The following is a 53916-nucleotide window of genomic DNA, read 5'->3' as shown; positions in this document are numbered from 1 at the left end:
GCAGAGTATTTTTAAAACCTGTGAGTCGATTATTCCCTTCGGAAGCTGACTTTTTCGAGTTTAGATGCAGAAGCTATGTGGCGCTTCTGCATCTAATGAGTCGCTTGCAGTATTCCTTTTAACGCTTTTTTGACTCTCTGGTTAGTTTTAATAAGATAACCAGAGCCAGTAGGATCGTGTTAATAATAAACACCCACTCCATTTTCCCCGACTGCAACGCAGTACCTATGCTGGTGATTCCGAAGAAGGTGATCAGCGAACGAGGTATGCGAAAAGCCGCCATCGTCTGCCCGTACTCATTCACCCTACTGGCCTCCCTGACCCGTGCAGAGATAAAAATCCCCCACCATACGCCGATAAATTCCAGTGAAACGACTACAGCCGGAAGGAAAAGAGGGCTGTGGCTGGCGGTGTTTGACATCGATAACGTTGCTGCAATGGCAAAGACCAGCAGAAAGCTGCACAGAAAAAAATACCAGCGAAAACTTGTGTTGCCGAATTTCAGAATCTTTGGATACAACCATGAAGCGAAACTATCCAGTATGCCACTCACTGCACCGAACAGGAAAATGACGGTGTAAGGTGTGGTTTTCAACGTAAAGGCGATAACGTCAAAGTTAGCGCTGAATGACGTTTCTGTAAAAGCGATAGCGCACATGGCTAACGCCAGGAATCCATTTTCTTTGATTAAAAGAAAAGATTTTTTATAAATATGACGAAAGCCCTCTTCAGCTGTTTTTTCATAGATCTCCTGAACGGGAGAAATGTTCAGGTTCCGTAGAGAAAGAATCAACGCTGACGATATAACTAAGCAGATAGCAGAAGTAAGGTGAAAGATAAATGTCCACTTGTAATCATAGAAAAACGCCAGCAGGAGGCTGGAGAGCAGGACCGCGAGACCCGATACTCTCGATTCCAGCGCAACGCTGTTCTCATAATTATCTGCAAGTAGTGGAATTATGTATTGACTGACGATAATAGCGTTCAGGTTGAATAATAAGGAAAACAAAACAACCAATGCGCTGGTGAAGGTTACTTCAAATATGGATATGTAGCCAAATAATAGTACGATTAGTGCGCTGAGGATTTGTCCACCCACAAGCCATAAAAGTTTTTTTTAGAGCGATCTATGATCCTGCCTGCCAGTGGTCCCCAAAAGAGACTGGATAAAGTGGTGATACCAATAAGTATTGAGGCCTGAAACGGGGATGCGCCTGTCTTAAGTAAAAACCATGAAAAATAACCAATATAGAGATAGACACCGAACGATGTCAGAAACAGAAAAGGATAAATTATTTTTTTGAATTCATGGTTATTCATTCCTTAACTCCACTCTTGCGAGGTGCTGATAATCAAAAGATGGGCCTGTGGTGAAAAGTGACTGATAGCATTGCAAAAAATGAATAATGAGATTCAGGAAGATGACTGACGAATTGAGCGGTGACGACGAAAACACATATCCCTGAATAGTCATACGCTAATCTCCATTGCCAAAATGCAGAAACAGCCTACGGATATCTGCGCTTCTGCCTTCCCCTGAAGCGATCCCGCTCACGGCGGGCTAAGAAGCGGCTGGGCCAGATTTGTTCGGGGTTGACGCCAATCGCGTTGGCGATAATCAGCTCCCCCTTCGGCCACGGGCGGTTAAGCGCGTTAGCCAGCGTTCCCTCGGCTAACCCGTGCGCGCGTGACAATGACGCTACCGACCCTCCCGTCATATGGATTGCGCAGATAATTTCATTACGGTGCCAGTCTTTATTGGCAGGTGGAGGGTTTTCATCCTGCGGGTTTGGGTGTGCATCAGAAACAGTAACGTGCGGATGATTGCTCATTTTTTGCTCCCTGTTTGGTCAACAGGGGCAGTTGTAACACCGGCCCCTGGCGCACGCCACCGTGAGTTTTACGGACTTCGGCGCAGGCCAGTGCCGGCGCGGCTTAGCGCATGATGCTGACCTGCGCCGCCACGATCCGCCAGCCCTCAGGAAGGCGGATCCAGGTCTGCTGCTGGCGGCCGATATTATCGTTCCCTTCACGGGTAAATTCGGTGCTGCACACCGCCATGTCGTCGCCGTAGCAGGTGATCACCGTATTACGCAGCTGGCGGTCAAGACCGGCCGACGGCCGGGCGGCGCGAAACTCCCGAATCGCGTCAATGCCGTAGAGATTCTCACCGGCCCCGAGCCGCACGGTGCGCGGATCGTGCCAGAACAGCTCGTCCAGTACCGCAATGTCATTGCTGACTAACGCCTGCTCATAGCGGTAGAAGGCGGCGGTGACCTCGGCAACCACCGCCGGACGATCGATATCTTCAGTTCTCATTGCATCACTCCATAACGGGCAGCACCGCCCGGGCCAGCCCACTCTGCTCCAGCGCACGGGCGGCGCGCAGGCAGGCGGCTTCGTTAAACGGCGCGGCGATCAGCTGCAGGCCGATGGGTAATCCACCGGGCGTCTGCAGCGGCACGCTGACCACCGGCAGGCCGAGGAAGGAGATCGGCTGGGTCAGCATCCCCATGCTGGCGCGGATTGGCAGATCCTGGCCGTTGATGTGCATGGTCTGCTGGCCGATCGGGGTGGCGCTGGTCGGGGTGGCCGGAGCGATCAGCACGTCGACCTGCTCAAACAGCGGCAGCACCTGCTGTTGCCAGTAGCGGCGGAAGCGCTGCGCCTGCACGTACCAGGCTCCGGGCAGCATCGCGCCGGCCAGCAGGCGCTCGCGTGAGGCGGGTTCGAAGTCCTGCGGCGCACGCTTCAGGGCCGGCAGATAGTGGTTGCCACCTTCCGAGGCGGTAATGATAAACGCAGAGGTGCGCGCCAGGTCGGTGTCCGCCAGCTCGTAGGTCTCGGTGGCGTTCAGCGCGCGCGCCGCGCGGGCCACCGCGTCGCGCGCGTCGTCATCGCACCACTCGCTGAACCAGCCGCCTAGCACGCCGCAGCGTAATCCTTCGCCGCTGCGTTCCAGCTGCGGCATCACCGGCTGCAGCGGCGCGTCGGCCTGGAAGGCATCGGCGTCATCGTGCCCCTGCAGGGCGTCATAGACCAGCGTCAGGTCGCTGACCCGGCGGGCAAACGGGCCGATATGGTCAAGGCTGGCGACAAACGGATGGCTGCCGCCGCGCGACAGGCGGCCGAAGGTCGGTTTCAGGCCGAAGATGCCGCACAGCGAGGCCGGCACGCGGATCGAACCGTTGGTATCGCTGCCGAGCGAGAAGGGGACCAGCCCGGCGGCCACCGCCGCCGCCGACCCGCCGGAGGAGCCGCCGGCGATGCGCGTCAGATCGTGCGGATTACGGGTCGCGCCGTAGTGGCTGTTCTCGGTGGTAAAACCGTAGGCGTAGGCGTCCATATTCAGCATGCCGGAGAGCAGGCCGCCGCTGCGGTTAAGCTGCTGTACCGCCCAGGCATCCTGCCGCGCCGGTGCCCGTTCGCTGAACAGGCTGGCCCCGGCCAGCGTGCTGTGGCCGGTAACGTCAAACAGGTTTTTCACCGCATAGGGCACGGCGGCCAGCGCGGGCAGCGGCTGACCTTCGCGGCGCAGGCGATCGAGGCGATCGGCCTCCTGCAGCATGCGATCGTCGGTGACGTGCGTCCAGGCGTTGATCGCCGGATTATGCTGGTGGATCGCCGCCAGCGTCTGGCCGGCAATCTCGCGGGCGCTCAGCTCGCCAGCGGAGAACGCCGCGCTCAGCTGTTGAATCGACAGGTCATGCAGGCTCATGCTTTGTACACTCCTGCCACTTCCAGCCGGTCGTCGAGCGGGAAGTTCATTAACGGCCCGGCCATCCCGGCGATGCGGGTAAACTGCACCAGCAGCTCCGCGCGGCGCGCGTCGTCCAGCTCAAGCCCGAGGACCTGTTCCATCTGTGAGATATAGATCGCCCAGTCGGCGTGATACTGCGTCATGATCGTCTCCTGTTAAAAACCGGCCGCGCTGCCGTTGCTGCGCGGATCGAAAGCGCCTTCCAGCATGCCGTTATTATGGCGTACGATCGCCCCGGCATGGCCCACTGCTTCACTAAAGTCTGCCAGCATCTCCACCTCATGGCCGAGGGCGCGCAGGGTGGCGACGGTCTCCGCGCTGAAACGCCCCTCCAGCTTCAGCGAGTCGGAAGACTGGCCCCAGGTGCGGCCCAGCAGCCAGCGCGGCGCGCTTATCGCCTGCTGCAGCGGCATTCCCTGTACCACGTGGCGGGTGAAGATCGCGGCCTGGGTCTGCGGCTGGCCGTCGCCGCCCATCGAACCGTAGACCATCGTACGGCCGTCGTTAAGCCGCGCCGCCGCCGGGTTCAGCGTATGGAACGGCTGTTTGCCCGGTGCCAGCGCGAGCAGATGACTGGCATCCAGGCTGAACGCCGCGCCGCGGTTCTGCCAGGTAATCCCGGTGCCCGGCAGCACCACGCCGCTGCCAAATTCGTGATAGATGCTCTGGATAAAGGAGACGGCCAGCCCGCTGCTGTCCATTACCCCCATCCAGACCGTATCGCCCGGCCCTTTGCTGGTGCCCCACGGGGCCGCGCGGGTATCGTCAATCTGTGCCGCCAGCTGTGCCAGGCGGTCGCCGTCGAGCAGCGCCTGCATCTCCTCATGCATATGCAAAGGGTCGGTGATGTACTGGTCACGCAGCCCGAACGCCAGCTTGGTGGCTTCAACAATGCGGTGGAGGGTGTGCGCTTCGCTGGCCTCGGCCATTGGCAAGCGGTCGGTGATGGCGAGGATCGCCAGCGACACCAGGCCCTGGGTCGGCGGGGTCATATTAAACACCTCGCCGTACTGGTGCCGGATGCGCAACGGAGTGCGCCGCCTGGCCCGCTGGTTATTGAGGTCCTGCAGGGTGATCGGCATCCCCAGTTCTGCCATGGACGCGGCCAGCCGGTGCGCCAGCGGCCCGCGGTAGAAACTCTCCAGTCCCGCTTCGCTCAGGTGGATCAGCGTGTCGGCCAGGTCAGGCTGGGTGAAACGGCTGCCGGCACGCGGGGCTTCCCCGTCCGGCAGGAAGGTGCTGGCAAAGCCGGGCTGACCGGCCAGCTCGTGCCGTTTGCCGTGGGTGGCGGCGGCCTGCGACTCGGTGACCGGAATGCCGTCTGCCGCATAGCGGATCGCGTCGCCGAGCAGCCTTGCCAGCGGCCGTTGCTGGCCGCCCAGTTCGCGGGAAACGTCAAGCGCTTCCGCCCAGCCGCTGACCGTGCCGGCGACGGTCAGCGCCGAGCGCGGGCCGCGATGGGGAATGGTCGCCGCCCCCTGATAGAAATCAATCGTCGCCAGCGAGCCGGCCGCCCCGCTGGCGTCAATGGCGATCGGCTCGCCCTGCGGCGGCACGATCAGCCAGAAGCCATCGCCCCCCAGGCCATTCATATGCGGATAGACCACCGCGATGGTCGCGGCGGCGGCCACCATCGCCTCAATGGCGTTACCGCCTTCGCGTAACACCGCCAGCGCGCTCTCGCTGGCCAGATGATGGGGGGTGACGGCCATTCCCAGCGGGGCCATATTGCTTTGGTTCATGTTTATCGTCCTCAATCAACGGTGCCCTGACTAAAGCAATCGCCGTTCCAGTTTTTTCAGGCACGGCTTTTGTATACCATCAGGTGAATGAAACAAAAGTTACAGGGACTCTAGCATGATGCAGCTTGATGAACGACTGCGCAGTCAGTACGAACAGCTCTCACCACAGGAGCAGCGGATTGCCGACTTTGTCTTCGACCACTTCGACGATCTGATTAGCTATAACAGTGCCGAGCTGGCGCGCCTGAGCGGCGTGTCCAAAGCCACCGTCAGCCGGCTGTTTAAGCGGCTGGGCTATGAGAAGTATAAGGATATGCGCGATGAGCTGCGTACTCTGCGCCAGAGCGGCATGCCGCTGACCGATAATCGCGACGCGGTACAGGGTAACACCCTGCTGGCGCGCCACTATAAGCAGGAGATGGCCAACCTGACCCAGTGGGTTAACGGCATCGACAGCGTGCAGCTGGGCGAGGTGGTACAGGCACTGGTCAGCAGTAAGCGTTTGTTTATCATCGGGATGCGTAACTCGTGGCCGCTGGCGCTGCACCTGCGGCAGCAGCTGTTGCAGGCGCGCGGGCAGGTGCAGGTGCTGCCGCAGCCCGGCCAGACGCTGGCGGAAGAGCTGGTGGATCTGACCCCTGACGATCTGGTGGTGGTGATGGCCTTCCGCCGCCGTCCGCGCATTATTCGCCCGCTGCTGCAGCAGCTGCAGCAGCGGCAGATCCCCACGCTGGCGCTGTGCGAACCGCAGGCACAGTCGGTGATAGCGCTGGCGCGCTGGCAGCTGTGCGCGCCGCTGGACAGCGTTTCCGCCTTTGACAGCTACGCCGCTGCCAACAGCCTGATCAACCTGCTGGCCAACGCGGTGCTGCACGAACTGCTGAGCGACGGCCGCCAGCGTATTCATCAGATTGCCGGGCTGTACGGCCAGCTGGACGAGCTGGAACAGCGATAGTGGGGCACCGCTTTGGTGCTTTGCATGTTTTTGGGGCGCACGATGCGCCCCTTTTTATTGTCTGAACGGCGCTGGTTTCTGCGCGGTGCCTGCGGCGATCGCCGGATGTCCGCAGCAAATGGTGTGCTGTTTTTCTCTCAACATCAGGAACAGCAAGGCATTTTAAATCCGTCATTGGTCCGGATCGTTCCGGCCAGCAGGAAAATCTTCCCGCTCAACGCGCGCTGGCACATTAGTTGCAAATAATCTCTTTAAGAATCTTTCGTTTCATGATGTATTAACCGGGGAAGAGAAAATGAAAAAAAGTTTATTCGCATTACTGGCCGGTGCGGTGCTGTTCACTCAGGCGACGGTAGCCCATGCAGACCAGCTGCAGGATATTGAAAAACGTGGCGTTATCCGTATTGCCGTGCCGCAGGACTTCCCGCCGTTTGGCTCGGTCGGCACCGATCTGCAGCCGCAGGGTTACGATATCGATATGGCGAAGTACCTGGCGAAACAGATGAAACTTAAGTTGCAGCTGGTGCCGGTGACCAGCGCCAACCGCGTTCCTTACCTGCAGACCGATAAGGTCGACCTGGTGATCTCCAGCATGGGCAAAAACCCGGAGCGTGAGAAGGTGATCGACTTCAGCCGCGCCTATGCGCCGTTCTTCCTTGGCGTGTTTGGTCCGAAAGACGGCACGCTGAAAGAGGCCGCCGGCCTGAGCGGCAAAACCATCGGCGTGACCCGCGGCGCGGTGGAAGACATGGTGCTGACCGAGGTGGCACCGAAAGATGCCCAGTTAAAACGTTACGAAGATAACAACACCACGCTCTCCGCATATCTCTCAGGCCAGGTGCAGTATGTGGCGACCGGCAATCTGGTGGTGGCGGCGATCTCTCGCCAGAACGCGGATAAAGCGCCGGTACCGCAGTTTATGCTGAAGGACTCGCCGTGCTACATCGGCCTGAAGAAAAATGAACCGGCGCTGAAGGCGAAAGTGGACGCATTGATTGAGCAGGCCATCAACGATAAGACGCTGAACGGGCTGTCTGAACAGTGGCTGAAAGCGCCGCTGCCTGCCGACCTCGGCGCATAAGGGCTGAGCAATGATTGGGCAACTGAACTTTCCCGCCCTGTGGCCCCACTGGCCGGAGCTGCTGGCCGGCCTGTGGGTCACCATCCAGCTGACGGTGCTGGCCACGGTGGGCGGCGTCGGGCTGGGGATCCTCGGCGCGGCGCTGCGCAGCGGCAAGCCTTCGCTGCTGAGCCGCATCTGGGGCATCTACGTTGAGCTGATCCGCAACACGCCGTTCGTGGTACAGCTGTTTTTTATCGTGTTTGGCCTGCCGAATCTCGGGCTGAAACTGACGGCGGGCGAAGCCGCGCTGCTGGCGATGCTGATTAACCTCGGTGCCTACAGCACCGAGATTATCCGCGCCGGCATTCAGGTGACGCCGAAAGGGCAGTGGGAGGCCGGCCGGGTGCTCGGCCTCAGCCGCAGCCAGACCTTTCTGCGGGTGGTGCTGCCACCGGCGATGAAGCGGATTTACCCGGCGCTGGTCAGTCAGTGCATTATCGTGATGCTCGGTTCGTCGGTGGTATCGCAGGTCTCCTACGAGGAGCTGACCTTCGCCGCCAACCTGATTCAGTCACGGACGTTTTTAAGCTTTGAAGTCTACCTGGTGACCACCCTGATCTACCTGCTGCTGTCGATAGCGATGCGTCAGCTGCTGCTGGCCGCCGGGCGCAAATGGTTTGGAGAACAGCCCTGATGAACACCTTTACCGACTGGGACATTCTGCGCAATCTGCTGCTGGCCGCACGCTGGACCCTGCTGCTGTCGCTGACCGCCTTTATCGGCGGTACGCTGGTCGCGCTGCCGCTGGTGATGGTGCGCCTGCTGCGCCGCCGCTGGCCAAACCGGCTGATTAGCGGATACTGCGCGCTGTTTCAGGGCACGCCGCTGCTGATGCAGCTGTTCCTCGCCTTCTTTGGCGTGGCGCTGTTCGGCATTGACGTCTCGCCGTGGACGGCCGCGTCGCTGGCGCTGACCTTCTATACCAGCGCGTTCCTGGTGGATATCTGGCACGGCAGCGTGCAGGCGCTGCCGAAAGGGCAGTGGGAAGCCTGCCGCTGCCTGGGGCTGAGCTTCGGTCAGACCCTGTATCGCGTGGTGCTGCCGCAGGCGCTGCGCACCGGTATTGCCCCCACCGTCGGCTTTGCCGTGCAGGTGGTGAAGGGGACGGCGCTGGCGTCGATTATCGGCTTCATTGAGCTGACCAAGGCCGGAACCATCCTTAACAACGTCACTTATCAACCGTTTAAAGTGTTCGGGCTGGTGGCGCTGGGCTACTTCCTGATGTGTTATCCGCTGTCCCGCTACAGCCAGTATCTGGAGAAGAAATTCAATGCCGCTCATCACCATTAATCAGGTGCAGAAATATTACGGCGATAATCACGTACTGAAGGGCGTGGATCTCGACGTTGAAGCCGGGGAAGTGATCTCAATTATCGGCCGCAGCGGCTCGGGAAAAAGTACCCTGCTGCGCTGTATGAACGGGCTGGAAGGCTATCAGGAAGGCAGCATTAAGCTGGGCGGTATCACCGTCACCGATCGCGACAGCCAGGCGCGTGAAATCAGCCGCTCGGTGGGCATGGTGTTCCAGAGCTTTAACCTGTTCCCGCATATGACCGCGCTGGAAAACGTGATGCTGGCCCCGCGCCGGGTGCTGAAAAAAAGCCAGGCGGAGTGCCGCGAGCTGGCCGCCCGCATGCTGGAAAAAGTCGGGCTGGGTGAACGGATGGATTACTATCCCTCCAGCCTCTCCGGCGGGCAGCAGCAGCGCGTGGCGATCGCCCGCGCGCTGGCCATGTCGCCAAAGGTGCTGTTATGTGATGAGATCACCTCCGCCCTCGATCCCGAGCTGGTAGGCGAAGTGCTGAAAGTGCTGGAACAGCTGGCGAAAGAGGGCATGACCCTGATTCTGGTGACCCACGAAATGAATTTTGCCCGTGAAGTGGGCGATCGCGTGGTGTTTATGCACCAGGGGCGCGTCTGGGAGCAGGGCGACAGCAAAACGCTGTTTGCCGCACCGCAGACAGCTGAACTGAAACAATTTATCTCGTCGGTGCGCGGGCTGTAATCCGTTCCCGACCGCCTGAACACAACGTGTGCCGGGCCTCACGGTTTAACGCGGGTTGCGCCCTGAGCAGGAGCCGCAGCCGACGCTTAGTATCAGCTAAAGGAACGCTAATGGACTTATCAACAATTTCGCAAATCAACCCGCCACAGCGCCTGCTGATGGGGCCGGGCCCGATCAACGCCGACCCGCGCGTGCTGCGCGCGATGTCCAGCCAGCTGATCGGTCAGTATGACCCGGCGATGACCCACTATATGAATGAGGTGATGGCGCTCTACCGCGCCGTGTTCCGCACCGACAATCAGTGGACGCTGCTGATCGACGGCACCTCGCGCGCCGGCATCGAAGCGATCCTGCTGTCGGCGATCCGTCCGGGCGACAGGGTGCTGGTGCCGGTATTTGGCCGCTTCGGCCACCTGCTGTGTGAGATCGCCCGCCGCTGCCGTGCTGAGGTACACACCATTGAGGTGCCGTGGGGTGAGGTGTTTACGCCGGACCAGATTGAAGACGCGATCAAAAAGGTCAAACCGCGTCTGCTGCTGACGGTACAGGGCGACACCTCCACCACCATGCTACAGCCGCTGGAAGAGCTGGGGGCGATCTGCCGCCGCCACGGCGTGCTGTTCTACACCGACGCCACGGCATCCTTTGCCGGTAATGCGCTGGAGACCGATGCCTGGGGGCTGGATGCGGTCTCCGCCGGGATGCAGAAGTGCCTCGGTGGCCCGTCCGGCACCTCGCCGATTACCCTCAGCCCGCAGATGGAGGCGGTGATCCGCCAGCGCAAATGCGTGGAGGCCGGCATTCGCACCGACGCCCATCGGGACGGTGAAGACGAGATGATCTACTCCAACTACTTCGATCTTGGCATGATCATGGACTACTGGGGGCCGGAGCGCCTCAATCACCACACTGAAGCCACCAGCGCGCTGTTTGGCGCCCGCGAGTGCGCCCGGCTGATCCTCGAAGAGGGGCTGGATAACGGGATCATTCGCCACAAGCTGCACGGCGACGCGCTGCTGAAAGGCGTGCAGGGCATGGGGCTGGAGACCTTCGGCGACCTGACGCACAAAATGAACAACGTGCTGGGGGTGATGATCCCGGCCGGGGTCAACGGCGACCAGGTACGTAAGCTGATGCTGGAGGATTTCGGCATAGAGATTGGCACCTCATTTGGCCCGCTGATTGGCAAAGTGTGGCGCATCGGCACCATGGGTTACAACGCGCGTAAGGACTGCGTGATGCAGACGCTGAGCGCGCTGGAAGCGGTGCTGAACCACCTCGGCTTCCGCACCACCCAGGGCGCAGCGATGCAGGCGGCCTGGGATCACTACCGCGGGAGCTGCTGATGAGCGATTGCCTGTTAAATGCACAGGCGGCGCAGGTCGCCGCCGCCCGGGTGATGGCTCGCTGCGATGCGCTGGCTGAGCTCAGCGAAACGCCGGGCATGCTGACCCGCGTCTACCTGTCGCCGGAGCATCTGCGCGCCAACGCGCTGGTGGGCAAATGGATGAAGGCGGCGGGCATGCACGTATGGCAGGACAGCGTCGGCAACATTTGCGGCCGTTACGAAGGCCAGACCGAGGCCGCGCAGGCGATCCTGCTCGGGTCGCATCTGGATACCGTGCGCAACGCCGGCCGCTACGACGGCATGCTGGGGGTGCTGGCGGCGATTGAAACCGTGCAGTACCTGCACGATCGCGGCCAGCGGCTGCCGCTGGCGCTGGAGATTATCGGCTTTGCCGACGAAGAGGGCACGCGTTTTGGCATCACCCTGCTCGGCAGCCGCGGGCTGACCGGCAGCTGGCCGGAGAGCTGGATGTCGCATCCGGACGGCAACGGCATTACCGTTGAGCAGGCGATGCGCGATATCGGTCTGAAGCCGCATCTGCTGTGGCAGGCGGCGCGCGACGTTGAGGACTTTGCCGCCTATCTTGAGCTGCATATCGAACAGGGGCCGTGCCTCGAACAGGCGCAGCTGGCGCTGGGGGTGGTCACCGCGATTAACGGTGCCCGCCGCCTGAACTGCCGCTTTACCGGCGAGGCCGGCCACGCCGGCACGGTGCCGATGAGCCACCGCAAAGATGCGCTGGCGGCGGCGGCGGAGTGGATGGTCTACGTTGAGCAGCGCACGCCGCAGCACGATCCGCAGCTGGTAGCGACGGTCGGTACGCTGCAGTGCCAGCCGGGTGCGGTTAATGTCATCCCCGGCGAAGTGGCGCTGACGCTGGACGTGCGCGGCCCGCAGGATCGGCCGCTGGCCGAGCTGCTCTCGGACCTGCTGGTGCAGGCGGAAGCTATCGCCCTGCGTCGTGGCCTGACCTTCAGCTCAGACGAGTATTACCGCATTCCGGCCACCGCCTGCGATGACGGGCTGCAGGCGGCGCTCGGCCGCGCGGTGACCCGTGTTCAGGGGCGCAGCCTGGCGCTGCCGAGCGGTGCCGGCCATGATGCCATCGCGGTGGCCGAACGCTGGCCGGTGGGCATGCTGTTTGTGCGCTGCGATCGCGGCATCAGCCACCATCCGGCGGAAGCGGTGTTGCCGGGCGACGTCGCTCAGGCGCTGCAGGCGTACGTGGAAGTGGTCAGCGATTTCGCCACCCGCTGCTCAGAATAACCGTTCGTCCGTCAGCCGCGGCGGCCGCCCGTGTGCCGCCGCGACCCCTGTTCAGGGGATAATAAACCCGTCCGCTTTTCCTTTGAGACGGAGGCCCAGCCAGGCAGCGGTGCCTTATCTGTTGTGGGCAACGTTGCCTGATTGGTTACGAAGATAGCGGCCGGCGCTGCCTGACCTGACTGGTTCAGGACATTTCGGCCAGCAGCCCGGAACGCTGCGCCAGCGATACCGCCTGCGCCCGGTTACGGGCGGTCAGCTTAATCAGAATGTGCTTGATATGCGATTTGACGGTCTCGGGCGTGATAGCAAGGACAATAGCGATCTCCTTGTTGGAATTGCCTGCCGCAATCAGTGACAGCACCATGATTTCTCGCGGGCTTAATACGTTTCTGACGGGTTGCATAAACTCACCTTGTTGACGCTTATCCTCTGCACAACCTAGACAAATTCGCCCACGGCGTATAAACAAAAGGTGTGAATACTCAGGGCAGGAGCCTGATGAGTTTCGGCACAGTATGGAAAAGATCGGCCTCCAGCGCATAAAATCGCCACGTCGTAGTCAACGGTTTCACGTTCCATGTTGTCGCTCCCTCTCGGTCAGATAATCACGCCATTTTTTTTCAGCCGATCGATGCGCTGTGCGGTAAACCCCAGCGACTGCAGGATGGCGTCGGTGTGTTCACCAAACTCCGGTGCCGGGCGCGGCGTGACCTTGTTAACGCCACTGAGGGTAAACGGCGACGAGACCGTGAGGCGTTCCCTGCCCTGGCGATCGTGATAGGGCAGCAGGCAGGCGTTCAGATGCAGCTGCGGGTCGCTAACCACCTCGGGAAAGGTCTGCACGATGCCAAAAATGATCCGGTGCCGTGTGAGGATCGTCCGCCACTGGTGCAACGTTTTTTGCGCGAAGCGCCGGGTGAATTCGGCGGCCAGTGCACGGGTGTGGCGGATACGGCTGGCGACGTCGGCAAAGCGTTCGTCGCTGCCCAACTGCTCTGCATCCAGCGCAACCAGCAGCTTCTGCCAGTCTTTTCGCTGAAAGGCGCTTACCACCAGCCAGCGGTCGTCCACCGTGCGGTAACAGTTCGAGAGCGCGTTTACCGGATCTTTACGGTCCGCCTGCCGCGCCGGCGTCGCCTGGTTAAGCGCGCCTTCAACATACTCTGCGGCGGTCCAGATGCCGTTGGCGATCAGCGAGGTGGAAACCTGCATTCCCTCGCCGTTTTTTTCGCGCATCAGCAGGCCGGTAACGATCGCCGCATACAGCGCGGTGGCGCTAACATGGTCGCCACACGCGGGCAGGGTCATCACCGGTTCGGCGTCGGCGTTGCGCAGCGTGTTCATCAGCCCGCTACGCGCCCACCAGGCGCAGGAGTCAAAGCCGGGTTCGTTGGCGTCCGGCCCCTGTGCGCCGTAACCGGTGATATCGGCATAAATCGCCCACGGGTTGATGGCGTGCACGCCCGGCCAGGTCAGCCCCAGTCGTTCACGGATCTCAGGCAGGTAGTTGGTGACCACCACGTCCGCCCACTCGATCAGCGGCACCAGTACTTCGCGTGCTTCAGGGGATTTCAGGTCGAGGATCAGGCTGCGCTTGTTGCGGTTGGTCAACTGCCACGCGTAGTTATAGTCGCTGGCCGGCATATTAGGGTTCTGCGACAGCACGCGATCGGGATCGCCGGAAGGCGACTCTACTTTGATCACGTCAGCACCGAAGTCAGAGAGGATGGTCGCGGCGGCAGGGCCAGCGATAAAGGTAGCGATATCCAGCACCTTAAGGCCGGAAAACAGCGGAGACGGGCTGACGGACATCGGGACACTCCTTTTAATGGGATAGTCTGGCGTCGTCGAGTGTAGGCGCTTCAGTGCGCGTTGTTTATCCCCCGGACAGGGGTAAGCAGGGAGGAAGTGGGGCTGGCGAACGCTCGCCAGCCCCTGGATGGGGTCAGAGGCTGAAGCCGTCGGCGTCGCGCCACGCCGGGAAGCGCTCGCGGTAGTCGCGCAGGCTCTCCAGCGACAGGGTGGCATCCAGCCGTGCAGGCTGGTGCGGTTCATCGGCGGCGAGGATTTCACCCTGCGGGCTGATGATCCGGCTGTCGCCGCTGTAGTTGTGGCCGTTGCCGTCGCTGCCGACGCGGTTGCAACCGGCGATATACGCCTGATTCTCAATCGCCCGCGCCTGCAGCAGCGTCTGCCAGTGCAGCGCGCGCGGTGCCGGCCAGTTGGCGACGTACAGCGCCAGGTCGTAGTCGTTCTGGTTGCGGGAGAACACCGGGAAGCGCAGGTCGTAGCAGACCTGCGGCAGAATGCGCCAGCCGCGCCATTCGATCACGTCGCGGCGTTCACCGGCCAGATAGTGCTCGTGCTCGCCGGCCATGCGGAACAGATGGCGCTTGTCGTAGAAATGGACCTTGCCTTCCGGCTCCACCAGGAAGAAGCGGTTGACCGCGCCTTTCTCTACCTGGATCGCCGCGCTGCCTGCCACCATCGCGCGGGTCTGGCGGGCTTTCGCCTGTAGCCAGGTTATCACCTCCGCCTCCGGCAGTGAGCTTTTCGCCGCCTCCATCGCGAAGCCGGTGGTAAACATCTCCGGCAGCACGATCAGGTCGCGGCCGTGGATCGTCGCCAGCAGCTGGTCAAAGAAGCGCAGATTAGCGGCGCCGTCCATCCATGTCAGCGGCTGTTGCAGTACGGTAATTTCTAAAGTTGACACAGGCGCTCCGCGGCAGCGTCCAGCGTGGCTTCCTGCTTAGCGAAGCACAGGCGGATCAGTTTATGGGGGAAGGCGTCGGCGCAGAACACCGACAGCGGGATCGCTGCCACGCCGGCCTCTCGGGTCAGCCACTGGCAGAAGGCCACGTCATCCAGATCGGAGATGGCGCTGTAGTCAGCCAGCAGGAAATAGGTCCCTTCACACGGCAAAATCTTAAAACGGCTGTTGGCCAGCGCGGCGGTAAAGCGGTCGCGACGCGCGCGGTAAAACTCGGGCAGTTCACGGTAGTGTTCCGGGTGCTGTTCCAGCATATCTGCCAGCGCCAGCTGCGCAGGGGTGTTCACCGAGAAGGTCAGGTACTGATGCACCTTGCGCAGCTCGGCACTCAGCACCGGCGGTGCCACGCAGTAGCCGACTTTCCAGCCGGTCATATGGAAGGTTTTGCCGAACGAGGAGACGGCAATCGCCCGCTCGCGCAGCTGGGGGTGCGCCAGCACGCTGGCGTGGCCGGCGGCGTCAAAGCAGATGTGCTCGTAGACTTCATCGCTCAGCACGTAGATTTCCTGCTCCGCAATCGCCTGCCACAGCGCGGCAAAGTCGCTTTTCTGCCAGACGGTGGCGGACGGGTTGTGCGGCGTGTTGAGGATAACCAGCCGGGTTTTCGGCGACAGCAGGCTGGCAAACTCCGCCCAGTCCACCTTAAAGGCCGGAGGCTGCAGCGCAATACGCTTCATCACGCCGCCGGCCAGCGCCACGGCGGGCGCATAACTGTCGTAGCTCGGGTCGAAACAGATAACTTCATCGCCCGGGCGCACCAGCGCGGTAATCGCCGCAAACAGCGCCTCGGTGGCGCCGGTGGTGACGGTCACTTCCGTGTTGGCATCCGGGCGGTAGCCGTAGAGTTCGGCGGTCTTTCTGACAATCGCTTCACGCAGCGGGGCCACGCCGATCATCGGTGCGTACTGGTTAGCGCCCTGGCTGACGTGGTGAGCCAGGCGCTGCTGCAGGTAGTCAGGGCCGTCAAAGTCCGGGAACCCCTGCGACAGATTAATGGCGTTGTGCTGCTGCGCCAGAGCGCTCATCTGGGTAAAAATGGTGGTGCCCAGTGCAGGCAGTTTGCTCTCTGGGGTAAACGACGTCCGGCTCATAAATGATAACCCTTTTACAACGCAGTAAATTGATGTGTTAATCCGCTATTTCTGCCAATATAACACGAGATGATTTTTTGGCAATCAAGACGCTTAGACGGCTATATGTAACAGACAGCCGTCAGTAGTGTCTGAGGTAGAAAGGAAAAATATGACACAACACTCTCAGTTAGATCAGCTGGTTAGCGCCTGTCACTGGATTGGCGAACGCGGCTGGGCCCCGGCCACCGGTGGCAATATGTCGGTGCGCCAGGATGCCGAGTTTTGCCTGCTGAGCGAGTCCGGCAAAGACAAAGGCAGCCTGACCCGCGATGACTTTATCCAGGTCGATATCGCTACCAACCGCGTGCCGTCCGGACGCAAACCCTCAGCGGAAACCGGGCTGCATACGCTGATTTATCGCCTGTTCCCGGAGGCCGGTGCTGTGCTGCACACCCACACCGTAAACTCCACGGTGCTCTCCCGCGTGGAGAAGGGCGCGGCGCTGGAGCTGCAGGGCTACGAGATGCAGAAAACCCTCGCCGGGCAGCATTCGCACCTCGACTGCGTGCCGATCGCGCTGTTTGACAACGATCAGGACATCGACGGCCTGGCGCAGCGTATTGAACAATTTGCGGCAAATACGCCGCTGCGCTACGGCTTCCTGCTGCGCGGCCACGGCCTGACCTGCTGGGGCAAGGACGTTAACGAAGCGCGCCGCCATCTGGAAGGGCTGGAATTCTTGTTCCAGTGCGAGCTGCAGCGCCGCCTGCTGGAGGCCAGATGATCCGCGCAATAATCACCGATATTGAAGGCACCACCAGCGACATCCGCTTCGTACACAACGTGCTGTTCCCTTACGCCCGCGAAAACCTGCCGGCGTTTATCCTCGCCAACCAGGCGCAACCGGCAGTCGCGCAGGCGCTTGACGACCTGCGTGCCGAAAGCGGCCAGCCTGACGCCGACGTACAGTCGCTGATAGACGTGCTGTTCGGTTATATGGATCAGGATCGTAAATCCACTGCGCTGAAGGCGCTGCAGGGCATGGTCTGGCGTGACGGCTACCTGAACGGCAGCTTTACCGGCCACCTGTATGCGGACGTGCTGCCGGCGCTGAAACAGTGGCAGCAGCAGGGTGTGGCGCTGTATGTTTATTCATCCGGCTCAGTAGCTGCGCAGAAATTGTTATTTGGCTACAGCGACGCGGGTGATATTACCGGTCTGTTCAGCGGCTATTTTGATACCCACGTCGGTGCCAAGCGCGAGGTGGAGTCCTACCGCAACATCGCCAGCCAGATTGGTCTGCCGACCGGCCAGCTGCTGTTCCTGTCAGATATTCATCAGGAGCTGGATGCCGCAGAGCAGGCGGGCTGGCAGACGATTCAGTTAATCCGTGGCGAAGCGGATAATGAGAGCCGCCATCGCCAGGTTTCAGGTTTTGATCAGATTAACCAGGAGCTGTTGAACTCATGAGTGCACTGACTATTTTTACCGATACCGAAGCGACCACCCCGGTGTGGCACAGCACCGATGCCGCAGAGATCGCCACCAAACTTAATGCTAAAGAAGTCCGTTTTGAGCGCTGGGAAGCCGACCGCGACCTGGGTGAAAACCCGGATTCCGACACGGTAATCAAGGCGTATCAGCACGCTATCGATCGCCTGGTGGCCGAGAAAGGCTACCAGAGCTGGGACGTGATCAGCATGCGCGCGGATAACCCGCAGAAAGAGACGCTGCGCAGCAAGTTCCTCAACGAACATACCCATGGCGAAGATGAAGTACGCTTCTTCGTTGAGGGCGCCGGGCTGTTCTGCCTGCATCTGGACGGGCACATCTACCAGATCCTGTGTGAAAAGAACGATCTGATCTCGGTGCCGGCCGGCATTCCGCACTGGTTCGATATGGGATCGTCACCGCACTTCACCGCGATCCGCATCTTCGATAACCAGGAAGGCTGGATCGCTAACTTCACCGGCGACAACATTGCCGATGCTTATCCGCGTCTGGACTGATTATGGAAAGCAAACCGGGCTGAAGGACGAAGACATTCGGCTTTGCTCGTGAGGTCCGTGCAGATTGTTTTTCTGGCGGGCAGAGGCTGACCGCATCTGAAGCGAAAAACCCGGCCTGAGCCGGGTTTTTTATTTGCTGGCTGCCCGGCATAAACGACAGCCGGGCTTTGCACCCTTCCCGTTCCTGTCAGCCGCGCGGCTGAAACGCGCCTGCCGTCACCTCTTCCGGCGTCACCACGCCGGTGTCCAGCACCCAGCCGCTAATCAGCGCGGCGGGGGTAACGTCAAACGCCGGGTTATAAACCTGCGCATTCTCCGGTGCCCACTGCACGTCACCAAAACTGCCGGCCACGCCGGTGACTTCGCGGGCGTCACGCTGCTCGATTGGAATCGCCGCGCCGTTCGGGCAGCCGCGATCCAGCGTGGTGTGCGGCGCGGCGACGTAGAACGGCACGCGGTGATAGTGGGCCAGCACCGCCAGGCTGTAGGTGCCGATTTTGTTGGCGACGTCGCCGTTAGCCGCAATGCGGTCAGCGCCGACCCAGATGGCATCGACCTGGCCCTGCGCCATCAGCGTGGCGGCCATCGAGTCGCAGATCAGCTGATAAGGCACGCCCAGCTCGCCCAGTTCCCACGCCGTCAGGCGGCCGCCCTGCAGCAGCGGACGGGTTTCATCCACCCAGACGTTGGCCACCCTGCCTTCTGTATAACCACGCGCGATCACCCCCAGCGCCGTGCCGACGCCTGCGGTCGCCAGGCCGCCGGTGTTGCAGTGGGTCAGCAGGCGGCTGCCCGCGACGATCAGCGGGCTGCCGGCCGCCGCGATGCGCTCGCACAGCGCCTTGTCTTCCTCAATCAGCCGCAGCGCTTCGCTCACCAGCGCGTTGACGTGGCCGTCCTGCGCCAGCGCCAGCTTCATACGGTCAAGGTTGTTCATCAGGTTCACCGCCGTCGGGCGTGAGGCGCGCAGCACCTCCAGCGCCTCGGCCAGCCCGGTTCGGGACATCCCCTGTTCGGCCAGCAGCGCCAGAAGCAGGCTGGCGGACAGCCCAATCAGCGGCGCCCCGCGCACGCGCAGGGTTTTAATATGGCCGACCAGCGTGGCCACGTCCGGTGTCGGGCACCAGATTTTTTGCTGGGGCAGGGCCTGCTGATCGAGGATCAACAGCTGATTGTCGCGAACCTGAAGGCTGGTGGTGGTGAGTGTCTGCATGAATGAAATCCCGGTTGCTTTAATGCGCCATATTGTGCCAACATGCAACATGGATGTATAGACGTCTGAACGGCTTATAACAACGATTTTGCAAGATGAGGATCAGGTAATGTCGCAATACCGTACTTTCACCGCCGCGGATGCCGTGGAATATGCCCGCCAGTTTGGCGGCGTGGAACATCCACACCAGCTGGTGGATTCGCTGGAAGTGGGCGATGGTAATCTCAACCTGGTCTTCAAGATTTTCGACACCGACGGCGTCAGCCGGGTGATCGTCAAGCAGGCGCTGCCGTACGTGCGCTGCGTTGGCGAATCCTGGCCGCTGACCCTCGATCGCGCCCGGCTGGAAGCGGAAACGCTGATCGAACACGGTAAGTTCTGCCCGCAGCATACGGTGAAGATCCTGCACTACGATGCGGATCTGGCGGTGATGGTGATGGAAGATCTTTCCGATCACGCCATCTGGCGCGGGGAGCTGGTCAAAGGCGTTGAGTATCCGCAGGCGGCAACGCAGCTGGGCGAGTATCTGGCGCAGACGCTGTTCCACACCTCTGATTTCTTCCAGCACCCGCATCAGAAGAAAGCAGAAGTGATCCGCTTTACCAACCCGGAGCTGTGCGACATCACCGAAGAGCTGTTCTTCAACGAACCTTACGAACAGCACGAACGCAACGCCTACCCGCGAGCGCTGGAGCGCCTGGCGGCGTCGCTGCGTTACGATGAAGAGCTGAAAATTGCCGTGGCCGGGCTGAAGCACCGCTTCTTCTCTCATGCCGAAGCGCTGCTGCATGGTGACATCCACAGCGGCTCGATTTTTGTCGCCGAGGGCAGCCTGAAGGTGATTGACGCCGAATTTGGCTTCTACGGCCCGATCGGTTTTGATATCGGTACCGCACTGGGCAATCTGCTGATCGGTTACTGCGCGCTGCCGGGGCTGCTGCCGCCACGCGAAGCGGCGGACGGGCGCGAGAAACGCCTGGCTGACGTGCGGGAAGTGTGGCTGAGCTTCAGCGAAGGTTTCCTCGCGCTGGCGGCGGAGAAAAGCCGCGACCGGGCGCTGGCGTATCCGGGCTACGCCCGTGAGTTTCTGCAGAAGGTGTGGCGCGATACCATCGGTTTCTGCGGTACCGAACTGATTCGCCGCACCGTTGGTATGTCGCAGGTGGCGGATATTAAGAGCATCGGCGATGAAGCGATGCGCGTCGAGTGCGTGCGTCAGGCTATTACGCTGGGCCGCAGCCTGATCCTGCTGGCTAACCACGTGCCGGATATCGACGCGCTGATTATGCGTATTCGCCAGAACGGCTGAATCAAAAAAACGGCCCCGGCAAACGTCACCTTCAGGGTGAACATCTGCCGGGGCCGTTGATTATGTCATCAGGCTCTCGAGCCGCTCCTGTTATACGTCAACCTCAGTTCAGGCTGCTGCTCCCACGTTGTACTCAGAGGGTAACGGCGCTTTCGCTTCACGTAGCGTTAAGGCAGTCAGGCCGCTTCTGTTTTACGTCCTGCAGTCGTTTGCTCAGTCGTTCCTGTCCCCGTCGCCACGCCTGTTGTCGTTTCTTTCGCCGTTCCCTGTGCCGTTTTCGGCTGCTGCTCGCGCTTTACCGGCTGGGTTGCCAGCGCATCGGCGGCAAACTCATCGACGTTGATTGAGCGCAGGCGGCTGGTTTCTGCACGAATCAGCACCTCCGCTTCTTCCTGCGTGACCCAGCCAGCCGCCAGCCCTTCGGCGGCCAGCGCGTCCAGACGGGTAAAGGAGAAGTGTTGCTGCTGCTGTTTGCACAGGCGATCGTGAATCGCTTCGGCGGCCATCACGTCCTGTAGCGCCTGTTCCAGCTGACCGGCCGGGTTATTTTCACCCGGGGCCAGATACTGGCCACGACCCAGCCGGCTGCGGGTAGCGGAAGGCACCTGCAGAATGCGCGCCAGCTGGTGGTCAAGCTGGTCAGACGGCGCACGGCAGCGGCGGCCGAGCGGGAAGATCACCCCGCGCAGCAGCATGGCGATCGGCCGGTTAGGGAAGTTGCGCAGCAGGTCGTCGATGGCGATTTCCGCCTGGTTAAGCGCATCCTGCACGCCCCAGTGCAGCAGCGGCAGGTCCGCCTCGTTGCGTCCCTCATCCTCATAGCGCTTCAGCGCCGCAGAGGCCAGGTACAACTGGCTTAAGACATCCCCCAGCCGTGCCGAGATGCGTTCACGGCGTTTCAGGCTGCCGCCCAGCGAGGCCATTGATACGTCGGAGAGCAGAGCCAGGTTGGCACTGATGCGGTTCAGATGCTGATAGTAGCGGCGGGTGGCATCACGGGTTGGCGACACGCTGGTCAGCCCGCCGGTCAGCCCCAGCCACAGGCTGCGCACCTTGTTGCTGCCCACGTGGCCGATATGGCGGAACAGCGCCCGGTCAAAGGCGACCAGATCGTTGCTCTGCGCGGCCGCCATCTCCTCCAGCACGTAAGGGTGGCAGCGGATCGCTCCCTGGCCGAAGATAATCATGCTGCGGGTGAGAATATTCGCCCCTTCCACGGTAATGGCGATCGGTGCGCCCTGATAGGCGCGGGCAAGGAAGTTGCTGCTGCCAAGCATAATGCCTTTACCGCCGGCAATATCCATCGCGTCGACGATCGCCCGCTGGCCGCGGTGGGTGCAGTGATACTTGACGATCGCTGACAGCACCGCCGGTTTTTCTCCCTGCATAATGCCGCTGGTGATAAGCGTAGCGGCGGCGTCCATCACGTAAGCGTTACCGGCGATGCGCGCCAGCGGCTCTTCAATCCCCTCCATTTTGCCGATCGGCAGGCGGAACTGGCGACGAATATGCGCGTAAGCGCCGGTGGCCAGCGCAATGCTCTTCAGGCTGCCGGTGGAGTTGGAGGGCAGGGTAATGCCGCGGCCGACCGACAGGCACTCAACCAGCATGCGCCAGCCCTGACCGGCCATCGCCGGGCCGCCGATAATGAAGTCGATCGGCACGAAAATATCGTTGCCGCGCGTCGGGCCGTTCTGGAACGGCACGTTAAGCGGGAAGTGGCGGGTGCCGATCTCCACGCCTGGCGTGCCGGTCGGGATCAGCGCACAGGTAATCCCCAGCTCTTCGGTTTCGCCCAGCAGGTGCTGCGGGTCAGAGAGCTTAAACGCCAGCCCGAGCACGGTAGCGATCGGCGCCAGGGTAATATAGCGTTTGTTCCAGGTCAGGCGCATGCCCAGCACCTGCTCACCCTGCCACTCGCCCATGCAGACCACGCCGGTATCGGGAATGGCCCCGGCATCGGAGCCGGCTTCCGGGCTGGTCAACGCAAAGCAGGGGATCTCTTCGCCCCGTGCCAGTCGCGGCAGATAGTGGTTTTTCTGTTCTTCCGTACCGTAATGCTGCAGCAGTTCGCCCGGGCCAAGTGAGTTAGGCACGCCAACGGTAATCGCCAGAATGCCGGAAACGCCGGCCAGCTTCTGCAGCACCCGCGCCTGGGCGTAGGCGGAGAACTCCAGCCCACCGTACTCTTTCTTAATGATCATCGCGAAAAAGCGGTGCTGTTTCAGGTATGCCCACAGCTCGGGGGGCAGGTCGGCCATTTCGTGGGTAATGCTGAAGTCGTTGGCCAGCCGGCAGGCTTCTTCCACCGGGCCATCCAGAAACGCCTGCTCTTCGGCGGTCAGCACCGGCCGTGGGTAGGCGTGCAGCTTGTTCCAGTCCGGCGTGCCGCGAAACAGATCGCCCTCCCACCAGGTGGTACCGGCGTCAATCGCCTCTTTCTCAGTGCGCGACATCGGCGGCATTACTTTGCGGAAGGTGCCCAGCATCGGTTTGCTGAACAGCGACTGGCGCAGTGACGGCAGGTTAAACGGCAGCAGCAGCAGCGCCAGTGGCAACAGCAGCCACAGCGTCCACAGCCCGACCAGGCCGAGCACGGCGGTCCACGCCAGCAGGATCAGGCTGGCGGTTGCCAGGCTGATGCGGTGGTAGAACAGGGCGCTAATCAATACGATTGTCGCCACGATACTGAGAACCATCATAATGAGTGCTCCATGTCGCAAGAAGTAAGAGGTCATACCAGTTGCTTTATATTTAGTTCAGCAGGAGAAATGACGCAATCTGTTTACACAATAATTACAACCTGGCTCACAAAGCCGCCGCCCTTGCGGCTAATCCACCCTGCCGCCGGGGAGATCGCTTTTCGCCTTACCGGCAACTTGATAAACTTATTGGGTAACTCTTACCTCATAAAGGACATCCCTATGTACCAGGACATCATCCGCGCTGAGCTGAATGAAGCGGCAGACACGCTGAATACGTTTCTGAGTGACGACGCCAATATCCAAACCATCCAGCAGGCGGCGGTGCTGCTGGCTGACTCCTTCAAGGCCGGGGGGAAGGTGCTGTCCTGCGGTAACGGCGGCTCGCACTGTGACGCGATGCACTTTGCTGAGGAGCTGACCGGCCGCTACCGCGAAAACCGCCCGGGCTACCCGGCGATCGCCATCTCTGACGTCAGCCACCTCTCCTGCGTCAGTAACGACTTTGGTTATGACTATGTCTTTTCGCGCTACCTGGAAGCGGTAGGCCGTGAAGGTGACGTGCTGCTGGGCATTTCCACCTCAGGCAACTCCGCTAACATTATCAAAGCGGTTGAGGCGGCCCGTGCGAAGGGGATGAAAGTGATCACCCTGACCGGAAAAGACGGTGGCAAAATGGCCGGTACGGCGGATATTGAAATCCGCGTACCGCATTTTGGCTACGCCGATCGCATCCAGGAGATCCACATTAAGGTGATCCATATCCTGATGCTGCTGATCGAAAAAGAGATGGTTAAATAACTTCCGTTTTTTCTTGAGGTAAGACTATGTGCGAACTGCTCGGGATGAGTGCAAACGTCCCGACGGACATCTGTTTTAGCTTTACCGGGCTGGTTCAGCGCGGGGGCGGAACCGGTCCGCATAAGGATGGCTGGGGCATTACCTTCTATGAAGGGAAAGGCTGCCGCACATTTAAAGATCCACAGCCGAGCTTCCAGTCGCCAATTGCGCGGCTGGTGCAGGAATATCCGATCAAGTCCCATTCGGTGGTGGCGCACATTCGCCAGGCGAACCGCGGTGAGGTGTCGCTGGAAAATACCCATCCGTTTACCCGCGAGCTGTGGGGGCGTAACTGGACCTACGCGCACAACGGGCAGCTGAAGGGTTATAAAAACCTGGAAACCGGCAGCTACCGTCCGATCGGTGAAACCGACAGCGAGCTGGCTTTCTGCTGGCTGTTGCACAGGCTGACCACGCGCTATCCGCGCACGCCGGGCAACTGGCCGGCGGTGTTCCGCTATATCGCCGAGCTGGCCGCAGAGCTGCGTGAGAAGGGCGTTTTCAATATGCTGCTGTCGGACGGCCGCTATCTGATGGCGTTCTGCTCGACCAATCTGTTCTGGGTCACCCGGCGTGCGCCGTTTGGCAAGGCCAAGCTGCTGGATCAGGACGTGGAGATTGATTTTCAGAAGCAGACCACGCCGAACGACGTGGTCACGGTGATTGCCACCCAGCCGCTGACGGCCAATGAGAGCTGGAACAAAATTGAACCCGGTGAGTGGGCGCTATTTTGTCTGGGTGAGCGCGAGGGCTGAGTTGTTACTTTCCGGGCCGTTCACCATCGGGCGGCTCAACACGTATTTTCCGTCGCTAACGGCCACCACTGGTGGCTGTTTGGTTTGCACAAAGTGCGCATAACCCGGCTGCAGCTGTTTCCAGAAGTTGATATAGGTTGAATAGCGGTGGCGCTGCATATTGCTGTCGGTCATGCGGAACGGATAGATGCTGACCTCGACGCGCTGCTGGCCGTTGCGCAGCGCCGCTTCCACGTAGTGATAGATCTCGTCCATATAAGCATCGGTCATCGCGTAGCAGCCGACGGACACGCAGTTGCCGTGGATCATCAGGTAGTTGCCCTGATAGCCCTGCTGGCGGTCATATTCATTCGGGAAGCCGGTGTTAATCGCCCGGTAAAAGCGGCTGTTAGGCTTCAGCTGCGACAGTCCGACGCTGTAGAAGCCCTCCGGGCTTTTAAAGTCGCCCTGCACGCGCTTCGGCCCGAGACCACCGGAAAAATTACAGATGCGATAGCTGTCGAGCAGGCGGAATTCGTTGCCAATTTTGCCGTACAGCTCCAGCGTGCGCTCTTCTTTGAAGATTTGCAGATACACTGGTGTACCCAGCAGTTGTTTCTTTAACTCTTTGCTTACCGGTGCCAGCGGCGTGATCACGTCAGGTGCGCTGGCGAAGACCACGGCGGGCATAAAAATCATCGCAAACAGCAGTGCGATTTTGGCCATTCTGTTTCCCTTGAAAAGAGGGGTGGAAAGCAACGCCCGCAGGCGTCGGTACTGACAATATCGGACAATTCCGCTATCGCAGCGACACATTAGCATTGTCCATTTTTTTAGCAAGATTGCGAAGAATAAAAACCTTTTCCGGCGAGGATGTGACGGCGATCGGGGCCGGATTGAATTTGCTTAATATGGCTGTATACTTATCCAGTACTGTCGGAGGGGATATGCGCAAAATCATTCACGTGGATATGGACTGCTTCTTTGCCGCCGTGGAGATGCGCGACGATCCAACCCTGCGCGAGATCCCAATCGCCATCGGCGGCAGCCAGACCCAGCGTGGCGTGATCAGCACCGCGAACTATCCGGCGCGGAAATATGGCGTGCACAGCGCCATGTCCACGGCGATGGCGCTGAAGCTCTGTCCGCATCTGCGGGTGATCCCCGGCCGCTATGACGCTTACAAAGAGGCCAGCAGCCATATCCGCGATATCTTCTCGCGCTATACCTCGCTTGTGGAGCCGCTGTCGCTGGATGAAGCCTATCTCGACGTCTCCGACAGCCCGCACTGCCACGGCTCCGCCACGCTGATCGCCCGTGAGATCCGCCAGACCATCCAGCGCGAGCTGGATCTCACCGCCTCCGCCGGGGTGGCGCCGATCAAGTTTCTCGCCAAAATCGCCTCCGATATCAACAAACCGAACGGGCAGTTCATTATCACTCCGGAAGAGATGCCCGCATTCCTGCTCGGCCTGCCGCTGGCGAAGATCCCCGGCGTCGGCAAGGTGACGGCGCGCAAGCTGGAGGAGCTGGGCCTGTATACCTGCGCAGACGTGCAGAAAACCGATCTTGCGACGCTGCTAAAGCGCTTTGGTAAGTTTGGCCGCGTGCTGTGGGAGCGCAGCAACGGCCTCGACGAGCGTGAAGTGGTGGTGGAGCGCCAGCGCAAGTCGCTGGGGGTGGAGCGCACGCTGTCGGAAGATATCCATGAATGGCAGGCGTGCCTGCCGGTGATTGACCGGCTGTATGATGAACTGGAGCGGCGGTTGCAGCAGATCCGGCCCGATCGCCAGATCGCCCGCCAGGGCGTTAAGCTTAAGTTCAACGATTTCCAGCTCACCACCCAGGAACACGTCTGGCCGGTGCTGAACAAAGACGATTTGATTGCGGTTGCGGAGAAAGCCTGGCACGAGCGGCGCGCAGGGCGCGGCGTCAGGCTGGTCGGTTTGCACGTCACGCTGCTGGACCCGCAGCTGGAGCGGCAACTGCTGTTGGGACTGTAGACGATCGCCGATGCATCGAACCGTTCTGCTGGTGAGGCGTAGCATAAGGTGGGTGGTTTGCAGCCTGGGGCTCGCTGGCATGAATGCGGATAGTCTGCAGCAGGGACACAACAGCGTAAAGCAGGGGCGGGGAGAGCAGGGCGCTAAGCGAAAAATCTGTAGCCGCCCTGCGGTGGCTAAAGTAGCCGGCACGGAGTGTCAGAGACAGGCTCCGCGCCGGTAGGGCTTACTTCGCCGGGATCGCCTTCAGCAGCGCGGTCAGCAGCTGCCAGTAGAGATCGACGCTGGCGATATGCACCTGCTCATCCGGCGAGTGCGGGCCGGTAATGGTCGGTCCGATGGAGACCATATCCATCTCCGGGTACGGCTCTTTGAACAGGCCGCATTCCAGGCCGGCGTGGATCACCTGAATGTTCGGCGTTTTGTTGAACAGCTGCTGGTAGGTATCGCGTACCAGTGCCATCACCGGCGAAGTCGCGTCCGGCTCCCAGCCCGGATAGCTGCCTTTGGCCACCGTTTTTGCTCCGGCCAGCTGGCCCAGCGCGGTCAGCGTTTCCACCAGGTAGGTTTTTCCGCTGTCGATCAGCGAGCGTACCAGGCTGTTGATCTTCGCGCTGTCACCTTCAAAGGCCACCACGCCGACGTTCAGTGAGGTTTCCACCACGCCTTTCATCACGTCAGAATTGCGGATCACGCCGTTCGGCGTGCTGTTCAGCAGCGCGACAAACGCATCACGGCTCTGCGCGGTCAGCGCCTGTTCGCTGCTCGCCACCACCTCGGTGACGAGGGTGATGTTTTTCTCAACCTGGCTCAGCTCGTGCTGCAGGGTGGTCAGGTAGCCTGCCGCCAGCGCCTTCAGCTGGTCAGCGTTGCCGGCCGGCAGCGCCAGCGTGGCGAAGGCCTCACGCGGGATGGCGTTACGCAGCGTGCCGCCGGTGAAGTCGATCAGGCGCAGGTCGAGATCGGTCGCGTGAGCGAACAGGAAGCGCGCCAGCAGCTTGTTGGCGTTGCCGAGGCCGACGTGAATATCACAGCCGGAGTGGCCGCCTTTCAGGCCCTTCAGCGTCAGCTTCAGCGTCTGGAAACCGGCAGGCACTGCTTCCCGGGTCAGCGGCAGGGTGGTGGTGAAGTCGATGCCGCCCGCGCAGCCCATGTAGATCTCGCCTTCCTCTTCAGAGTCGGTGTTGATCAGGATATCCGCCTGCAGCCAGCCGGCCTGCAGACCGAAGGCACCGACCATGCCGGTCTCTTCGGTCATGGTCAGCAGCACCTCCAGCGGGCCGTGCTCGACGCGGCTGTCGGCCAGCACCGCCAGCGCCGAAGCGAGGCCAATACCGTTATCCGCGCCCAGCGTGGTGCCGCGCGCTTTGACCCACTCGCCGTCAATCCACGGCTGAATCGGGTCTTTGGTGAAGTCGTGTACCGTGTCGCTGTTTTTTTGCGGCACCATATCCAGGTGCGCCTGCAGCGCCACCGGTTTACGGTTCTCATATCCCGGGGTGGCCGGCTTGCGGATCAGGATATTCCCGACTTCGTCGCGTTCGTTCCAGAAACCCTGCTCGCTGGCCCACGAGACGATATACGCAGCCAGCTGCTCTTCATGGTAAGACGGATGCGGAATTGAACAGATTTTGGCAAAGATATCCCACAGCGGCTGTGGCGATAATTGAGACAGTTCAGACACGATGACTCTCCTGTGTCAGCAGCACCGGCCTGCCGCAGCGGGCGGTGAAGCAGTGATCGGTTGGACATTTCCCGCCGGGCATTCCGGCGTGATGAGGCAAGAATATCACCCTTTGCGGCCGCCTGCTTCGTTCGCTCGGCCAAAAAAGCGGTTACCCGCGTTTCTGACGCTGGTTTTTAGCGCGTCAGATCACTATAATTCCGCGCAACCTTTTCCCATTGCACATTTTTTAAGCCAATCACGTTGGCCGGGATTTCTTTATGAGTGAAAAATACGTCGTCACCTGGGACATGCTGCAAATTCATGCCCGCAAACTGGCTCAGCGCCTGCTTCCTGTTGAACAGTGGAACGGCATTATCGCCGTCAGCCGCGGTGGCCTGGTCCCTGCGGCCCTGCTGGCCCGTGAACTGGGCATCCGCCATGTGGATACCGTGTGCATCTCCAGCTATGATCACGACAACCAGCGCGAAATGAAAGTGCTGAAGCGTGCAGAGGGCGATGGTGAAGGCTTTATCGTAATTGACGATCTGGTGGATACCGGCGGCACCGCCCAGGCAATCCGCGATATGTACCCGAAAGCGCGTTTTGTTACCATCTTCGCCAAGCCGGCCGGCCGTCCGCTGGTTGACGACTACATTATCGATATCCCGCAGAATACCTGGATTGAACAGCCGTGGGACATGGGCGTTGCCTATATTCCGCCGATTGTTAATAACTGATTGATGTCGGTCAAAACGCGCCCGGTTATGCCGGGCGCGTCTGTTTTTAGGCTTCGCCTGTTTCCATCGCCTGCGGTAGACTGAGTATCTGATCCGCACGCCGAAGGAGACCCCACCCGTGTCACCGAAAAATCTCAGCGAAGAACTGTTCAAACCGCGCTTTAAACATCCGGAAACGTCATCGCTGGTGCGTCGTGTCCACCATCACCGCCCGTTAAACATTCATTCTGCCCTCGATGGGGAAAACCGCCCCGGATGGTACCGGATGATTAACCTGCTGCTGTGGACCTGGCGCGGGTTGTCACCCCTGGAAGTCAGCGAAGTGCTGGCGCGTATTGCGGTCAGCGACGTTGAACACACCGACGATCGGCTGCTGGATACGGTGATCGGCTATCGCGGCGGTAACTGGATCTACGAATGGTCAACCCAGGGCGCGGCGTGGCAGCAGAAGGCCAGTGAGTGCGATGACGATCTGCTGGCCGGCCAGCACTGGCTGCATGCTGCGAATCTCTACAGCCTCGCGGCCTATCCTTACCTGAAAGAGGATGTGCTGGCCGATCAACCGCTGCTGCTGGCCAACCGTGCTTATCAGGAAGCGACCAGCCGCCTGCCCGGCGAGCTGAAAGAGCTGGAGTTTGCCATCCCCGGCGGCAGCCCGGTGACCGGTTTTCTGCATATGCCCGCAGGCGTGCAGGCCCCTTATCCGACCGTGCTGCTGTGCGGCAACCTCGACTCGCTGCAGAGCGATCACTACCGTTTATTCCACGACTATCTTGCGCCCCGCGGCATAGCCATGCTGACGCTGGACGTGCCGTCGGTCGGCTTCTCCGCCAAATGGCGGCTGACCCAGGACTCCAGCTTCCTGCATCAGCAGGTGCTGCGCCAGCTAGACCGGGTGGCGTGGATCGATCATACCCGGGTGGCGGCATTCGGCTTCCGTTTCGGCGCCAATGTGGCGGTACGGCTGGCCTATATGGAACCGCAGCGCCTGCGCGGCGTGGCCTGTCTCGGGCCGGTGGTACACAGCCTGCTGAGTGACGCCAGCCTGCAGGATCGGGTGCCGGATATGTATATGGATATGCTGGCCAGCCGCCTGGGTATGTCCAGCACCTCAGACAGCGCGTTGCGTACCGAAATGAGCCGCTTTTCGCTGAAGCTGCAGGGGCTGCTGGGCCGCCGCTGTACCACGCCGATGCTCTCCGGCTACTGGGCCGACGATCCGTTCAGCCCGGAAGAGGAGTCACGGCTGATCGTCAGTTCGTCGGCGCAGGGGCGGCTGCTGCCGATGAAATCCTCACCGGCGCTGGCCGGTTTTGAACGCGGATTGAACGAAATCGGCGACTGGTTATTGCAACGATTACGCGCCTGATTTGCTAAAATTGCTGACTTTGCTACAACTATAGGCTCAACCAAGGAGTGTAAAACGATGACGTTACCGAGTGGACATCCTAAGAGCCGCTTAATGAAGCGCTTTGGCTCATTAGGTCCTTACATCCGTGAAGGCAAATGTGAAGGCGATCGCTTCTTCTTTGACTGTCTGGCCGTCTGCGTCAACGTCAAACCGGCACCGGAGAGCCGCGAGTTCTGGGGCTGGTGGATGGAGCTGGAAGCACAGAGCGACCACTTCACCTATGAGTACCATTTTGGTCTGTTTGATAAAGAGGGTAACTGGAAGCCAACGGCGATCAAAGGTAAGGACAATAATGCCCGCCTCGAAGAGACGTTACGCAAGTTTCATGAGCGCCTGAAGGCGCAGCTGGCCGAGCTGGAGCTGGGGCTGGTACCTGCCGCCGGGTTTGCCGATCAACCGGTTAAACTGAGCGCGTAAGTGCAACGCATGGCGGTAAAAGAATAAAGAAAAGGCCGGTGAGGAGAGCACCGGCCTTTGTTCAGACACATTATGAGGGGTGTTACAGGGTCGACACTGACCGCTTAGAACTGATAAACCAGGCCTACGGCAACCACGTCGTCGGTATTCAGAGACAGTTTGTTGTCGTCATCCAGCTGGTTAATTTTGTAATCCACATAGGCGTTCATATTCTTGTTGAAGTAATAGGTAGCGCCCACATCAATGTATTTCACTAAATCTTCGTTGCCGAGACCGTTCTCCATATCCTTACCTTTGGTCTGGATGAAGCCCAGTGACGGACGCAGACCGAAGTCGAACTGGTACTGTGCCAGCAATTCAATGTTCTGAGTTTTGTTCGCCATGCCGCTGATGCTACCACCGGTTACGGTGTTGGTGCCGCTGATTGGCGTCATGTTGCGGGTTTCGGTGTAGATTGCCGCCAGGTACAGGCCGTTGTTGTCAAACTTCAGACCGGTACCCCAGGAATCAGCTTTATCGCCGTGGCCGTAAGCCTGCGCCTGCTGGTTGTTGGTACGGTCGGATGAGGTGTAAGCACCGCTGACGCTCACGCCGCTGTCGCCCAGTGCGTAAACCGCAGACATACCGTAGCCGTCACCGTTCTGACGCGCAACGCTGGTACGGTCGTTAGCGCCGCCCGCGTCGTTTTTACCCTGATACTGCAGGGCGAACTTCAGGCCATCGACCAGGCCGAAGAAGTTGGTGTTACGGTAGGTGGCCACGCCGGTGGTACGTGCGGTCATGAAGTTGTCGGTACGCGCCGTGCCGTCACCGCCGAACTCTGGGAACATATCGGTCCAGGCTTCCACGTCGTACAGCACGCCGTAGTTGCGGCCGTAGTCGACCGAGCCGTACTGGCCGAATTTCAGACCGGCGAAGCCCAGACGGGTTTTGTTGCCGTTCTGCGCATCAGAGCTTTCGGAGTTGTTGGCGTTGAAGTGGTATTCCCACTGACCGTAGCCGGTCATCAGGTCATTAATCTGGGTCTGGCCTTTGAAGCCCAGACGAACGTAGGATTTATCGCCGTTGTTGCTGTCGCTGTCGCTGAAATAGTGCAGGCCTTTGACCTTGCCGTACAGGTCCAGCTTGTTGCCGTCTTTGTTATAGACTTCTGCGGCCTGAGCTGCGGTGGAGAGGGCCAGTGCGGCGGTTAAGATTGCCAGTGCGCTTTTCTTCATTTTGCTATCAATCCCGAAAGAGTAAGTGTGTAAGCGGCCCACGGGGCTGCTCAAGGCAGGAACGTTTTACCCTTTTCGTATTAAACTTTTATTACACTTCTATACATTTCTTGTTATTAACGAACTTTTCGACTAGCAAGTGGTCAGGGCTTTTTCGTCGTTTTCCCAGGCTTGCTGTTGGTTTCCGGCGCGACACCTGTTAAAACGTTGCTTCGCACTCTTTTTTTACAATATGGCAGGAAATTAATGAGCAGCAGCCAGACCCTGGTGGTAAAACTGGGGACCAGCGTACTGACCGGCGGATCCCGTCGGCTGAATCGGGCCCATATCGTTGAACTGGTGCGTCAGTGCGCCCAGCAACATGCGGCAGGCCACCGGATTGTGATTGTGACGTCAGGGGCAATGGCCGCCGGGCGCGAACATCTTGGCTACCCCGAGCTGCCCCCTACCATCGCCTCAAAGCAGCTGCTGGCTGCGGTGGGGCAGAGCCGTCTGATCCAGCTGTGGGAACAACTGTTCTCGATTTACGGCATCCATATCGGTCAGATGCTGCTGACCCGCGCAGACCTGGAAGACCGTGAGCGTTTTCTTAACGCCCGCGATACCCTGCGCGCGCTGCTCGATAACCATATTGTGCCGGTGATTAACGAAAACGACGCGGTGGCCACCGCCGAGATCAAGGTCGGCGATAACGACAACCTGTCGGCGCTGGCCGCGATCCTCGCCGGCGCGGACAAACTGCTGCTGCTGACCGATCAGCAGGGGCTGTTTACCGCCGATCCCCGTAATAACCCGCAGGCCGAACTGATCGGCGACGTGCACGCGATTGACGATGCGCTGCGTGCGCTGGCCGGCGACAGCGTTTCCGGGCTGGGCACCGGCGGCATGACCACCAAGCTGCAGGCGGCTGACGTGGCCTGCCGCGCCGGCATTGACACCATCATCGCGGCGGGCAGCCGCCCTGGCGTGATTGGCGACGTGATTGCGGCTAATCCGGTGGGCACCCGCTTCCACGCCTTCCAGACTCCGCTGGAAAATCGCAAACGCTGGATCTTCGGCGCACCGCCGGCCGGTGAACTGGTGGTCGACGACGGCGCGCTGGTGGCGATCCTCGAGCGCGGCAGCTCACTGCTGCCGAAGGGCATCCGTTCGGTCAGCGGCAACTTCTCCCGCGGGGAAGTGATCCGCATCCGCAACCTGCAGGGGCGGGACGTCGCCCACGGCGTATCGCGTTACAATAGCGATGCCATGCGCATGATTGCCGGACACCACTCGCAGCAGATTAGCGATATTCTCGGTTATGAATATGGTCCGGTGGCCATCCACCGCGACGATATGATTGTGGCTTAAGGAACAGAGATGCTTGAACAAATGGGTAAAGCGGCCAAGGCCGCGTCATATCAGCTTTCGGTACTCAGCACCGAACAAAAAAACCGCGTGCTGCTGACCATCGCGGACAGCCTGGAGTTGCTGAGCGCGGAGATTCTGGCCGCCAACGAGCAGGATCTGGCGGATGCCCGCCAGAACGGCATGAGCGCCGCGCTGCTGGATCGGCTGATGCTTAACCCGCAGCGCCTGAAGGGCATCGCGGATGACGTACGCCAGGTATGCAATCTGGCCGATCCGGTCGGCGTGGTGATCGACGGTGGCCGGCTGGACAGCGGCCTGCGCATCGAGCGCCGCCGCGTGCCCCTCGGCGTGGTGGGGGTCATTTATGAAGCGCGGCCAAACGTGACCGTCGACGTTGCCAGCCTGTGCCTGAAAACCGGCAACGCGGTGATCCTGCGCGGCGGCAAAGAGACCTACCGGACCAATGCGGCGACCGTGCGCGTGATTCAACGCGCGCTGCAGCAGCATGGGCTGCCGGCTGGCGCGGTACAGGCGATCGAAAGCCCGGATCGCGAGCTGGTTAATCAGCTGCTAAAGCTGGATCGCTACGTTGATATGCTGATCCCACGCGGCGGTGCCGGGCTGCACAAGCTGTGTCGAGAAAACTCGACCATCCCGGTGATCACCGGCGGTATCGGCGTGTGCCATATTTATGTCGATCGCAGCATCGAGCTGGAGCCGGCGCTGAACGTGATCGTTAACGCCAAGAAGCAGCGCCCGAGCGCCTGCAACTCGGTAGAGACGCTGCTGATTGATGCAGCGATCGCTGACAGCTTCCTGCCTGCGCTGAGCGCGCGGATGGCGGCCGAGGGGATTACCCTGCACGCCGATCCGCGTTCGCTGCCGCTGCTGCAGAACGGCCCGGCGGCCGTCAGCGCGGTGACCGACGCTCAGTATCGCGACGAGTGGCTGGCGCTGGATCTCAACGTGAAGCTGGTGGATGGACTGGATGAAGGGATTGCGCATATTCGCGAATACGGCACCCAGCACTCCGATGCGATCCTGACCCGCACCCTGAACCACGCCGACCGTTTCGTCAATGAAGTTGACTCTTCAGCGGTCTACGTCAACGCCAGCACCCGCTTTACCGACGGTGGCCAGTTCGGCCTCGGTGCGGAAGTGGCGGTCAGCACCCAGAAGCTGCACGCCCGTGGCCCGATGGGGCTGGAAGCGCTGACTACCTATAAGTGGGTGGCTTTCGGCGACGACACGCTGCGCGCCTGACCGCCTTAACAGCGCCCGCCCGGGCGCTTTTTTTCCCGCGCACGCGTCGAATTGCTCTGGCGGCAACGTTAGGGGTTGATGACGCCTGATAACCCTGACTTTTATCATGAGGTCGGTGTATCGGGCCGTCTGTATTCCGCCTGGCGGCACCGTCCTCGCTGCTGACTGAGGATGTTATGTTGAAACCGTTACTCGCTGTCATAATCGGCGGCTGCGCCGGCTGTGTGATCCGCTGGCTGCTCGCCGTGCGCCTGAATTCGCTTTTTCCCTCTCTGCCGCCGGGCACGCTGCTGGTTAATCTGGTTGGTGGCTTGATTATCGGTGCCGCGATGGCGTGGTTTATGCGCCACCCGCAGCTCGATCCGGCCTGGAAACTGCTGATTACCACCGGCCTGTGCGGCGGTATGACCACTTTCTCCACCTTTTCTCTGGAAGTGGTGACGCTGATGCAGGCCGGTAACTATCTCTGGGCGATGGTCTCAGTGCTCACCCATGTGATCGGCTCACTGCTGATGACCTTTGCCGGTTTCTGGCTGGTATCGCTGCTGTTCTGATTTGCGCGACAGGAGAGGGTAAACCATTCACCGCTTCAGCCTGCCCGGTGAACGGGCCGCTGGCAAACCAGCCCGTCGCGAATAAACAGGCTTCGCTTACTGACGCGCCCAGGCCGCCGCTTCCCGGAACAGCGCGTCGTCCGGGCGCACGCCGGTATAGAGGGCGAACTGTTCCACCGCCTGAATGGCAAACACTTCGCTGCCGGTAATGGTGGTTTTATTCTGCGCGCGCGCCTCACGCACCAGCGGCGTCAGTTCAGGCAGGGCCACCACTTCGAAAACGACGCTGGCGTTGGCGATGGTCGCCGGGCTGAATGACAGCTGTTCTGCTTCCTTTCCGCCGCTCATGCCAATCGGCGTCGCGTTAATAAGCAGGTCGGGCTTAAGATCGCCCATCTCTGCCTGCCAGTTGAAACCGTAGAGATCCGCCAGCTCGCGTCCGCGAGCCTCATTACGTGCAATAATATGGCCGTGATGGAAACCGGCATCTTTTAACGCACAGGCGACCGCTTTGGCCATACCACCGTTGCCGTTCAGCGCAAAGCTAAGCTGATTCGACACCTGATACTGCGCCAGCAGGCTGGCGATGGCGATATAGTCGGTATTGTACGCTTTCAGGCGGCCGTCGGTATTCACTATGGTGTTGACGGAGTCAATGGCTTTGGCCGAACTGTCCAGCTCGTCAATCATCGGGATTACCGCCTCTTTAAACGGCATTGAGATGGCGCAACCGCGTACCCCCAACGCCCGCACGCCGCCAATGGCCGCCGCCAGATCGGTGGTGGTAAAGGCTTTATACAGGTAGTTGAGATCCAGCGCGTTATACAGATAGTTATGGAAACGGGTGCCGAAATTACCCGGTCTGGCCGCCAGTGACATGCAAAGTACGGTGTCTTTATTGAGATGTTGAGTCATATATTGTCCTTAAAATGACGGGCGCAAGGCGAAAGAGTTGAAAAGCAGATAATGGGGTACCCGAGGGGAATTAAAAACGGCTGAATTTGCCTGTAAGAGTTCCGCTTTTTATCATCGTGGTCAGCTTAAACACCATTATCTGCTAAGACTGTCGCTGCGCGATTTGGCAGGGAGATCACTCCTGTTCCGCCTGGCCGCGGATCTCTTCCAGGTAGTTGTAAATGGTATAACGGGTTACGCCCAGCGCGGCTGCCGCTTTCTCAATGCCGCCTTTGACGATAAACATGCCGCGTTCCTGCATTCTTCGCACCGCCGCCAGTTTGGCCTGCTTACGGGCCGAACGCGGGCCATTCTCCAGCTCGGCCAGCGAATCGGCGATAATCTCCGCCATCAGCTGTTCCATATCGGCGCTCTCGGGCGCGGGGGCGGCCTGCACCGCAGGGGAGGGCTGACCGCTCAGCAGCCGGTCGATCGCCTCGCGGGCGGCCAGCAGCGCGTTCTGGTCACTGTTTATGCACAGCGCCGCAAACGGCTGGCCGCTGCTGTCGCGGTACAGCGCCGTGGCGCTGCGCAGCGGCTGCCCCTGTTTGTTGTGCGTGACATAATCAGGGATCACCAGCGGTGAAGTATCGCCGCCGTCAGGCACGCTATTAATCAGCGCGCTGAGCCCGAGATCCTGATCCGGTACCGCCAGCACCGAACTGCCGGCCACGCGCCCGGTCACGTGGCCATTGGCAATCGCCATCACCGACGCTTCCGGGGCACTCAGGTCGTGCAGCACAATTTCAGTATCACGCCCCACCACGCTGCCCAGCGCCGAGAGCGCCGCGCGCAGCGTCTCGAACACGAGTTCGCGCTCACGACTGAGTTCGTCATTCAGCGAGCACATGATTATTGCGTTGCCGCCGTTTGATCGACCTGACGGGTTACCGCCAGCAGGCGGTTCACGTGGGTCAGCAGCAGATCTATGTCCGACTGCAGGAATTCATCACCCGCTCGTGAAGCGGTCACGATGGCGTTGTTGATGTTCTCTGCAATGGAGGACGATTCCCCTTTGCCGGTGGTCAACAGCAGGGCAGCAATCAGCAGTGATTGCGCCTCTACCTGGGCCGTCAGCTCTTTGGTATCCACGTCCATTTTGGCTAACTTCATTAAAATATCGATCACCAGCTGCTTCATGATGTCTCTCCGTAGTGTGAAATAATGAAATTAGCATTCGCCGTCGGAAAGTAAACAGGATTTCTCTGCCAGCGGCGTGCGACTGACGCCGCTCAACCTGGCAACATCGCCAGTCTGTTGCCAGAATTACTGTTTTTCTCATAAGGAGCAGGCGATGTTGCGATTTTTACGTGCACTTTTTTCCAGCCCGGAGTCCCTGCTGCAGGTGATGAGCCCGGACGAGGTGGAAGAGGCTATTGAGGAGGGGGCGCGCATTATCATCAACGAAGACGGCGGTGCGACGGTCAATATTGCCAGCCCGGCGGTGCGCGAGGATTTTGTTCGCCATATTAACGCGCTGAAGAGGGCATAAGATGGGTACCGCAATCTTTATGGTACTGATGGTATGTGGCTACTGGTACACCAGCCGTGACCTCTCTACCCGCTTCAAAATCAAACGCTCGTTCGGCTGGGACGTCTATTTTCTGGTGGCGCTGTACGGCTGTATTTTTGTCCTGCAGGGCGTGATGGCGACCGGGTTAATCTGGCTGCTGCTGCTGGCCTGTTCCGCGGTCTTTAATGCCATTCCGGCACTTTCTCACGGTGAGTATCACCAGTGGCAGGCCGAGTTTATGACCTGGAGCTTCCTCGGCATTCAGGCACCGGTGGTGATTATGCTGGCATTCGCGGTGACTTTTTGCCTCTATCGCTCTAACTGGTCGGGCAGCGCCCGCCTCAACGGAGAAGGCCGTAAGAAGCTGTACAAGAGGCTGTCGCGCGCTAACGGCGTTGAAGGGCTGCTGTTTCAGTGCATGGAGGAGGGAGATCTCGCGTGGATCACACTCAAGTCTAAGCGTATCTATATCGGTATGATCCATACCGCTTCTTACGAAAATGAGATCACCGCCAATCTGGTGTTGATTCCGATGCTCAGCGGCTATCGCGACAGCGAAACGCTGAATCTGCGCATCGAGCATAACTACAGCCGCTGGTATGCGGAGCACGGCATCATGCTGGATTCTCAGCCAAGGTCGGCGCTGGACTTTCGTAAGGTGATTATGCTGGAACAGATCGAGAGCCTGTCGCTGTTCGATCCCGCCAGCGCGACCGCGCTGGCGTTATAATACGGGGATTAGCGATAGACCTCGCCACACATCAGGACGGCGTCGGGGCGCCGTTTATGAATACGCGCCATCATCTCTTCGCAGGTCGCACGGGTCGGAAAAATATGTTCAGACACCGGCAACGCGTCGCAGGCATCATGTCCACATGCGCTCACCAGTAAGACGAAACCTATTAACATGGCTCACTCCTTTGACAGATGCAGTTGCTACAGAGTATAGGCGAACCGTGACAAAATCGTGTTCAAAAGAATGCGCTGGCAAATGCGACAGATTTGCTATGCTTAATCTTTGACCAAAGAGGAGGAGAAAATGAGTAGCGAATCAGATTCACCCGTTTCCAGTGACGAAGAAGTGTGCACTATCATCGGTAAGGCGGTGGTCGACCTGAGTATGACCGGGCAACCGGTTAACAAAGCGACGCTGGGTCTGAAACTGTTGGCGATGGCCGATCAGGATCACGATGACGAACGGATTTTACTCTACTGGATTGCCCGGCGGGCAATCAATCAGCCGCACAAATTTGCCGAGGCGCGTTACTAGCCTGATGCTGATCGCCGGCTGATGTTTCACCGGCACCGGTGGCCACGGGATGGCCACCGCTGAGCGTCAGCTCTGATGGCTCTCCACCACAATCTCTGCCGCGCAGGTTTCTCCCGCTTTCACCAAACGATACTCTGCCTTACCCTGATGAACATAAATGCATGCCCGTCCGGCAGGCCCACCGTCCTGTTCCTGACTGAGCGCGATGGTAATTTTTTCCGCGTATAAAGCGGGGATGTAGCCCGCCAGCGGCAGCGCCAGCAAGGGGGACAACAGTGCAGCGCGCAGTACGCTAAAAGAATCCCGACGATCCGCCATGCTAACCCTCCGAAAGCGCCGTTGAGCGCGCGTAAATTCAGCTTTGATAATAGTCAGCCGGGCCGGTAGTGTCAGCATATTATTGGGCGAAAAGTAAACATAAGGCAACGGCGAACGGCTGGCGATGAGACCGGGAGCGCAAAAGGTCCGGCGTGCGGGCAAAGGCGGGGGGCAGAACGCCCCGCCGCTTAAAAACCATCACTTAACGTGTCGGGTAGTGATGCTTGATGTTTTGATTAAAAAACTGGCCCTTTGAGGGCGCAGCCATCAGGAAATGCCAGGCGGTAAGCGGAACGTGACAGTAGGTAAACATGTTACCGGAACAGGTTTCCACTTGCAGAATTTGCCTGTCAGCGTCATACCCGATGGACTGAATAGTGGATGATGCTACACGCTGACGTTTCATCTTAACCTCCCTTACTGTTTTGCAATGGGTGGTTAAATTTTAGCCTGCGTGACCGGTTCTGCCTTGTCGGCGATCAAGAAAACAGGGGGGGTGGCACGAAAAGTTAATCAGGGAGGGAGCGGGGAAAAAATTGCCTCGGAAAATGGAAACCCAGCAGCACTTTCCGAGGCCATGCAAATGCATAATTCGTTACAGGCAGACACTGTAACGAACTTCGGAAAGTTGTACAAGATAAATTTATTTGTACAGATTAATTGCAGCGCCAGTGAGGACAGCGGCACTGTTGCGGTGAGAGGGAGCAAAAAGCTTCACCCGGCCCGGCCAAACTTGCTAAAGTTTAGCACTCAATGTCTTAACGGGATTTTTTATGTCGAACGAAATTGCACATCCGTCCAGCAGCCCAAAACAGGCTGCACTTCAGCTGGTGATTGAACTGGTACGCGCAGGAAAGCTCAGCCCGCTGCAGGGGGATGCCTCCAATATGATCTCGATTTACGAGCAGTTCAAAGCGCACTTTGAAGCGGACAAGCACAAACACGCGTCAGACTCCGCGATCTCCTGATATTGTGAATGCCCCGCTGACCCGGGGCTGAAACAGGTTTGTTTCTGGTGGTCCGATCGCAATGGCACCCACAGGTGCCGGGCGCTGTCATCGTAACTCCCCCGGATCATCTGACCTGCTCCCTGCTCCGATCCCTGTATCTGAAGGGTGAATCAGCCGACAATCCGCCCGCGATCCATATGTACCGCACGATCGCACATATGATCGATCACGTCGGGATCGTGGCTGACCAGCACCATGGTCAGGTTCTCCTGCTGTTTCAGCTGATTCAGCAGGTTGAGGATCTCCGCCTGTACCGACATATCCAGCGCCGAGGTGGGTTCGTCAAGCAGCAGGATCTTCGGTTCCAGCAGCAGCGCGCGGACGATCGCCACGCGCTGGCGCTGGCCGCCGGAGAGCTGATGCGGATAGCGATCCGCCAGCGCCGTATCCAGCCCGACGTGGCTGAAGGCGCTATCGATGCGATCGTTGATGTTGTCCAATTTTAGCAGCTTAAGCGGCTCTGCCAGCGTGCGGCGCAGGCGATGGCGCGGGTGCAGCGAGGCATAGGGATCCTGGAACACCATCTGCACGTCGCGGCGAAGTTGCCCGGTGAAGGCGTTGCCGGGTAGCGCCGTATGTCCTGCCAGCCGCATCTGGCCCTGCCAGTGCGGGTTCAGTCCGGCCATCACCCACAGCAGCGACGATTTGCCGCAGCCTGAGGGGCCGACCAGGCCAAAGCACTCACCGGCAGCGATGGTCAGGCTGACATCATGCACCACGGTGCGCAGCTCGTAGCCCTGCCTGTGCGCTACGCTCAGCTGGTTTAACTCAATCATGCTGACCTCCGGCCTGCAGCGCGGCGCGGTCCAGCACCGGCAGTGGCTTACCGTGCGTGGATTTGTTCGGCCTGCATGACCACAGCGTGCGGGTGTAGGGGTGGGTAGCGTGGGGCAGATCGGCGGCCTGCAGGGTATCGAGAATATCGCCCTGGTACATTACTATCACCCGCTCGCAGTGTTCGGATACCTGTTGCAGATCGTGGCTGATCAGCAGCAGCCCCATATCGCGCTGTTCCACCAGCTTGCGGATCAACGCCAGTACCTGATCGCGCATCGCGTGATCGAGCGCCGAGGTCGGCTCATCAGCGATCAAAAAGCGTGGCTCGGCGATCAGCGCCATTGCCAGCATCACCCGCTGGCCCATGCCGCCGGAGAGCTGATGCGGGTAACGCTGCATCAGCTCGGCCGGCTGCGGCAGGCCCACCGCATCCAGCATCTCGCAGACCTTCTCTCTGGTCTCCGCCCGGCTGAAGCGGCCGTGCAGCTTCAGCGGCTCGGCGACCTGCCAGCCGATGGTGCGCATCGGATTGAGGGCATATTTCGGGTCCTGCATCACCATCCCCAGCTGGCTGCCGCGCAGCTGGCTCCAGCGGCGCTCGCTCAGCGTCAGCGCATCTTCACCGGCCACGCTGAAGGTGTTGGCCCGCAGCCGTAGCGAAGGTGAAAGCAGCCCCATCAGCGCACGGGCGGTCAGCGATTTGCCGGAACCGGACTCGCCGACCAGCGCCACGCGTTCGCGGCCAAGGGTGAAGCTAATATTATTCACTAACGCCGATCCGGAGGGGGCATAAATCGTCAGGCCCTCTGCCACGATCGGCGCGGTTGTATCAGTTGCCATTTCGGGTATCCAGTCGGTCACGCAGGCCGTCGCCTGTCAGGTTAAAGGCCAGGCTGGCAAACAGAATTGCGCCGCCGGGCACGGCGGCCACCCACCACTGGTCGAAAATCACCTTACTGCCTTCGGCAACCATCGAGCCCCATTCGGCGGTCGGCGGCTGGATGCCCATGCCCAGGAATCCCAGCCCGGCGGCAGCGAGAATAATGCCGCCAAGGCTCAGCGCGGCACGTACCACGGCAGTAGGCAGGCACAGCGGCAGAATATGGCCAAACATCAGGCGCAGGCCGTTAATACCCTGCATCCGTGCCGCCGCCAGATAGTCACTGCGGCGCAGCGCCAGAGTTTCGGCGCGAGCCTGGCGGGCAAAGGGGGGCCAGCTGGTGAGCGCCAGCGCCAGCGCGCCGTTCATCAGACCGGGGCCCATCATCGCCACCAGCGCCAGGGCGATCACCAGATTGGGCAGCGACAGGAAAATATCGGTAATGCGCATCAGCACCCGCTCGCTCCAGCCACCGAGATAGCCGGCGCTGATGCCGATCAGCATGCCGACCGGAATGGTCAGCACCAGGATCAGCGATACCAGCAGCAGGGTGGGCCTTGCGCCATAAATCACGCGGGATAACAGGTCGCGGCCAAAGCCGTCGGTGCCCAGCCAGTGAGCGGCGGACGGCGGCGTCAGGCGCACGGCCATCTCCTGCGCGTTAGGATCGTATGGAGCCAGCAGCGGCGCGAACAGCGCGGTCAGAATCAGCAGGCCAACCAGCGTCAGGCCGATGCCTAAGGTGATATTGCGCCGTGCGGTTTGCGGCCGCAGGCGCGGTGGAACGGTTGAAGTGTGGCTCATCGGGTTCTCGGGTCGGTCAGATAGGTTAACGCATCCGCCAGCGCGTTGATGATGATAAAGCAGCCGCCAATCAGCAGCGTGGATCCGAGGATCGCCGGCGTATCTGAAGCAAACAGCGCGGTGGTCATATAGCGCCCGACGCCCGGCCAGGCGAAGACCGTTTCGGTCAGCACTGAACCTTCCAGCAACGACGCATAGGAGAGCGCCAGCACGGTAATCAGCGTGCCGCGCACGTTAGGAAAGATATGCAGCAGCAGGATGCGACCGCGGCTGGCCCCTTTGGCCCGCGCCAGCGTCACATACTCTTTGCTGCTCTCTTCCAGCATCGCGGCGCGCAGCAGGCGGGTAATGGTAGCCATCGACAGCAGCCCCAGCACCGTTACCGGCAACCACAGATGGGCGATGGCGTTGCGGAACATCTCCGCGTCGCCAGACAGCCAGCTGTCAATCAGCACCAGGCCAGTTTTCGGCTCCAGAGTGTAGATCCAGATATCGTCCAGCCTTCCCGGCCCGGCCGACCAGTGCAGCACCGCATAGAACAGCAGCAGCCCGAGCAGCCCGAGCCAGAACACCGGCACCGAATAGCCAAGCAGGGAAATCAGCCTGGCGACGTTATCCAGCACGCTGCCCGGTTTCCAGGCGGCGGCCAGCGCCAGCAGGATGCCAGCCACCGAGCCAAAAATCATCGCGCAGGTGGCCAGCTCAACGGTTGCCGGGAAGGTACGCAGCAGATCGCTGGCCACCGGCTGGTTGGTGATGCTGGAGATGCCCAGATCGCCGCGCAGCAGGTGGGTCAGATAGTGCCAGAACTGCATATAGACCGGCTGATCGAGGCCGAGATCGCGGCGTACCTGGGCGTAGGTGGATTCACTGGCGTGATCGCCGGCGATCTGCAGCACCGGATCCACCGGTGACAGGTGTGACAGGGCGAAGGTGAACACCAGCAGCCCGACCAGGGTAACCGCCAGTGAAATCAGCGCACCCAGCGCGCCGCTGCTGCGCCGCCAGAACAAACGGGCCCCGTCAGGGGCCCCGCGTTGGCTTGAACCACTCAGCATTACTTGGTGACCTGGCTGTAATAAACCATATCCGGGTTGATACCCTGCACATAGCCCTGCAGATTATCGCGCAGCGCCACCAGGTTACGCGCCTGCATGCCGACCACATACGGTGAATGCTGCTGCACTTCACGCTGCATTTTCTGGTACAGCGCTACGCGCTTCGCCGGATCGGTTTCTGCGGTGGCGGCCAGCGTCTGTTTGCTCAGCTCCGGAATATGCCAGTTGGAGCGCCAGGCCAGCGTTTTGCTGCCGTCTTCCGGGTTATAGGCGAAGGCGGCCGCGTTGGTGTTCGGGTCGAAATAGTCTGCGCCCCAGGCGTTTAGCGTCGCCTCATACTGGTGCGCCTTAACCCTTGTTGCGACCTCGCTGCTGATGCCCGGCTGCACCTCAACCTTCACGCCACCTTTGGCAAAGCTGGCCTGCAGCGCCTGGGCGATGTCCAGATACGGCGGCTGGTTGCTGGTGGAGAGCTTGAAACTGACGTTGGTCAGGCCGGCTTTTTTCAGGATCGCTTTGGCTTTCTCCGGGTCATAGGTGAACGGATTATCGTTCAGCGCACCGAGGAAACCTTCCGGCAGGAACGACTGATGCACCTGGAACTGGCCCTTCAGCAGGTCGTTGGCAATGCCTTTGTAGTCAAACAGGTAGCGCGAAGCTTCCCATAGCGCCGGGTTTTTCAGCACCGGATTAGCGTCGATATTGAACTGAACGTAGTACAGCGAGGCCATCGGCACCGCCAGCGTTTTGACGCCGGCCTTATCCTTTAGCGCCGCCATCTGATCGGCACCCAGGTTACGGGCGATATCGGCATCACCCTGCTCCAGCAGCAGGCGGCGTGCGGCCGGCTCCGGCACGTTCTTAATCAGCACGTTTTTCAGCTTCGGTGCGCCGGCCGGTGAGGTCGGATTGGCGCTGAACAGCACCACTTCATGGGGGATAAACTTGCGGATCTGGTACGGGCCGCTGCCCGCAGAGTGCAGGCCCAGCCACTTGTTGCCGAAGTCGCCATTTTTCGCATTGGCCGCGACGGTTTTTTCGTCAACGATTGATGAGACCGGGGCGGCCAGCAGGCTCAGCACATAGGTCGGGCTGACGTCGGCACTCCAGCTGATCTGCACGTGCTTATCGTCGATTTTTTTCAGCTGGGCATCAACGTTGTCTTTGGTCCAGCCGAGCTGAGTCAGAATAAACGACGGGTCGAGGTTCAGCTTTACCACGCGCGAAAGAGAGAAGATTACGTCTTCCGGGCGCAGCGGGTTGCCGGAGGCAAATCTGGCATCATCGCGCAGGGTGAAGGTCATGCTGCGGTTATCCGCACCCGGCTGCCAGCTGGTGGCCAGCGTCGGCTTGAGGTCGGTCGGGTTCTGTGGGTCAGACTGAACCAGGCGCTGATAGAGGTTAGTAAACGCCTGTACCGAGGTCAGTTCAAAACCTTCAGCCGGATCGAAGCTGCTGGCATCATCGATAGACTGAGCGATCACCAGCGTGTCAGCCGGGGTGGCAGCCGTCGCGGTAAAGGAGGCCGCCAGGGCTACCGCCATCACTGAGGGAGCTAAAAATTTCATGGTGTTTCCTTACCTTAAGATTTGTCGCGAGTGTAATTTAACCCTGCGAAATAACCATAGTAGATTATTGGCTAACGTTATGAGTAATGGTTATAAGCCAGCAAAAAGAGTTATAAACATCAGAGATGCTGTGGATTAATGGGAAAAAGCCAGCCACAGACCCGGTGCAACGCCAAGGAAATTATTGAGCATATGCAGAAAAATGGGGAGTCTGAGTCCGTTGGAAACGAAGCGAGCCGCGCACAGCAGCAGCGAGAGCAGCACCAGCGCGATCAGCGTTTGCAGATGCACGTACTGGGTATGCACGGCGGCAAAAATAAGCGAACTGAGCAGCGAACAGGCCAGCCGCTGCCGAGGTGCCCACAGTAACAGCCCCTGCAGCACAAAGCCGCGGAACAGGATCTCCTCATACACCGGTGCGAGAAAGACCACCGCCAGCGAGAACAGCACCACGGTATACAGCGAGCCGGTTTGCTGCGCACCGGTCCAGCCTTCGCGCTGCAGATAGAGTGACTGTGCAGCAATCAGCGCGATTAGCATCGCGCTGAACAGCAACGCCTGGCGCAGCGTTAGCCTGCCTGAGGGGATCGGGGTGTCATAACTGCGAACATACCAGCGGTAAACCGGCACCAGCGCGGCAAATTCCAGCGCACATAGCAGCGGCATCAGCAGGCCACTGGACTGCAGGTAAGTGAAATTCGGCAGCGCACCGACCAGCACGCTAATCGCATACCAGATAAACAGTGCGCCTGCACAGAGCAGGGTATGGGTGATGCGATCGCCGGGTAGGGTCATGCAGAGTTCTCTGTGCCAGGAGGCAACGATGATAACGTCTGCACGGTGGGCTGTCGATGGTGTGCCTGCATGGGAAATCATTGCGCAGGCGCACACAGGGTTAACGGACTTTTACCGCCACCAGCGTCATTAACAGGGCAAAAGCCAGAAACAGAGTCAGTTCCATACTGTATTTCTCTTGAGGATTAGCCTTGAAATTATAACCCGCAGGTAAGGTTTTTTTGAGCGATGCGTGCGCCTTAAAAGGCAAGGGAGGCAGCAATATGAGCTGTTTTTCTTGCGGCTTACGCGATTAAATCTGTTAGTCTTCACAGTAAATCGCTGGTTATCTACGCAAAAAGAGGAGCAGAAAACATGACCATTTATGGAAAAATCGCGGTAGTCACGGCGCTGATGGCGCTGTCAGGTTGCCAGTCAGCGGGCAACAAGGGCGCGGCGTCTGCCGCCGTGGATCCTGAGCTGGATCGCTGTGGTGCGTCGCAGTATCAGCAGTATGTCGGCAAGCCGCTTTCGTCGATTAACGACGTGCGCTTCGAGGGGCCGGTGCGTGCTATCCCGCATAACTCCGCGGTCACCATGGATTTTAATCTTAATCGTCTGAACTTTATGGGCGACCAGCAGCAGAAAATCACCCGCGTCTACTGCGGTTAAGCGGCTGCTGACGGGCCTGTGCACGGGCCCGTCAGTACTGCCATTTACGCACCCACCACAGCCGTATCCATACCCCAAGGTCACTGGTCCAACCGCTGGTGGTGCTGACCGCTTCACCTTTCGCCACGATAATCATGGTAGGAGAGGCGGTGACCTGCCAGCTATCGGCCAGTTCACCGCGGCTGTCATTGACTACGGGGACGGCCAGGTGATGCCCCTGCAGGTAGCGCACTATACCGATGTCATCCCCCGAGCGGACGGCAACCGTCAGCACCCCGATGCGTTTGCCGTCAAGCCGCATCATCAGCGGCAGGCTGTCCTGGCAGGCGGCGCACCAGCGGTTCCAGAACCATACCACCAGCGGCTTTTTAGCGCTCAGCTCGGCCAGGGTCAGATCGCGCCCGTCAATCGTGTGCAGCGAGCGTGTGGCGAAATCTGCCGGCAGGATCGGGGCGCGCAGGCTATCGTGAAGTTTAATCGTTAACACGATGATTATCAGCGGTAGCAGCAGGTATTGGCACAGCTGGCGGGCACGTTTTAAAAGTCGTCTGTTCCACTGGCTCACAAGCCGTCTCCTGATTTATTTCAACGCGATAACGGAGCGGGGCGGCCGCTGGTCGGGGGCTTATCTTAAAGGTGTGATGACGAATGGCAATCGTTCGGCGTGTAAACATTCGTATAGGTTATCCGCAGCAGGTTTCGCCGTTTCTTGTGGGGCGGATGGCGTCTACCTGCGGATGCCAGAGCGGGTTGCCCTGTGGCGATGGCATTGGCGGTTTGCGCAGCACATTTGTCGCGCAGGATTGATTTTTTCCCCTTAAATTCAATAAGCTGACATTTAATGACTTTTTTTGTTTTATTAATGCTTGTTATCGCGATGGTGTTATGAGTAAATGTGTCCGTCGGTTTTGATACAGACCCACGTATGCGAGCAATTTTAGTAAAGCAGTCTTCAGTTAAGCGTAACGCTGACTGACCTCCTTCTTGAGTGCCTCATAGTAATCCCTGTTGACAAACCTCGTGCCCTATGCGGCTTATCTACAATATTGAAGGATAGACACATGTCTAACAAAATGACTGGTTTAGTAAAATGGTTCAACGCTGAGAAAGGTTTCGGCTTTATCTCTCCAGCTGACGGCAGCAAAGACGTGTTCGTACACTTCTCTGCAATCCAGAACCAGGGTTTCAAAACTCTGGAAGAAGGCCAGAAAGTTGAGTTCTCTATCGAGAACGGCCAGAAAGGCCCTGCAGCTGCAAACGTTACTGCGCTGTAAGTGATGCCTGCTTCGTTGTCAGCGAATCGGTTAAACCGGTTCTGTTAACAACGAAATACAAAAAACCCGCCTCTGGCGGGTTTTTTGCTTTCAGGCGCGGAAAAATATCAGGCTCGTCGTGGTACACTTTTGGCTCATAGTGAAGCCAGAAGATAAAGCCGTCACAATGGAATCCTGGAAGGTTAACCTCATCTCAGTCTGGTTCGGTTGTCTGTTTACCGGCCTGGCCATCAGTCAGATTATCCCGTTTCTGCCGCTCTACGTTGAGCAACTCGGTGTTACCGATCCCGGCGCTCTGACGCTGTGGTCCGGCCTGATTTTCAGCATTACCTTTCTGATTTCTGCGATTGTTTCACCGATGTGGGGCAGCCTTGCCGACCGTAAAGGGCGCAAGTTGATGCTGCTACGCGCCTCTTTTGGCATGGGCGCGGTGATTTTGCTGCAGGCATTCGTCACCAACGTCTGGCAGCTGCTGGCGCTGCGTGCGCTGATGGGGCTGACCTCCGGCTATATCCCTAACGCGATGGCGCTGGTGGCCTCACAGGTGCCGCGTGAGCGCAGCGGCTGGGCGCTGAGCATGGTTTCTACCGCACAGATCTGCGGGGTGATTTTGGGGCCGCTGATGGGCGGGCTGCTGGCCGACTGGGTTGGGCTGCGGGCGGTATTTCTGCTTACCTCGGGTTTGCTGCTGGTAAGCTTTATGATCACCCTTTTTCTGATTAAAGAGGGCGGGCCGCCGCGGGTCAGGAAAGAGGACAAGCTTAGTGGCACGATGGTATTTCGCACGCTGAGCCGGCCGGGGCTGGTGATCAGCCTGTTTATGACCACCCTGGTTATCCAGCTGTGTAACGGCTCCATAAGCCCGATATTAACGCTGTTTGTGCGCGAACTGGAGCCGAACGTACAAAATATCGCCTTCCTCAGCGGCGTGGTTGCGGCGATCCCTGGCGTGTCGGCGCTGCTCTCGGCCCCCTCGCTGGGTAAACTCGGCGATCGGATTGGCGCGCAGCGCATTCTGTTTGCCTCACTGATCCTGACAATAATGCTGTTTATCGGCATGTCCTGGGTGACCAGCGCCACCCAGCTGGCGATACTGCGCTTCCTGCTGGGCTTTGCGGAAGGTGCGATGATGCCGGCGGTACAGACGCTGCTACTGCGTTATTCCAGCGACCAGGTGACCGGGCGTATCTTTGGCTATAACCAGTCGTTTATGTATCTGGGTAACGTGGTGGGTCCATTGATGGGATCCGTGATTTCAGCCGGCGGCGGCTTCCGCTGGGTGTTTGCCGCCACCGGTCTGGTGGTGTTGGTCAATACCGTGCAGCTGATCTGGTGCTATCGGCGGCCTCACCCGCGTTAAGGCGCCGCGATCGTCATTCACCTGCGTCCCCCGGACGATGATCGACGCTGAAAATGGGTTTGAGCGCAGGGCGGCTACAGCTTTTCGTCGGTATAACCGCAGGAAAATGTTAAGCGCGGTTACCGCCGGTAAAAAGCCCGTGGAACCAGAGTAATCTGCATTGTGAGCGGCTGGAACGGCGCTTACTATCACCGCGAAATGACAAACTGAGGTTATCCCATGATTCGAATTCTTAAAGCGGTGAGTGTCGTTGCGCTGGTTGCAGCATTAAGTGGCTGCCTGTTCCCACCACCGGGTGGCGGCGGCGGTTGGGGCGGTGGTGGTCACGGCGGCGGCCATGGCGGCGGCGGGCCACGCGGTGGCTTCATGGCACCCTGATGCTTAGCTGACCGTTTAAACCGGAGCAACACAGAGGGCTCCGGTACTCATTAACAGCAATAACATCCGGGATTAAACTTTAATAATCAATAAGCGAAACGTTTCGCTTTTCATTACCCGCATTTCTCCCCTTTATGGTGCATAAGCAGCGAAAATATAATAAAAAAGGTTATTCTCTTTTCATTACTTCGATGATACCGTCTTGCTTTATTATATTGAGACAGTGTTATGAAAAACCTTGTTGCAGAGCTACTGATCAGACTGGCTGAAAAAGAAGCAGAATCGAAAGAACTGGTCGCTCAGGTTGAGGCACTGGAAATCGTGATGACCGCGCTGCTGCGCAAGCTCGATAGCGAGCATCTGCGCCAGATTAATGAGAGCGTCACCTCGGCGATGAATACTGCTTCCGTCTCCGATGCGGGTACCGATCATCCGGAAGAAGTCACCCTGTTAGAGAATTATATTCAGCGTCTGCTGACCCACCCACGTCAGTAATCCTGCCCAGCTGTCACCGAATCACCGACGGTGACAAAATAATCCCTTCTGCCACGATCTTGCCCGCATTATTCTCTTTTTTTCTCACCGAATACTTTTCACGTGCCACACTTTATGTTGGTTTAAAAACAATAAAGGGATGGGAAGGGTATGAAAACTAGCATGCTGATCTCGGCTGTACTGCTGTCGTTGCTTGCTGCCGGTAATGCTGTAGCAGCAGATAAAACGCCTCAGCAGGAAAAAATGACGGTCTGTAACAAACAGGCGGGTGAGAAAGCGCTTAAAGGTGACGATCGTAAAGCCTTTATGAGCAACTGCCTGAAGAAAGATCAAAAGATGGAGGGCATGACGCCGCAGCAGATGAAAATGAAGACCTGTAACGCGGATGCGACCCAGAAAGCCCTGAAAGGGGATGAGCGTAAAACCTTTATGAGCAGTTGCCTTAAAAAGGGTTAATGGCGGGAGGCCGCTAACGGCTAGTGCTCCTCGGGCGTTAAGCGGGTAATTCTCCTTCAGACCGGGTGCATTCTTGTGCACCCGGTTGGTTTCTGGCATGACCGCTGCGCCTGCCCGACGGTATCAGGCTTTACTCATCCGCTCGGATTTGGCCATACATTGCTGGATGGCCTCAATCACGGCGGCGCGCAGGCCTTTCTCTTCCAGCACCCTGACCGCCTCAATGGTGGTGCCGCCCGGTGAGCAGACCATATCTTTCAGCTCTCCCGGATGTTTACCGGTTTCCAGCACCATCTGTGCGGCACCTTTCACCGCCTGGGCGGCGAACTGATAGGCCTGCGCACGCGGCATACCGCCCAGCACCGCCGCATCGGCCATCGCCTCAATAAACATAAAGACGTAGGCGGGCGCAGAGCCGCTCACCCCGACCACGGCATGGATGAGATACTCCGGTACCAGCGACGCTTTACCAAATCCATTGAAAATCGCCACGATCTCATCAGCTTCTTCGCGGCTGACCAGCACGTTAGGTGTGACTGACGTCATCCCCTCATTCACCAGCGCCGGGGTATTCGGCATCACCCGCACAATTTTACGGTCATGGCCCAGCACGCCGGCCAGCGAATCCAGGGTCACGCCCGCCGCAATCGACACCACCAGTGTCTCTTTATTCAGGCTGCCGGCAACCTCTTTGAGCACGTTGAGGATCACATTAGGCTTAACCGCACCAAACAGTATATCCGCCTGTTTCGCCACCTGTTCGGCACTTTCCGCCGGGGTAATCCCATACTGCTGCTGCATGGCCTGATTGGTGGCAGGTTTGCGGTCAAAAACCCAGATATTCTCCGCTTTTATCTGCCCACCAGCGACCAGGCCCGCAATGATTGCCTTAGACATATTGCCGCAGCCGATAAAACCAATTTTCTTGTCCACCCTGTTCTCCCTGTCTGTTCTGTCTGAAAGATGGCTAATGCCCTTTCACCTTACCGCAGCTCAGGCCGTGCTGGAACCTTCTGGCACTGGGTTTCGATTATCACCAGGCAGATCTGCCGGGTTTTGCAGCAGGCTGGCACCGGGTAAAAACGCGTCGGGCGGCGCCAGTGTTTGCTTCTCCCGAACGTATTCTCTTTGTTATTCAACCAAACGGTGGGATGATCGCCAGCCTGAACGATGGGAAAACAGGAACTGACTATGCCGATCTGGGTGGATGCCGATGCGTGCCCGAAGGTGATTAAAGAGGTGCTGTACCGCGCCGCTGAGCGTGCGCAGATGACGGTTACGCTGGTGGCGAACCAGCCGCTTAGCGTACCGCCGTCGCGCTTTATACACACGCTGCGCGTAGCGGCAGGGTTTGACGTGGCGGATAATGAAATTGTTCGCCGTGCACAGGCGGGCGACCTGGTGGTGACCGCCGATATTCCGCTGGCTGCCGAAGTGATTGAGAAGGGGGCGGTGGCGCTGAATCCGCGTGGTGAACGCTACAGCCCTGCGACGATTCGCGAACGCCTGACCATGCGAGACTTCATGGATACCCTGCGCGCCAGCGGGGTGCAGACAGGAGGCCCGGCGACGCTCAACCAGCGCGATCGCCAGCAGTTTGCCAACGAACTGGATAAATGGCTGCAACAGCAGAGGTAAACAGCTCCCCTGACTCCTCCGGGGGAGCTGCGTCAGTGGTCAGACAAAACTGTCATCGTCGTCGTCATAGCCGTTATCAAAATCATCACTTCCGAAGCCGGCGAAGTCACCCGCGTTATCCTGCGGCTGGTCACTGTTCTGACTGAAGAACGACCCGTGGTCGTTATTATTAAAGGTGTCCTGATCCGGATCGAAATCAGGTTCCGGCAGCGCCGGTTCGTTAATGATATTTACAATCTCTTCCGGCTGCGTATGGTGAAACATGCTGCTGAGCATCTCCGCCATCACCACACCGCCGGCCACACCGACCGCGGTCTGCAGCGCGCCGCCGAGGAAGCCTCGCCCGGCCGCGGGGGCGGCAGCGTATTGCTGTGGCTGTTGCGGCTGGGGTGGAGTCCATCCCGTTGAGGCCGGCTGCTGGGCAGGGGCGCTGCCCCAGGCCGAAGAGGCGGGCTGCTGAGCCGGCTGCGGCGCACGATTACCGCCGCCAAACAGCCCGGCGAGAAATCCGCCGCTGCTCTGTTGCGGTGCCTGCTGTTGCTGCTGCAGGCGGCTTTCAAGCTCGCTGACCCGACTGTTTAACTGCTTCATCGCCGCTTCCTGAATCAGGATCGCCTGGGCCATATAGTAGGGGGCCCCCGGCTGCTGCAGGACCCGCTGCTGAATCAGTTTTTCCGCCGCGGCGTCGCGCGGGCTGGACTGTGACTCCGCCTGTTTTAAACGGCTGAACAGGCTTTCAATCAGATGTTGCTCTTCGTTTTGCATGGTTGTTCTCCGTAAAAGGGCGATGCCTCTATTTTGATCGGACGGGGGGGAAAGTAAATTATGCTGGAGTAAGCAAATGTTGCGATATTTATCTTGATTCCATGCTGGTGTGTAATTTTTTATTTACATGTTAACCTTATAATATCTATGTAATTAAATGAAGTTCACCCTCTGTTAGCTGTAAATAAAACGTTACTACTGGTCCGCGGATAAAATGTCCGGTATTATTCGCTCCAGTTATTCACTCGTGGTGCCGGTAATGCGGCTCACGCCAGAGTCTGCCAGAGGAAGGGCCCTGTTATGTCGTTACCCGTTTATCTGATCGGCGCACGTGGCTGCGGTAAAAGCACCGTGGGCGAAGCGCTGGCATTGGCATTGGGCTATGCCTTCATCGACACCGACCGTTATCTGCAGCAGATCGGTGGGCAAACGGTAGCTGAGGTGGTGGCAGCTGAGGGCTGGTCAGGATTTCGTCGCCGTGAGAC

63 protein-coding genes (1 of these 63 only partly in view) are annotated in these 53916 nt (G+C 59.3%); 33 read left to right on the top strand and 30 right to left on the bottom strand.

The genetic code is table 11. The features are described 5' to 3' along the window. Positions 1–49, top strand: the final stretch of a protein-coding gene (locus tag NV64_RS10630; RefSeq protein WP_101505885.1) for a PAS domain-containing protein. The gene continues 659 nt to the left of window position 1, outside the view; only the last 49 of its 708 coding nucleotides appear in the window; the start codon falls outside the window, past its left edge; its stop codon occupies positions 47–49. Positions 50–118: 69 nt separating this feature from the next. Here NV64_RS10630 and NV64_RS10625 read toward each other — a convergent pair whose 3' ends face one another. The 6 genes from NV64_RS10625 to NV64_RS10600 form a co-directional block, all read right to left on the bottom strand. Beyond that, positions 119–1099, bottom strand: coding sequence for a hypothetical protein (locus tag NV64_RS10625; protein WP_101505884.1), 981 nt, complete (start codon positions 1097–1099; stop codon positions 119–121). Positions 1100–1508: 409 nt separating this feature from the next. Further along, the gene (locus NV64_RS10620; RefSeq protein ID WP_082502303.1) at positions 1509–1832 is read right to left on the bottom strand and encodes a helix-turn-helix transcriptional regulator; all 324 of its coding nucleotides are present in this window, start codon (positions 1830–1832) and stop codon (positions 1509–1511) included. A 103-nt stretch (positions 1833–1935) separates the two neighbouring features. Next, entirely contained in the window at positions 1936–2319 is a 384-nt protein-coding gene (gene hpxZ, locus NV64_RS10615; protein WP_101505883.1) for an oxalurate catabolism protein HpxZ, read from the bottom strand. A 4-nt stretch (positions 2320–2323) separates the two neighbouring features. Beyond that, positions 2324–3718: an AtzE family amidohydrolase gene (locus NV64_RS10610; RefSeq protein ID WP_101505882.1), complete on the bottom strand. Its 1395-nt coding sequence runs from the start codon at positions 3716–3718 to the stop codon at positions 2324–2326. Continuing rightward, the gene (gene hpxX, locus NV64_RS10605; protein WP_056233778.1) at positions 3715–3903 is read right to left on the bottom strand and encodes an oxalurate catabolism protein HpxX; all 189 of its coding nucleotides are present in this window, start codon (positions 3901–3903) and stop codon (positions 3715–3717) included. The genes NV64_RS10610 and hpxX overlap by 4 nt, the downstream gene beginning before the upstream one ends. A gap of 12 nt (positions 3904–3915) precedes the next feature. Continuing rightward, the gene (locus tag NV64_RS10600; RefSeq protein ID WP_101505881.1) at positions 3916–5502 is read right to left on the bottom strand and encodes a gamma-glutamyltransferase family protein; all 1587 of its coding nucleotides are present in this window, start codon (positions 5500–5502) and stop codon (positions 3916–3918) included. 115 nt (positions 5503–5617) lie between these two features. On the opposite strand from NV64_RS10600, the gene hpxU reads away from it, so the two are divergent. The 8 genes from hpxU (at position 5618) to hpxK (ending at position 12199) form a co-directional block, all read left to right on the top strand. Next, the gene (gene hpxU / locus NV64_RS10595; protein ID WP_101505880.1) at positions 5618–6457 is read left to right on the top strand and encodes a MurR/RpiR family transcriptional regulator HpxU; all 840 of its coding nucleotides are present in this window, start codon (positions 5618–5620) and stop codon (positions 6455–6457) included. A gap of 42 nt (positions 6458–6499) precedes the next feature. Beyond that, positions 6500–6703, top strand: a complete 204-nt coding sequence (locus tag NV64_RS23145) for a hypothetical protein (RefSeq protein ID WP_146005471.1) — start codon at positions 6500–6502, stop codon at positions 6701–6703. Between the two features lie 49 nt (positions 6704–6752). Continuing rightward, positions 6753–7538 (top strand): transporter substrate-binding domain-containing protein, encoded by a 786-nt coding sequence (locus NV64_RS10590; protein ID WP_101505879.1) that lies wholly within the window; start codon positions 6753–6755, stop codon positions 7536–7538. 10 nt (positions 7539–7548) lie between these two features. After that, positions 7549–8214 (top strand): amino acid ABC transporter permease, encoded by a 666-nt coding sequence (locus tag NV64_RS10585; RefSeq protein WP_056233787.1) that lies wholly within the window; start codon positions 7549–7551, stop codon positions 8212–8214. Then, positions 8214–8870 (top strand): amino acid ABC transporter permease, encoded by a 657-nt coding sequence (locus NV64_RS10580; protein WP_056233789.1) that lies wholly within the window; start codon positions 8214–8216, stop codon positions 8868–8870. The genes NV64_RS10585 and NV64_RS10580 overlap by 1 nt, the downstream gene beginning before the upstream one ends. Further along, complete coding sequence (locus tag NV64_RS10575) at positions 8851–9585, top strand: amino acid ABC transporter ATP-binding protein (RefSeq protein WP_056233792.1); 735 nt, start codon at positions 8851–8853, stop codon at positions 9583–9585. Before NV64_RS10580 ends, NV64_RS10575 begins: the two co-directional genes overlap by 20 nt. A 110-nt stretch (positions 9586–9695) precedes the next feature. Then, positions 9696–10931 (top strand): alanine--glyoxylate aminotransferase family protein, encoded by a 1236-nt coding sequence (locus NV64_RS10570; RefSeq protein ID WP_101505878.1) that lies wholly within the window; start codon positions 9696–9698, stop codon positions 10929–10931. After that, on the top strand, positions 10931–12199 hold the full coding sequence (gene hpxK / locus NV64_RS10565) for an allantoate amidohydrolase (protein WP_056233796.1): 1269 nt from the start codon (positions 10931–10933) through the stop codon (positions 12197–12199). The genes NV64_RS10570 and hpxK overlap by 1 nt, the downstream gene beginning before the upstream one ends. A gap of 184 nt (positions 12200–12383) precedes the next feature. Here the strand turns inward: hpxK and NV64_RS23405 are convergent, their stop codons facing one another. The 4 genes from NV64_RS23405 to NV64_RS10545 form a co-directional block, all read right to left on the bottom strand. After that, complete coding sequence (locus NV64_RS23405; RefSeq protein WP_158239890.1) at positions 12384–12602, bottom strand: response regulator transcription factor; 219 nt, start codon at positions 12600–12602, stop codon at positions 12384–12386. Positions 12603–12796: 194 nt separating this feature from the next. Further along, positions 12797–14011 (bottom strand): CaiB/BaiF CoA-transferase family protein, encoded by a 1215-nt coding sequence (locus tag NV64_RS10555; protein WP_101505877.1) that lies wholly within the window; start codon positions 14009–14011, stop codon positions 12797–12799. 133 nt (positions 14012–14144) lie between these two features. Continuing rightward, positions 14145–14912 carry an amidohydrolase gene (locus NV64_RS10550; RefSeq protein ID WP_101505876.1) on the bottom strand — a complete coding sequence of 256 codons (768 nt, stop codon included), beginning with the start codon at positions 14910–14912 and terminating at the stop codon, positions 14145–14147. Continuing rightward, entirely contained in the window at positions 14900–16060 is a 1161-nt protein-coding gene (locus NV64_RS10545) for a pyridoxal phosphate-dependent aminotransferase (protein WP_056233803.1), read from the bottom strand. The genes NV64_RS10550 and NV64_RS10545 overlap by 13 nt, the downstream gene beginning before the upstream one ends. Before the next feature lie 151 nt (positions 16061–16211). Here NV64_RS10545 and NV64_RS10540 point away from each other — a divergent pair, with 151 nt between their 5' ends. The 3 genes from NV64_RS10540 to NV64_RS10530 are packed head-to-tail and all read left to right on the top strand — an operon-like array spanning position 16212 to position 18051. Next, on the top strand, positions 16212–16826 hold the full coding sequence (locus NV64_RS10540; RefSeq protein ID WP_101505875.1) for a methylthioribulose 1-phosphate dehydratase: 615 nt from the start codon (positions 16212–16214) through the stop codon (positions 16824–16826). After that, positions 16823–17512, top strand: coding sequence for an acireductone synthase (gene mtnC / locus NV64_RS10535; protein ID WP_056233807.1), 690 nt, complete (start codon positions 16823–16825; stop codon positions 17510–17512). Before NV64_RS10540 ends, mtnC begins: the two co-directional genes overlap by 4 nt. Next, positions 17509–18051: an acireductone dioxygenase gene (locus tag NV64_RS10530; protein ID WP_056233809.1), complete on the top strand. Its 543-nt coding sequence runs from the start codon at positions 17509–17511 to the stop codon at positions 18049–18051. Before mtnC ends, NV64_RS10530 begins: the two co-directional genes overlap by 4 nt. 187 nt (positions 18052–18238) lie before the next feature. Here the strand turns inward: NV64_RS10530 and mtnA are convergent, their stop codons facing one another. Next, positions 18239–19264, bottom strand: coding sequence for an S-methyl-5-thioribose-1-phosphate isomerase (mtnA, locus tag NV64_RS10525; RefSeq protein WP_056233810.1), 1026 nt, complete (start codon positions 19262–19264; stop codon positions 18239–18241). Between the two features lie 109 nt (positions 19265–19373). Here mtnA and mtnK point away from each other — a divergent pair, with 109 nt between their 5' ends. After that, positions 19374–20573, top strand: coding sequence for an S-methyl-5-thioribose kinase (gene mtnK / locus NV64_RS10520; RefSeq protein ID WP_056233812.1), 1200 nt, complete (start codon positions 19374–19376; stop codon positions 20571–20573). Between the two features lie 176 nt (positions 20574–20749). Here mtnK and fadE read toward each other — a convergent pair whose 3' ends face one another. Then, the gene (gene fadE / locus NV64_RS10515; protein WP_101505874.1) at positions 20750–23275 is read right to left on the bottom strand and encodes an acyl-CoA dehydrogenase FadE; all 2526 of its coding nucleotides are present in this window, start codon (positions 23273–23275) and stop codon (positions 20750–20752) included. A gap of 222 nt (positions 23276–23497) precedes the next feature. On the opposite strand from fadE, the gene lpcA reads away from it, so the two are divergent. Beyond that, positions 23498–24076: a D-sedoheptulose 7-phosphate isomerase gene (gene lpcA, locus NV64_RS10510; RefSeq protein ID WP_101505873.1), complete on the top strand. Its 579-nt coding sequence runs from the start codon at positions 23498–23500 to the stop codon at positions 24074–24076. Positions 24077–24102: 26 nt separating this feature from the next. Next, a complete protein-coding gene (locus NV64_RS10505) occupies positions 24103–24870 on the top strand; it encodes a class II glutamine amidotransferase (protein WP_056233816.1) in 768 nt (255 codons plus the stop codon). Here NV64_RS10505 and dpaA read toward each other — a convergent pair. After that, a complete protein-coding gene (gene dpaA / locus NV64_RS10500; RefSeq protein WP_056233817.1) occupies positions 24841–25575 on the bottom strand; it encodes a peptidoglycan meso-diaminopimelic acid protein amidase in 735 nt (244 codons plus the stop codon). The genes NV64_RS10505 and dpaA overlap by 30 nt on opposite strands. A 221-nt stretch (positions 25576–25796) precedes the next feature. On the opposite strand from dpaA, the gene dinB reads away from it, so the two are divergent. After that, positions 25797–26852 carry a DNA polymerase IV gene (dinB, locus tag NV64_RS10495; protein ID WP_056233820.1) on the top strand — a complete coding sequence of 352 codons (1056 nt, stop codon included), beginning with the start codon at positions 25797–25799 and terminating at the stop codon, positions 26850–26852. A 226-nt stretch (positions 26853–27078) separates the two neighbouring features. Here the strand turns inward: dinB and pepD are convergent, their stop codons facing one another. Further along, entirely contained in the window at positions 27079–28536 is a 1458-nt protein-coding gene (gene pepD / locus NV64_RS10490) for a beta-Ala-His dipeptidase (protein WP_056233822.1), read from the bottom strand. 260 nt (positions 28537–28796) lie between these two features. Here pepD and gpt point away from each other — a divergent pair, with 260 nt between their 5' ends. The 3 genes from gpt (at position 28797) to crl (ending at position 31083) form a co-directional block, all read left to right on the top strand. Then, entirely contained in the window at positions 28797–29255 is a 459-nt protein-coding gene (gene gpt / locus NV64_RS10485) for a xanthine phosphoribosyltransferase (protein ID WP_101505872.1), read from the top strand. Positions 29256–29373: 118 nt separating this feature from the next. Further along, complete coding sequence (frsA, locus tag NV64_RS10480; protein WP_056233826.1) at positions 29374–30624, top strand: esterase FrsA; 1251 nt, start codon at positions 29374–29376, stop codon at positions 30622–30624. A gap of 57 nt (positions 30625–30681) precedes the next feature. Further along, positions 30682–31083 carry a sigma factor-binding protein Crl gene (crl, locus tag NV64_RS10475; protein WP_056233827.1) on the top strand — a complete coding sequence of 134 codons (402 nt, stop codon included), beginning with the start codon at positions 30682–30684 and terminating at the stop codon, positions 31081–31083. 104 nt (positions 31084–31187) lie between these two features. Here crl and ompC read toward each other — a convergent pair whose 3' ends face one another. Then, entirely contained in the window at positions 31188–32300 is a 1113-nt protein-coding gene (gene ompC, locus NV64_RS10470; protein ID WP_101505871.1) for a porin OmpC, read from the bottom strand. Between the two features lie 246 nt (positions 32301–32546). On the opposite strand from ompC, the gene proB reads away from it, so the two are divergent. The 3 genes from proB (at position 32547) to crcB (ending at position 35467) form a co-directional block, all read left to right on the top strand. Next, positions 32547–33650, top strand: a complete 1104-nt coding sequence (proB, locus tag NV64_RS10465; protein ID WP_056233831.1) for a glutamate 5-kinase — start codon at positions 32547–32549, stop codon at positions 33648–33650. Between the two features lie 9 nt (positions 33651–33659). Next, positions 33660–34913 carry a glutamate-5-semialdehyde dehydrogenase gene (proA, locus tag NV64_RS10460; RefSeq protein ID WP_101505870.1) on the top strand — a complete coding sequence of 418 codons (1254 nt, stop codon included), beginning with the start codon at positions 33660–33662 and terminating at the stop codon, positions 34911–34913. A 176-nt stretch (positions 34914–35089) separates the two neighbouring features. Then, positions 35090–35467 (top strand): fluoride efflux transporter CrcB, encoded by a 378-nt coding sequence (gene crcB / locus NV64_RS10455; RefSeq protein WP_101505869.1) that lies wholly within the window; start codon positions 35090–35092, stop codon positions 35465–35467. 96 nt (positions 35468–35563) lie between these two features. Here crcB and NV64_RS10450 read toward each other — a convergent pair whose 3' ends face one another. The 3 genes from NV64_RS10450 to iraP (NV64_RS10440) all read right to left on the bottom strand — a co-directional run bounded on the left by NV64_RS10450 (position 35564) and on the right by iraP (NV64_RS10440) (position 37561). After that, complete coding sequence (locus tag NV64_RS10450) at positions 35564–36382, bottom strand: shikimate 5-dehydrogenase (protein ID WP_101505868.1); 819 nt, start codon at positions 36380–36382, stop codon at positions 35564–35566. A 175-nt stretch (positions 36383–36557) separates the two neighbouring features. Next, positions 36558–37271 carry a transcriptional regulator gene (locus NV64_RS10445; protein WP_101505867.1) on the bottom strand — a complete coding sequence of 238 codons (714 nt, stop codon included), beginning with the start codon at positions 37269–37271 and terminating at the stop codon, positions 36558–36560. 2 nt (positions 37272–37273) lie between these two features. After that, complete coding sequence (gene iraP / locus NV64_RS10440) at positions 37274–37561, bottom strand: anti-adapter protein IraP (RefSeq protein WP_101505866.1); 288 nt, start codon at positions 37559–37561, stop codon at positions 37274–37276. Between the two features lie 154 nt (positions 37562–37715). Between iraP (NV64_RS10440) and NV64_RS10435 the strand changes: the two genes are divergently transcribed. Both NV64_RS10435 and NV64_RS10430 read left to right on the top strand, forming a co-directional pair. Continuing rightward, the gene (locus NV64_RS10435; protein WP_056233841.1) at positions 37716–37913 is read left to right on the top strand and encodes a hypothetical protein; all 198 of its coding nucleotides are present in this window, start codon (positions 37716–37718) and stop codon (positions 37911–37913) included. Position 37914: 1 nt separating this feature from the next. Beyond that, on the top strand, positions 37915–38664 hold the full coding sequence (locus NV64_RS10430) for a hypothetical protein (RefSeq protein WP_056233843.1): 750 nt from the start codon (positions 37915–37917) through the stop codon (positions 38662–38664). 8 nt (positions 38665–38672) lie between these two features. On the opposite strand, the gene NV64_RS23690 is transcribed toward NV64_RS10430, so the two are convergent. Beyond that, positions 38673–38843 (bottom strand): hypothetical protein, encoded by a 171-nt coding sequence (locus tag NV64_RS23690; RefSeq protein ID WP_199177648.1) that lies wholly within the window; start codon positions 38841–38843, stop codon positions 38673–38675. A 130-nt stretch (positions 38844–38973) separates the two neighbouring features. Here NV64_RS23690 and NV64_RS10425 point away from each other — a divergent pair, with 130 nt between their 5' ends. Continuing rightward, on the top strand, positions 38974–39204 hold the full coding sequence (locus NV64_RS10425) for a hypothetical protein (protein ID WP_056233845.1): 231 nt from the start codon (positions 38974–38976) through the stop codon (positions 39202–39204). 66 nt (positions 39205–39270) lie between these two features. Here the strand turns inward: NV64_RS10425 and NV64_RS10420 are convergent, their stop codons facing one another. Together NV64_RS10420 and NV64_RS10415 are read right to left on the bottom strand one after the other, a co-directional pair. Then, complete coding sequence (locus tag NV64_RS10420) at positions 39271–39522, bottom strand: hypothetical protein (RefSeq protein WP_056233847.1); 252 nt, start codon at positions 39520–39522, stop codon at positions 39271–39273. A 202-nt stretch (positions 39523–39724) separates the two neighbouring features. Beyond that, positions 39725–39928, bottom strand: a complete 204-nt coding sequence (locus tag NV64_RS10415; protein ID WP_101505865.1) for a KTSC domain-containing protein — start codon at positions 39926–39928, stop codon at positions 39725–39727. A 367-nt stretch (positions 39929–40295) separates the two neighbouring features. On the opposite strand from NV64_RS10415, the gene NV64_RS10410 reads away from it, so the two are divergent. Next, the gene (locus NV64_RS10410; RefSeq protein ID WP_056233851.1) at positions 40296–40490 is read left to right on the top strand and encodes a hypothetical protein; all 195 of its coding nucleotides are present in this window, start codon (positions 40296–40298) and stop codon (positions 40488–40490) included. Positions 40491–40642: 152 nt separating this feature from the next. Here the strand turns inward: NV64_RS10410 and NV64_RS10405 are convergent, their stop codons facing one another. The 6 genes from NV64_RS10405 to NV64_RS10380 form a co-directional block, all read right to left on the bottom strand. Beyond that, complete coding sequence (locus NV64_RS10405) at positions 40643–41308, bottom strand: ABC transporter ATP-binding protein (protein WP_056233853.1); 666 nt, start codon at positions 41306–41308, stop codon at positions 40643–40645. Next, a complete protein-coding gene (locus tag NV64_RS10400; RefSeq protein WP_056233855.1) occupies positions 41301–42149 on the bottom strand; it encodes an ABC transporter ATP-binding protein in 849 nt (282 codons plus the stop codon). Before NV64_RS10400 ends, NV64_RS10405 begins: the two co-directional genes overlap by 8 nt. Next, a complete protein-coding gene (locus tag NV64_RS10395; RefSeq protein WP_056233858.1) occupies positions 42139–42993 on the bottom strand; it encodes an ABC transporter permease in 855 nt (284 codons plus the stop codon). The genes NV64_RS10400 and NV64_RS10395 overlap by 11 nt, the downstream gene beginning before the upstream one ends. Then, complete coding sequence (locus tag NV64_RS10390) at positions 42990–44051, bottom strand: ABC transporter permease (protein WP_101505864.1); 1062 nt, start codon at positions 44049–44051, stop codon at positions 42990–42992. Before NV64_RS10390 ends, NV64_RS10395 begins: the two co-directional genes overlap by 4 nt. Continuing rightward, positions 44051–45619, bottom strand: a complete 1569-nt coding sequence (locus NV64_RS10385) for an ABC transporter substrate-binding protein (RefSeq protein WP_056233861.1) — start codon at positions 45617–45619, stop codon at positions 44051–44053. The genes NV64_RS10390 and NV64_RS10385 overlap by 1 nt, the downstream gene beginning before the upstream one ends. Before the next feature lie 135 nt (positions 45620–45754). Further along, positions 45755–46414, bottom strand: a complete 660-nt coding sequence (locus NV64_RS10380) for a CPBP family intramembrane glutamic endopeptidase (protein WP_056233863.1) — start codon at positions 46412–46414, stop codon at positions 45755–45757. A 354-nt stretch (positions 46415–46768) separates the two neighbouring features. On the opposite strand from NV64_RS10380, the gene NV64_RS10375 reads away from it, so the two are divergent. Then, positions 46769–47065: an I78 family peptidase inhibitor gene (locus tag NV64_RS10375; protein WP_101505863.1), complete on the top strand. Its 297-nt coding sequence runs from the start codon at positions 46769–46771 to the stop codon at positions 47063–47065. A 31-nt stretch (positions 47066–47096) separates the two neighbouring features. On the opposite strand, the gene NV64_RS10370 is transcribed toward NV64_RS10375, so the two are convergent. Next, entirely contained in the window at positions 47097–47552 is a 456-nt protein-coding gene (locus tag NV64_RS10370; RefSeq protein WP_158239889.1) for a redoxin domain-containing protein, read from the bottom strand. 574 nt (positions 47553–48126) lie between these two features. Between NV64_RS10370 and cspA the strand changes: the two genes are divergently transcribed. From cspA to NV64_RS10350, 4 genes are all read left to right on the top strand, one after another. After that, positions 48127–48339 (top strand): RNA chaperone/antiterminator CspA, encoded by a 213-nt coding sequence (gene cspA / locus NV64_RS10365; RefSeq protein WP_056233869.1) that lies wholly within the window; start codon positions 48127–48129, stop codon positions 48337–48339. Positions 48340–48505: 166 nt separating this feature from the next. Further along, positions 48506–49699 (top strand): multidrug efflux MFS transporter, encoded by a 1194-nt coding sequence (locus tag NV64_RS10360; protein ID WP_101505861.1) that lies wholly within the window; start codon positions 48506–48508, stop codon positions 49697–49699. Positions 49700–50305: 606 nt separating this feature from the next. Continuing rightward, entirely contained in the window at positions 50306–50572 is a 267-nt protein-coding gene (gene iraP / locus NV64_RS10355; protein WP_056233873.1) for an anti-adapter protein IraP, read from the top strand. Between the two features lie 150 nt (positions 50573–50722). Beyond that, positions 50723–51028 (top strand): PsiF family protein, encoded by a 306-nt coding sequence (locus tag NV64_RS10350; protein WP_056233875.1) that lies wholly within the window; start codon positions 50723–50725, stop codon positions 51026–51028. Between the two features lie 123 nt (positions 51029–51151). On the opposite strand, the gene proC is transcribed toward NV64_RS10350, so the two are convergent. Then, complete coding sequence (gene proC / locus NV64_RS10345) at positions 51152–51961, bottom strand: pyrroline-5-carboxylate reductase (protein ID WP_072166314.1); 810 nt, start codon at positions 51959–51961, stop codon at positions 51152–51154. Positions 51962–52219: 258 nt separating this feature from the next. On the opposite strand from proC, the gene NV64_RS10340 reads away from it, so the two are divergent. Continuing rightward, positions 52220–52666: a YaiI/YqxD family protein gene (locus NV64_RS10340; RefSeq protein ID WP_056233877.1), complete on the top strand. Its 447-nt coding sequence runs from the start codon at positions 52220–52222 to the stop codon at positions 52664–52666. 39 nt (positions 52667–52705) lie between these two features. Here the strand turns inward: NV64_RS10340 and NV64_RS10335 are convergent, their stop codons facing one another. Beyond that, complete coding sequence (locus tag NV64_RS10335) at positions 52706–53431, bottom strand: DUF2076 domain-containing protein (RefSeq protein WP_056233879.1); 726 nt, start codon at positions 53429–53431, stop codon at positions 52706–52708. A 300-nt stretch (positions 53432–53731) separates the two neighbouring features. Here NV64_RS10335 and NV64_RS10330 point away from each other — a divergent pair. Further along, the coding region (locus tag NV64_RS10330) for a shikimate kinase (RefSeq protein WP_304529219.1) at positions 53732–53916 on the top strand (185 nt) is incomplete at its 3' end.

The organism is Erwinia sp. B116, assembly GCF_002865965.1.
GTDB lineage: Bacteria > Pseudomonadota > Gammaproteobacteria > Enterobacterales > Enterobacteriaceae > Erwinia.
The sequence above is the reverse complement of the archived record's forward strand: the minus strand, read 5'-3'. Positions and strand labels throughout refer to the sequence as shown.

Coding starts and splice junctions, on each gene's coding strand:
- fadE (WP_101505874.1), bottom strand. CDS start 23,275: ATGATGGTTCTCAGTATCGTGGCGACAATCGTATTGATTAGCGCCCTG.
- NV64_RS10385 (WP_056233861.1), bottom strand. CDS start 45,619: ATGAAATTTTTAGCTCCCTCAGTGATGGCGGTAGCCCTGGCGGCCTCC.
- hpxK (WP_056233796.1), top strand. CDS start 10,931: ATGAGCGATTGCCTGTTAAATGCACAGGCGGCGCAGGTCGCCGCCGCC.
- NV64_RS10420 (WP_056233847.1), bottom strand. CDS start 39,522: ATGGCGGATCGTCGGGATTCTTTTAGCGTACTGCGCGCTGCACTGTTG.
- mtnA (WP_056233810.1), bottom strand. CDS start 19,264: ATGCAGACACTCACCACCACCAGCCTTCAGGTTCGCGACAATCAGCTG.
- gpt (WP_101505872.1), top strand. CDS start 28,797: ATGAGTGAAAAATACGTCGTCACCTGGGACATGCTGCAAATTCATGCC.
- NV64_RS10340 (WP_056233877.1), top strand. CDS start 52,220: ATGCCGATCTGGGTGGATGCCGATGCGTGCCCGAAGGTGATTAAAGAG.
- NV64_RS10405 (WP_056233853.1), bottom strand. CDS start 41,308: ATGATTGAGTTAAACCAGCTGAGCGTAGCGCACAGGCAGGGCTACGAG.
- proB (WP_056233831.1), top strand. CDS start 32,547: ATGAGCAGCAGCCAGACCCTGGTGGTAAAACTGGGGACCAGCGTACTG.
- crl (WP_056233827.1), top strand. CDS start 30,682: ATGACGTTACCGAGTGGACATCCTAAGAGCCGCTTAATGAAGCGCTTT.
- proA (WP_101505870.1), top strand. CDS start 33,660: ATGCTTGAACAAATGGGTAAAGCGGCCAAGGCCGCGTCATATCAGCTT.
- NV64_RS10360 (WP_101505861.1), top strand. CDS start 48,506: ATGGAATCCTGGAAGGTTAACCTCATCTCAGTCTGGTTCGGTTGTCTG.
- hpxX (WP_056233778.1), bottom strand. CDS start 3,903: ATGACGCAGTATCACGCCGACTGGGCGATCTATATCTCACAGATGGAA.
- hpxZ (WP_101505883.1), bottom strand. CDS start 2,319: ATGAGAACTGAAGATATCGATCGTCCGGCGGTGGTTGCCGAGGTCACC.
- NV64_RS10395 (WP_056233858.1), bottom strand. CDS start 42,993: ATGAGCCACACTTCAACCGTTCCACCGCGCCTGCGGCCGCAAACCGCA.
- NV64_RS23690 (WP_199177648.1), bottom strand. CDS start 38,843: ATGTTAATAGGTTTCGTCTTACTGGTGAGCGCATGTGGACATGATGCC.
- NV64_RS10585 (WP_056233787.1), top strand. CDS start 7,549: ATGATTGGGCAACTGAACTTTCCCGCCCTGTGGCCCCACTGGCCGGAG.
- ompC (WP_101505871.1), bottom strand. CDS start 32,300: ATGAAGAAAAGCGCACTGGCAATCTTAACCGCCGCACTGGCCCTCTCC.
- hpxU (WP_101505880.1), top strand. CDS start 5,618: ATGATGCAGCTTGATGAACGACTGCGCAGTCAGTACGAACAGCTCTCA.
- NV64_RS10335 (WP_056233879.1), bottom strand. CDS start 53,431: ATGCAAAACGAAGAGCAACATCTGATTGAAAGCCTGTTCAGCCGTTTA.
- NV64_RS10450 (WP_101505868.1), bottom strand. CDS start 36,382: ATGACTCAACATCTCAATAAAGACACCGTACTTTGCATGTCACTGGCG.
- mtnK (WP_056233812.1), top strand. CDS start 19,374: ATGTCGCAATACCGTACTTTCACCGCCGCGGATGCCGTGGAATATGCC.
- NV64_RS10380 (WP_056233863.1), bottom strand. CDS start 46,414: ATGACCCTACCCGGCGATCGCATCACCCATACCCTGCTCTGTGCAGGC.
- lpcA (WP_101505873.1), top strand. CDS start 23,498: ATGTACCAGGACATCATCCGCGCTGAGCTGAATGAAGCGGCAGACACG.
- NV64_RS10545 (WP_056233803.1), bottom strand. CDS start 16,060: ATGAGCCGGACGTCGTTTACCCCAGAGAGCAAACTGCCTGCACTGGGC.
- crcB (WP_101505869.1), top strand. CDS start 35,090: ATGTTGAAACCGTTACTCGCTGTCATAATCGGCGGCTGCGCCGGCTGT.
- NV64_RS10435 (WP_056233841.1), top strand. CDS start 37,716: ATGTTGCGATTTTTACGTGCACTTTTTTCCAGCCCGGAGTCCCTGCTG.
- NV64_RS10390 (WP_101505864.1), bottom strand. CDS start 44,051: ATGCTGAGTGGTTCAAGCCAACGCGGGGCCCCTGACGGGGCCCGTTTG.
- NV64_RS10375 (WP_101505863.1), top strand. CDS start 46,769: ATGACCATTTATGGAAAAATCGCGGTAGTCACGGCGCTGATGGCGCTG.
- dinB (WP_056233820.1), top strand. CDS start 25,797: ATGCGCAAAATCATTCACGTGGATATGGACTGCTTCTTTGCCGCCGTG.
- NV64_RS10600 (WP_101505881.1), bottom strand. CDS start 5,502: ATGAACCAAAGCAATATGGCCCCGCTGGGAATGGCCGTCACCCCCCAT.
- NV64_RS10555 (WP_101505877.1), bottom strand. CDS start 14,011: ATGTCCGTCAGCCCGTCTCCGCTGTTTTCCGGCCTTAAGGTGCTGGAT.
- NV64_RS10400 (WP_056233855.1), bottom strand. CDS start 42,149: ATGGCAACTGATACAACCGCGCCGATCGTGGCAGAGGGCCTGACGATT.
- mtnC (WP_056233807.1), top strand. CDS start 16,823: ATGATCCGCGCAATAATCACCGATATTGAAGGCACCACCAGCGACATC.
- NV64_RS10610 (WP_101505882.1), bottom strand. CDS start 3,718: ATGAGCCTGCATGACCTGTCGATTCAACAGCTGAGCGCGGCGTTCTCC.
- NV64_RS23145 (WP_146005471.1), top strand. CDS start 6,500: ATGCGCCCCTTTTTATTGTCTGAACGGCGCTGGTTTCTGCGCGGTGCC.
- cspA (WP_056233869.1), top strand. CDS start 48,127: ATGTCTAACAAAATGACTGGTTTAGTAAAATGGTTCAACGCTGAGAAA.
- NV64_RS23405 (WP_158239890.1), bottom strand. CDS start 12,602: ATGCAACCCGTCAGAAACGTATTAAGCCCGCGAGAAATCATGGTGCTG.
- NV64_RS10620 (WP_082502303.1), bottom strand. CDS start 1,832: ATGAGCAATCATCCGCACGTTACTGTTTCTGATGCACACCCAAACCCG.
- iraP (WP_101505866.1), bottom strand. CDS start 37,561: ATGAAGCAGCTGGTGATCGATATTTTAATGAAGTTAGCCAAAATGGAC.
- NV64_RS10590 (WP_101505879.1), top strand. CDS start 6,753: ATGAAAAAAAGTTTATTCGCATTACTGGCCGGTGCGGTGCTGTTCACT.
- NV64_RS10410 (WP_056233851.1), top strand. CDS start 40,296: ATGTCGAACGAAATTGCACATCCGTCCAGCAGCCCAAAACAGGCTGCA.
- NV64_RS10425 (WP_056233845.1), top strand. CDS start 38,974: ATGAGTAGCGAATCAGATTCACCCGTTTCCAGTGACGAAGAAGTGTGC.
- NV64_RS10350 (WP_056233875.1), top strand. CDS start 50,723: ATGAAAACTAGCATGCTGATCTCGGCTGTACTGCTGTCGTTGCTTGCT.
- NV64_RS10570 (WP_101505878.1), top strand. CDS start 9,696: ATGGACTTATCAACAATTTCGCAAATCAACCCGCCACAGCGCCTGCTG.
- iraP (WP_056233873.1), top strand. CDS start 50,306: ATGAAAAACCTTGTTGCAGAGCTACTGATCAGACTGGCTGAAAAAGAA.
- NV64_RS10575 (WP_056233792.1), top strand. CDS start 8,851: ATGCCGCTCATCACCATTAATCAGGTGCAGAAATATTACGGCGATAAT.
- NV64_RS10530 (WP_056233809.1), top strand. CDS start 17,509: ATGAGTGCACTGACTATTTTTACCGATACCGAAGCGACCACCCCGGTG.
- NV64_RS10430 (WP_056233843.1), top strand. CDS start 37,915: ATGGGTACCGCAATCTTTATGGTACTGATGGTATGTGGCTACTGGTAC.
- NV64_RS10540 (WP_101505875.1), top strand. CDS start 16,212: ATGACACAACACTCTCAGTTAGATCAGCTGGTTAGCGCCTGTCACTGG.
- NV64_RS10445 (WP_101505867.1), bottom strand. CDS start 37,271: ATGTGCTCGCTGAATGACGAACTCAGTCGTGAGCGCGAACTCGTGTTC.
- NV64_RS10580 (WP_056233789.1), top strand. CDS start 8,214: ATGAACACCTTTACCGACTGGGACATTCTGCGCAATCTGCTGCTGGCC.
- dpaA (WP_056233817.1), bottom strand. CDS start 25,575: ATGGCCAAAATCGCACTGCTGTTTGCGATGATTTTTATGCCCGCCGTG.
- NV64_RS10415 (WP_101505865.1), bottom strand. CDS start 39,928: ATGAAACGTCAGCGTGTAGCATCATCCACTATTCAGTCCATCGGGTAT.
- NV64_RS10505 (WP_056233816.1), top strand. CDS start 24,103: ATGTGCGAACTGCTCGGGATGAGTGCAAACGTCCCGACGGACATCTGT.